Consider the following 44,324-nt stretch of genomic DNA (forward strand, 5'->3'; position numbering starts at 1 on the left):
TGGTGTGGTGAGACCACGGTCCAGCCGCGTTCCTCGGCGAGGTGGAACATGTGCACGAAGTTCGGGTCGGGAATACCGAAGATCGTCTTGATTCCCTCGGCTTCGAACAACTGGAGGATGCGCTCGTAGACTTTTACCGCCATTGGTAGTCAGGGAACGCCGGTACCGGCCCGCGGTACGGTTTCCCATCCCCCTTCCGATCCGGGTGTGCGCTGGTCCGTGTCTGCGGTGCTGCGTCAGTGCGGTGCTGCGGTGCGGGTGGTGCGGTGTCGGTGCGGTGGTCAGGACGCGTTCGCGGCGCCCTTCGCGGCCATCGCGAAACTGTTGACGATGTGGTCGACGTGCGCCGAGGGCACGACCGGCAGGATCCAGGGGTCGCTCGTGTCGCGGATGGTCTCGAGCTGCTCCCCGACCTGCTCGACCGTCCAGGACGGCTGGTACACGCCCGGGGTCTCGGCGATGAAGACGCGGGCCACCCGGCCGGCGATCGAGGTCAGCATCTCCCCGGTGATCGAGCAGGACTCGTGCGCGAGCCAGCCCACGGTGGGGGCCACCAGCTCCGGCCCCATCGGCGGGTAGGCCGAGGTGTCGATCCCCTCCGCCATCCGCGTGATCGCGGCGGGGACGATGATGTTGCTCTTCACGCCCGACGCGGCCCCTTCGAGGGCGGCCACGTTCGACAGCCCGATCATGCCGGCCTTGGACACGCCGTAGTTGACGACCCCGGCGTTGCCGTACAGCCCGCCGATGGACGAGGTCAGCACGATCCGGCCGTACCCCGCCGCGACCATCAGCGGGAACGCGGCCCGCACGACGTGGAACGCCCCGCGCAGGTGGACGTCCAGGACGGCGTCGAAGTCCTCGTACGTCATCTCCGCCAGCGGCGCCGGGCGGTGCGTCCCGGCGTTGTGGATGAGGATGTCGATCCGGCCGAAGCTGTCGATCGCCGTGCCGATGATCGCCTGGCCGCCCTCGGCCGTGGCCACCGAGTCGGTGGAGGCGACGGCCTCGCCGCCGGCGGCGACGATCTCCTGGACGACCTGCTCGGCGGGGCCGGTGTCGAGGCCCTCCCCGCTCATGCTGCCGCCCGGGTCGTTGACGACGACCTTGGCGCCCAGCGAGCCGAGCAGCAGGGCGTAGGCGCGCCCCAGACCCCGGCCGGCACCGGTGATCACGGCGACCCGGCCGTCGAACCGGGCTGCGGGCAGTGTGGCCTCAGACATTCAATGGTCCTCTCGCGACATGGGTGAGCAGGCGGGTGGTCGTCATTTGCCGAGGACGAGCCCCGCCATATCGCCTGAGTCGCGCCACTCCTGCAGCAGCTCGCCGAAGGCGTAGAAGCCGGCCCAGTAGGGGTCGCCGAGGACCGACCGGATCTGCTGCTCGCCCTCGTTGTTGTAGTAGCCGGGCGTGCACTCCCGCGCGAAGTTGGTGTTGTCGATCTCCGCGGCCCGGACCGCCGCGACCCACCCCTCCTGCGCGTCGAAGGTGGGTTCGACGGTCACCGCGCCACGGGCGAGGGTCTCGGAGATGATGTGGGCGATGTGCACGGCCTGCTGCTCGAACATCGCCGGCACGGCCGCCGTGACGCCGCCCTGGATGTAGCCGGTGAAGAACTGGTTCGGGAAGCCGTGCGTCATGATCCCGTGCAGGGTGCGGTACCCGTCGACCCAGTGCTCGTAGAGCGACCGGCCCTCGCGGCCGGCGTACGGGTGGATCGCGAGCCGGCGGTCGAGGTCACTGGTGATCTCGAAGCCACTGGCGAACACGATGCAGTCGACCTCGTACTCGACGCCGTGCGCGACGATGCCCTTCGCGGTGATCCGCTCGACGCCCTTGGTCTCCGCCACGTCGATGAGGGTGACGTTGGGGCGGTTGAAGGTCGGCAGGTACAGGTCGTTGAAGCACGGCCGCTTGCACAGGAACCGGTAGTACGGCTTCAGCGCCTCGGCGGTCGCCGGATCCTCGACGATCGCGTCGATCCGCTGCCGCAGCCGCTCCATCACCTGGTAGTCGACGAGCTCGCGCAGCTCCATGAACTTCGCCGGGTCCGCCAGCGCCGCCCAGCCGTTGGTGGCGTCCAGCTGCGCCTGCAGGTTACGGCTGATCTCGGTCCAGCCGTCGCAGATCAGGTCCGGCTGTCCCGGCGCGAACGCCTCATAGGCCGCGGCGTGGAAGTTGCGCCGCCGCTCCTCCTGCCAGCCCGGCTGCAACGTGCTGGCCCACTCGGGGTCGGTCGGGACGTCGCCGCGCTCGTCGATCGAGGAGGCGGTGCGCTGGAACACGTACAGGTGCTCGGCGGCCTGCGCGATGTGCGGGATGACCTGCACACCGCTGGCGCCGGTCCCGATCACCGCGACCTTCTTGCCGGCGAGCTTGTCCAGCCCGCCGTGCAGGTCGCCGCCGGAGTACTCGTAGTCCCACCGGGCGGTGTGGATCGTGTGGCCCTCGAAGTCGGCGATGCCGGGGATGCCGGGCAGCTTCGGCCTGTTGAAGGGCCCCTGGCACATCACCACGAACCGGGCGCTGATCTCGTCGCCCCGGTTTGTGGTGATCTTCCAGCGTTTCGTCTGCTCGTCCCACTCCTGCGAGCGGACCAGCGTGCTGAACACCGCGTGCTCGTACAGGCCGAAGTGCTTCCCGATGCGCTGGGCGTGCTCCAGACACTCGTCGCCCCGGGCGTACTTCTCCTTCGGGATGTAACCGACCTCTTCGAGCAGCGGGAGGTAGCAGTAGCTGTCGGTGTCGCACTGGATTCCGGGATACCGGTTCCAGTACCACACGCCGCCGAAGTCGCCCGCCAGATCGATGATCCGGAAGTCGGTGACACCCTGCTGCTGAAGCCGCGCCGCGGCCACCAGGCCCGCCCAGCCACCACCTAAGATCGCCACGTCGATGTCCTCGACGATCGGCGTCCGGGGGACGACCGGTGTGTACGGGTCGGCCTCGTAGAACTCCTCGAAGTCGCCCTCGGTCACCACGTACTGCTTCTGGCCCTCACGGCGCAGGCGCTTGTCCCGCTCTCCCAGATACTTCGTCCGGAGCGCGTCATGGTCGACCTCGGGCGTCTCGGTCGGGGCACAGTTCTGCATGCACATTCCTCGGATCTGGGCTGGTGCTCGGGTCACTCGTCAGGCGCCGCGGAGGGATTCGCGGGAGAGGCTGGGTCTAGGCGAGCTTGTGAGGCTCGCCGGTACCCATGTACTTGGCCAGGTTGTGGTGCAGGTTCACGACGCTGCGCTCGCGGTACGGATTGGGCTTCGGCCCGGAGAAACCGCCCGACTTCATGCCCTGCTGCACGGCCGACATGTTCGCGAAGTCCTGCGGCAGCACCGTGCGCCAGCCCGGGTCCTCCGGCGGCGTGAACTCCCACTTGGTCTCCGGCTCACCGCCGGCCGGGTAGAGCTCGTAGACGGCGGCCTCGAAGATGCACTTGTCGGGGTCGTAGCCGTAGGGCCGGGCGCTGTAGCAGAGCATGTTGTTCAGCGCGTGCCCGATCTGGAAGTTCGGGAAGATCTGCCAGGCGGTGCCGCTCTTCGCGACGATCTCCGGGGGGACCGTCGGCCACACCACGCCGCGGGCGGCGTCGTCCCGGCGGGCCGAGGCCAGCCAGTGCTGGAGCACCTCGCCCGGAGGCGTGCCCTCCGGCAGCTCGTCGGTCAGCCGCTGGGCGGCGTCGACGAGGGTCCGGGTGGTGTTGGTGTTCGCGTTCTCCCAGGTGAAGTTCTGCAGCTCGATCGTCGACAGCCGGGCGTCCGGGCCGCTGCCGATCCGCAGCTTCGCCTGGTTCTCCTCCATGCCCTTCGGCGCGTCGTACCCGATGTTGCTGTGCCGGCCCTGCGCCCGCGCCCAGCCCAGGAAGTTCCCGAAGTTCATGAACTCCGGGTGGGTGTACGGCACGTGGTAGGTCTCCATGAAGGCCTCGAGGGCGACCTTCCAGTTGCAGTCGAAGACCAGCCACTTCCGCCACCGGTAGCGCATGTTCTCCAGCTGGAACGGGTCGAGCAGCGACGCCGCCGGCTCCAGGTACTGCCGCAGCGGCTCGGCGTCCGGGTCCAGGTTCACCCAGATCCAGCCGCCCCAGGTGTCGACCTGGACGTCCTTGAGCCCGGCCTTCTCGTCGGTCAGACCGCACGGCCAGTCCTCGCGCTCGGCCGCGAACGTGTTCTCGCCGTCGAGGTTGTACCGCCACCCATGGAAGCCGCAGACGAACTGCCGCAGCTGGCCGCGGGCGTCGTGAGCCCCCTGCGGGGTGTCCACGAGCCGGCGGCCCCGGTGCGAGCAGACGTTGTGGTACGCCCGGATCCGGTCCGGCGCCGAGCGCACCACGACGAGCGAGTCGTCGAGGATCTCGTAGGTCAGGAAGTCACCGACCCGCGGAATCTCCTCGACCCGGCCGACCTGCTGCCAGACCTTCCGCCACAGCTTGTCCCGTTCGGCCCGGGCGTACTCCGGGGAGAGGTACGCCTCCACCCCGATCTCGAGCGGTTCCGACAGCGGCTCGACCGGCGTGGAAACTGTTTCCTGGATGTTGTCGAGAGTCTCGCTCATGACATTCTCCAACCCGTGTCACGGGGTAATCGGGTTCGGGTGTGGCTTAGGTCCGGGATTTGGCAGGAAACAAAAAGATTCGCTTCGGCGCTTCAGCGCGTCAGCGTAGGAGGGACGCGCGGAACTCCTCGTCCTTCAGGAACAGCGACGTGTTGTCGGCACCCAGGTGGGTCCACCTGAGGTTCAGGCCGCCGTCCACGAGAATCGTCTGCCCCGTGATGTACGAGGACAGGTCCGAAAGGAGGAAGAGAATCGCTCCGGCCTGTTCCTCCGGGCGGCCGCGGCGGCCCGCGGCGATGGCGCGGCGGTCGCGGTCGGCGTCGGCGTCCACGTACGCACCCGACGACGGGGTCGCGGTCACACCGGGAGCCACGGCGTTCACCCGGATGTCGGCCGCGGCGAGCTCGACGGCCAGCGTGCGCGTCGCCGCCACCACCCCCGCCTTGGCCGTGCCGTAGGCGACGTGGAACGGCGCCGTGTTCATGCCGCTGATCGAGGAGACCGACACGATCGACCCGGGGCGGCCCTGCGACTTGAGCTCGGCGGCGACCGCCTGACTCATGAAGAACATCGTCTCGAGGTTCTGGGTGAACAGCGCGCGCCAGTCCTCCCGGGTCACCCGGGTCGCCGCCATCCACGTCGCAGGGGCGGCACCTCCGGCGACGTTGACCAGCCCGTACAGGTCGCCGTCCGTCCGCGAGGCCGCGTTCAGCACCGTCGCGATGCCCTCGTCGGTCGAGGCGTCCGCCGCGACCGGCACGATCGGCAGCCCCTCCTTCACCAGCGGCCCGATGTGCGTGTCGAGGTTCTCCTGGGAACGGCTCACCGCGAGCACGGTCGCCCCGGCGCGCGCCACGGCGCTCGCCACCGAGGTCCCGATGCCGCCGCCGCCCGCGCCGGAGACGACGACGATGCGCCCGTCCAGGTTGAGGAAGTCGTTCGCCATGGTCGCCTCAGCCCTCCCACCGCAGGGCGAGCACGCTGCCCTCGGCGTCAGCAGATAGGTAGAGCGTGCCGTCCGGTCCGGCGGCGATGCCCGCGAACGGGCCCTGCGGCCCGGAGAAGGGCGGCAGCCCGCGCAGCGGCTTGGGCGTCACGCCGGGCGGGGCGCCCACCGGGAGGTCACGGGCGATGGTCTGCCGGGCCCCGGTGCCGAGGTCGACGCTGATCAGCTGCTTCGTGCCGGCGTCGACGATGAGGAGCTGGCCGCCGCGCACGAGGATTCCCTGCGGCTGCTCCAGGCCGTCGACCACCGTGTCGACACGGAAGCCGGAGATCGTGACGACCCGCCCGGCGCCCGACTCGGAGACGAAGAGCGTGCCGTCCGCGCCGAACGCGACACCCAGCGGATCGTTCAGCCCGGACGCCAGCTCCTCGACCCGTCCGGAGCGGATGGAGAGCACGCGGCCCTTGCCGAGCTCCGCGGCCACGATGTCGCCGCCCGGGGCGACCGCCACGCCGTAGAGCTGGTCGAGCTCGTCGGCCAGCACCTCGCTCTCCGCGCTCGCCGGCCGGTAGCGCGTGACCTGCCCACCCGAGGTGGTGACGATGAACTCGCCCGCGCCGACGGCGGTGACCCCGCGGACGAAGCCCGGGTAGCCCGGACTGAAGAGCATGCCGAGCGTCTCCGGCCGGCCCCCGGGGCGCAGGCGGTAGAAGTACGTCCCGTCGGCGATGTAGAGGTCGCCGTCCTCGCCGACGGTCAGGTCCAGCGGCCAGTTCAGCCCGCCCGGCAGCGTCTCCCGGGTCGCCCCGCCGCCGAGGATCTCGGTGATCTGCCCGGTGAAGTTCGAGACGAACAGCCGGTCGCCGACGAAGGTGCAGTTGTCCAGGCCAGGCGTGAGGGCGGCCAGCACGGTGCGCTCGCCGTTGCGCGGGTTGATCCGCAGCACCTCGCCGGAGGCGACCTGGGTGGAGACGATGAAGCCCTCGGGGTCGAACTTCAGCGAGTCCGGGACGCCGAGATCCCCCACGACCCGCTGCGGCTCGCCGCCCTCCGGGTCGATCCGCCAGATGTCGTTCGTCCCCATCACCGGGTAGTACAGGAGGCCGTCGGGGCCGACCTCCATGGCGTTGGGCATCGCCAGGTCCTCGAGCAGCACGCGGGGCTCGCCGCCGTTGAGGTCGAGCTCCATCAGGCGACCGCCGACCCGGCACTCGTTGACGAACAGCCGACCCTGGTGGACGGTGATGCCGTTCACGCTCGGGAGATCGTCGCGCAGCACCCGGGTGGTGCCGTCGGCGCCGCGCACGCTCACCCGGCCGTCCATGACCTCGGTGGCGTAGAGGTCGCCCTGCGGGCCGAAGGCCACGTCGTCGGGGGCGATGATCGCGCCGCCCTTCGCGCTGATGGTCTCCAGCTGGCCGGTCTCGACGTCGAGTGCGCTGATCTGGCTGCCGGTCACCTGCGCCACGTAGACGCGGCCGTCCGGGCCGGTGCGTAATCCGTTCGCGCCGAAAAGTCTGCTCGGCGACGTGAGCCGGTCCAGGCTCCATCCTTCGGCGAGGCCGATGGATGCGGCGCTGTAGCGCGCCCCTTGCGACAACATGGTGACGGACTCCCGAACCTCGTCGTTGAGATGAAGAATTTCGGCTACCGGCCCGCGCGGGATGTCGACTCACGCCGCGGGCCGGTCTCACCGGGACCGGTTCTCACCGGGGAGGGCCATTACCGGGAGTCGGACGCCGCCGGCGTGAACTCGAGCTGCAGGTGGGTCAGGCCGCGCAGGATGAACGTCGGGAGGTACTGGTAGTTGCGGGCGCCCGCGGGACCGTGCACGCGCTCGGAGATCCGGATGTCGGCCGTGCGGTCGAGCAGCCGCTCGATTCCCGCCCGGGCCTCGGCCCGGGCCAGCGGCGCACCGGGGCAGCTGTGGATGCCGCGCCCGAACGCGATGTGCTGACGTGCGTTGGGGCGGGCGACGTCGAGCGTGTCCGGGTCGGCGAAGCGGCGGGGGTCGCGGTTCGCGGCCCCGTTCACGACCATCACCGTGGTGCCGGCGGGGATGTCGACCCCCCCGACCGTGGTCGGCACCCGGGCCAGCCGGAAGTCGCCCTTGACCGGGCTCTCCAGCCGCAGCGTCTCCTCGATGAAGTTCGGGATCCGGTCGCGCTCGGCGCGCAGCAGGCGCTGCAGGCCGGGATTGTCGGCGATCAGCTTCGCCGCGGTGCTGACCAGCCGGACGGTGGTCTCCTGGCCGGCGGAGAACAGGTTCGCGGCCACCCGCACGACGTCGATGACCTCGGGGGTGGAGCCGTCCGGGAACGTCGCGGTGGCCAGCCCGGTGAGGACGTCGTCGCGGGGCTCCCGGCGACGGGCCTCGATGTAGGTCGTGAAGCGGTCGTAGAGGAACTGCAGCGGGGAGTGCTCCATCGAGTGGTCGCCGGTGCTGCCCACGCCGCCGCCCTCGGCCGGCCGGTGCTGCAGCCGGTCGGTGAACTCCTCGTGGTCCTCCTCGGGCACGCCGAGCAGGTCGGCGATGACGAGCAGCGCGAAGGGGCCGGCGAACCCGCGGATGAACTCGCCCTCGCCGCTGGCGAGGTAGTCGTCCAGCAGCCGGTCGGCGAGCCGCCAGATGAACTCCTCGTTCTCCTTGAGCCGCTTCGGCGTGATCAGCCGCATCAGCAGCGCGCGGTGATCGGTGTGCATCGGCGGGTCGAACGTAGGGAGCTGGTCGCTCATCGGCAGCTCGGCACGGTGCCGCTCGATCAGCTCGGAGATGTCGTCGCCCTCGAGGCCCTCGAGCGGGACCGGGAATCCGGGAAACGGCCCGGTTACCGAGGTACACGACGAGAATCTGTCGGAGTCGTGGAACACCGAGACGGCTTCCTCGTAGCCCGTCACCATCACCACGCCGTGGTGCGGCTCGCGGCGGACCGGACACTGCTCCCGCAGCGCGTGGAAATAGGGATAAGGGTCCGCGACGAGCTCGTCACCCCGGAAGAAGTCGATCGCCTCGATGTTCTTCACCGTCTGCACCGCATCCCTTCGACACCGCTGTGCGCGTGTCCCGCTGGCCCTGAAGCGAATGACCCGTTGTCCGCAGCGTTCGGCGCCATTCCCCGCCACGGTCCGACGCCTGGTCCGCCCTGCGCCCCGAATCGCCTTACCCGCGATCGGACCGGTCCTGCGAACTAGGCCGCTACGATACGGACCGGCGGTCCACATCGGCAAGAGGTCCGAGCACATCGGCGCGAGGAGGTGCAGCGGTGGCCGGGTCCGAGCGCGCCGACGCCGCCCGCAACCGGGCGGCGATCCTCGCGGCGGCGGCGGACCTGTTCGACCGCGACGGCGCCGAGCAGGTGTCGATGAACGACATCGCCCGGGCCGCGGGGGTCGGCAAGGGCACCCTGTTCCGCCGCTTCGGCGACCGCACCGCGCTGATCGAGGCCGTCCTGTACCCGCGGGTCGCCGCGATGCTGACCCTCGTCGAGCAGGGGCCTCCCCCGCTCGGCCCCGGCGGGGAGCCGGTGGCCGCGCTGCACGCCTACCTCGACTCGCTGCTCGACTTCGTCTGGACGAACCGCACCCTCATCCGCGCGCTCGAACACCACGGGCCGTACGCCTACTACGCCAACCCGTCCAGCCAGTACTGGATCAGCGAGCTCGCCCGGCGCCTCAACGCCGTGCGCCCGGGTGAGAACACCGACTACCTGACGCACGTCCTGTTCACCGCGCTGCGGGCCGACGTTATCGACTACCTGGTCTCCGGCCGCCGGATGGACCCCGACCGCGTCCGCGCCGGCCTGCACCGCCTCGCCGGCAGCTGACCGCCGACGTCAGCCCGCGGCGCCCGAATCATGCCCGAACCACCCTCTTGCGTATGTGGACCGCCGGTCCGTATCGTGACGGCCTAGTCCGCCGGACCGGTCCTGAACCACGGGCGCGCACCCCACGGTGTGCACCGCCCCGTGCGGCCGCGGTCGGACGGGAGCCCACGCGGCGCGACCCGAGCCGCGGCAGGCGTCGGGCAAGGGAGCCGAATGACGCGAGGTGACGGATCGTGCTGCTGGAGTTGAGTCCCGACCAGGAGGTCCTCAGGGAGGCGACCGCGAGATACCTCGCGGACCGGGTCCCGGCCGAGGCGGTCCGCCGCCTGCGCCACGACCCCGCCGGCTTCGAGGCCGACTACTGGCAGGGCGGAGCCGAGCTGGGGTGGACGTCCCTGCTGGTCGGTGAGGAGCAGGGCGGCGGGTCGATCAGCGGGTCCGCCCTGGTCGACCTGACGCTGGTCGCCCACGAGTTCGGCCTGCGCGCCGCGCCCGGGCCGCTGGCCGCCACCAACGTCGTCGCCGCCGCGCTGGGCGCGGCGGGCCCGGCGCATTCCGAGGTCCTGGCCGACATCCTGTCGGGTGCCACGGTGGCGGCGTGGTGCCTCGGCGGGCCGCCGCCGCTGGACCGGCTCGACAGCGTCGGCCTCGCCCTGCGGGTCGACGGCGACGACCTCGTCCTCGACGGGGTGAGCCGCCCGGTCGAGTCGGCCGCCCAGGCCGGGCACCTGCTCGTCGCCGCCCGCGGCGAGGAGGGGCTCACCCAGCTGCTGGTGCCCGCGGCCACGCCCGGGGTGACGGTGGAGCCGCTGCGCACGGTCGACCTGACCCGGCGCTTCTTCGCCGTCCGGATGGACGGCGTCCGGGTGCCGCGCGCCGCCGTCGTCGGCGAGGTCGGCGCGGCGGCCGACCAGATCGAGCGCCAGCTCCAGCGCGCGATCGTGATCCTCAACGCCGAGACCGTCGGCGCGATGCAGGCCGCCTTCGACATGACCGTCCGCTGGGCCTTCGAGCGTTACTCCTTCGGCCGGCCCCTCGCGTCCTACCAGGCGCTCAAGCACCGTTTCGCCGACATGAAGACCTGGCTGGAAGGCGCGCACGCCGTCAACGACAGCGCCGCGGCGGCCGTCGACGCCGGCTCACCCGACGCCGGGGAGCTGGTGAGCGCGGCGAAGTCCTTCATCGGCGACTACGGGACGGAGCTGCTGCAGGACTGCGTCCAGCTGCACGGCGGGATCGGCGTGACCTATGAGCACGACCTGCACCTGTACCTGCGCCGCGTCACCGTGAACCGGGCGCTGTGCGGCACGCCGGCCGAGCACCGCCAGCGCGTCGCCGCCGTCGTCGAGCACCTCAAGGAGCGGGCATGACGTCCGACATCAGCACCGGCACCGGCTCGGCCGCCGGCGCGGCGAACGCGGAAGCCACGGAGAGCGTCGCGGACTTCCGCCGGCGGGCGCGGACGTGGATCCGCGCCAACCTGCGCCCCCTCGAGCACAACGAGGGCGCCGGCGTCATGCGGGCGGACACGACGGACGAGGAGGAGCTCGCCGCCGTAGCCCGCGAGCGGCAGATCCAGCGGATGCTGTTCGACGCCGGCCTCGCCGGCATCTGCTTCCCGCGCGAGTACGGCGGTCAGGGCCTGTCGCCGGAGCACCAGCGCGCGTTCAACGAGGAGATCACCGGCTTCGAGTACCCGGGCCGGCTGCAGGCGCCGACGTTCTCGCCGTGCGCCGCGGTGCTCCTCGAGTTCGGCACCCCGGAGCAGAAGGAGCGCCACCTCCCCGCCATCATCAAGGGCGAGGAGATCTGGATGCAGTTCCTCTCCGAGCCGAGCAGCGGCTCGGACGTCGCCGGCGCGCTGACCACCGCCGTGCGCGAGGGCGACGACTGGATCCTCAACGGCTCGAAGATCTGGACGACCGGGGCCTGGTGGTCGGACTGGGCGCTCTGCCTGGCCCGCACGAACTGGGACGTCCCGAAGCACCGCGGGCTCACCGTGTTCATCATGCCGCTGCGCCAGCCCGGCATCGACGTCCAGCGCATCGAGATGCTCAACGGCAACAAGGAGTTCTGCCAGGAGTTCATCACCGACGTCCGGGTCCCCGACACCGACCGCATCGGCGACGTCGACAACGGTTGGACCGTCGGCACTCGGTGGATGTTCCACGAGCGGATGCTGCACAACTCCCCGTTCGTCACCGTCCCCGCCGGCTGGTCCTACGGCGGCGTCGACGCCACCGTCCTGGTGGACGTCGCCCGCGACGCCGGCCGCCTCGACGAGCCGCGGGTACGGGACCTCATCGGCGAGGGCCGGGTGCTCGACCTGGTCCGCGAGTCGCTGCAGGGCCGGATCGGCCGCGGCGTCGTCTCCCGCCGGATGCCCGACCAGTCGGCCGCCATCGGGCGCCTGTTCGCCGGCATCGCCTCCACCCGCGTCACCAGCATGGCGTACGACATCGCCGGCTCGGCGGGCGCGGCCTGGAGCGCCGAGGACGGCGCGGTCGCCGAGTGCGGGAACGACTTCCTCCTGCGCCAGACCACCTGCATCGGCGGCGGGACCACCGAGATGGCCCGCAACGTGATCAGCGAGCGTGTCCTCGGCATGCCCCGCGAGCCCGCCCTCGACCGTGACCGTGCCTTCCGCGACGTCCCCCGCGGGGGATCCGGCCGCTCCTGACCAGGAGGTGTGATGCCCACCCACGACATTCCGGTGTTCGACGCCGACAACCACCTGTACGAGACCCAGGACGCACTCACCAAGTTCCTGCCGGCGCGCTACCGGGGCGCGATCGACTACGTCGACGTGCACGGCCGGACGAAGATCGTCGTGCGCGGGCAGATCAGCCAGTACATCCCGAACCCGACCTTCGAGGTCGTCGCCCGCCCGGGGGCGCAGGAGGACTACTACCGGCACGGCAACCCCGAGGGGAAGACGTACCGGGAGATCTTCGGCAAGCCGGTGCGGTCCATCGACGCCTGGCGGGAGCCGGCCGCGCGCATCAAGGTCATGGACGAGCAGGGGCTCGACCGCACCCTGATGTTCCCCACGCTCGCCAGCCTGATCGAGGAGCGGATGCGCGACGACGCGGACCTCGTCCACGCCGTCATCCACTCGCTCAACGAGTGGCTGTACGAGACCTGGCAGTTCAACTACCAGGACCGGATCTTCACCACGCCTGTGATCACCCTGCCGATCGTGGAGAAGGCCGTCGCGGAACTCGAGTGGGTCCTCGAGCGGGGCGCCCGGGTCATCCTCGTCCGGCCGGYGCCCGTGCCGGGCCTGCGCGGGCCGCGCTCGTTCGGCCTGCCGGAGTTCGACCCGTTCTGGGCCCGCGTGCAGGAGGCCGACATCCTCGTCGCACTGCACTCGTCCGACAGCGGGTACGCCCGCTACAGCGGCGAGTGGCTGGGCGCCAACCGCGAGATGCTGCCGTTCCAGCCGAACCCGTTCCAGATGCTGCAGGCCTGGCGGCCGGTCGAGGACGCGGTCTCGGCGCTCGTCTGCCACGGCGCGCTCTCCCGCTTCCCCCGGCTGAAGGTGGCCGTCGTCGAGAACGGGATGAGCTGGGTCGCCCCGCTGATGGACGCCATGAAGAACCTGTACAAGAAGATGCCGCACGACTTTCCCGAGAACCCGCTCGACGTGATCCGGCGCAACGTCTACGTCAGCCCGTTCTGGGAGGAGGACCTCGGCGCGCTGACCAAGGTCCTCGGTGAGGACCACGTGCTGTTCGGGTCCGACTATCCGCATCCGGAGGGGCTGGCGAACCCGGTCAGCTACATCGACGAGCTCGCCCACCTGCCGGAACCGCTCGTGCGCAAGCTCATGGGCGGCAACCTCGCCCAGCTCATGAAGGTGCCGGCCGCGGTCTGAGCAGCAACGAACTGGGAGTTCGCATGGGTTTACTTTCGGGCCGGGTCGCCGTCGTCACCGGCGCCAGCCGGGGCATCGGGAAGGGCATCGCGCTCGCGCTCRCCGACGAGGGCGCGACGGTCTACGTCACCGGGCGGACGGTGTCCCCCGGCTCGCATCCGCTTCCCGGCACGGTCGGGGAGACCGCGGCGGAGGTGGACCGCCGGGGCGGCCAGGGCATCGCCGTGCAGGTCGACCACGGGGACGACGACCAGGTCGCCGCGCTGTTCGAGCAGGTCGAGCGCGAGCAGGGCCGGCTGGACATCCTGGTCAACAACGCCTTCTCCCTGCCCGAGGACCTGACGGAGCCGAACCCGTTCTGGGAGAAGCCGCTGTCGAACTGGGAGATGGTCGACGTCGGGGTGCGGTCGAACTTCGTCGCCGCCTGGCACGCGGCGCGGCTCATGGTTCCGCGCCGGGCCGGCCTCATCGTGGCGATCTCCGGCTACGTGGGAGTGACCTACACCTACGGCGTCGTCTTCGGCACCTGCAAGTCCGCGGTCGACCGCATGGCCAGGGACATGGCCGTCGAGCTCAAGCCGCACAACATCGCGTCGATCTCGCTGTGGCAGGGCCTCACCTTCACCGAGCGGGCCGAGCGCAACATCTCGCTGAACCCCACGATGAAGGAGCAGCTCGTCACCAACCCGACGATCGGCTGCTCGCCGGAGTTCCCCGGCCGCGTCATCGCGGCGCTCGTCCAGGACACGGACCTGATGCGGCACTCCGGGGGCACCTTCATCACCGCCGAGCTGGCCCAGGAGTACGGCGTCACCGACCTCGACGGGAAGGTCATCCCGTCACTGCGGGCCCAGCGTGGCGCCCCGCTCTGGTCCCCCGTCTAGCGGCCCGCGAACCGCCGGCGCCCCTGGACCAGAGGCGCGGTCCCCAACCAGCGGCGTTCCCTGAACCAGCTACGCCGCACACAGCATCGCAGAGCGCACGCCACCACACCCACGACCCGCATCTCCACCCCCGGCGTCGACGCCGACGTCGGCACAGCAACCGCGAGGAACGATGAGCCAGCCCATCACCGCCGAGAAGCTCGCCCGGCTCGAACGACTGCTCGAGCGGCAGGACATCCACGACACCCTGACCCGGTTCAGCCGGGGCATGGACCGGTTCGACCGCGAGCTCTTCCTCTCCGCCTTCCATCCCGACGCCGTCATCGCCGCCGGTCCGTTCGTCGGCGGCCCGGTCGAGCTGTACGACTGGGCGTCCGCCGGGCATGAGCAGGGCCAGGTGGCCACCCACCACAACCTGCTCAACGTCACCATCGACATCGACGGCGACACCGCGCACACCGAGACGTACTACCTGTTCGTCGGGCGCAACCGTGACGACTCCAACTGGATCGCCGGTGGCCGCTACATCGACCGGCTGGAACGGCGCGCGGGTGAATGGCGGATCGCGCTGCGCACCAACGCCATCGAGTGGTCGGGCCTGGTGCCCACCATGGACATCCCGTTCTCCGACGTGCCGGACATCCACCTCGACGGCGCTCCCGCCCGCGGCAAGGAGGACCCCTCCTACCGGCGGCCGTTGATCAACACCCGCAAGCCGCAGATTCCCTAGCCCGGGGCGGCCACCGCCCGTTCCACCCCCAGCCGACCACGAGGTGAGCCGGATATGACTATCAGCGCCGACGACCTGAGTTTCGTCCTCGACCGGGAACAGATCCGCGACGTCCTCGCCCGGCTGGCCAGGGGCGAGGACCGGCGCGACGCGGACCTGATCAGCGGGGCGTACTGGCCGGACGCGACCGACGACCACGGCATCTTCCGCGGCACGTTCAAGGAGTACCTGGCGTGGGTCGTGCCCGGCGCGCCCTCGATTCCCGTCACCCTGCACACGCTGGGCCAGACCCTGATCGACGTCACGGGTGACACCGCGGTGGCCGAGACCCACGTCACCTCCTATCACCGGATCGACTTCGGTGAGCAGGAGCATGACGTCGTGATCGGCGGCCGTTACGTCGACCGGCTGGAGAAGCGGGACGGGGAGTGGCGCATCGCGCACCGCACCATGCTCTACGACTGGTTCCGGGATTTCGGGCAGTCGGTGGACTGGTCGCAGGGGGTCATGGGCACCCCGTTCCTCGCCGACCACTACGTGGGCAGCGCGAACGGCGACCACAGCGTCACGTTGTTCCAGCAGAAATCCGACTGACCCCGCGCGCCCGCAGTGCCGCCCCGTCCGGATCGACACCCCAGCTGATGATCCGGACGGGGTGGATGCGTATGACCTCGCGGCTGAGATGGCGCTGCGGCGGGTCCTGATCGGTCAGCGCCTCCGCCGTTCCCCGGATCTCCACGCCGCGCACCCGCCACGGGTCGACGGAGGCGATGTCGTCGACGACGAGGGACACCACGCCGGTGGCCGCGACGTTGCGGAACTTCCGGCTGGCGCCCAGGTCGTACCCGTGGATGTCGATCGTGCCGGTCGCCTCGTTGAGGCGGAAGGCGACCGGGGAGTTCTGCGGCGCGCCGCCCGGGGCGACGGTCGCCAGCCGGCCGAGCCGCTGACTGGCCAGATACGCACGTTCGGTCTCGGTGAAGTCCATGCCGCCAGCCTCCGACATGAAGTGGACTTCAGGTCAAGGGGGCGGCGGCGGACCCGGCGGAGCCGGACCGGGTCGGCACCAGGCCAGACGCGCCCTACGGGGCAGCGCCCAACAGAGCAGCGCCCGGCCGCCGGCGTGCGGTGCTACCCCTGGTACCCGGCGACGTAGTCGCCCGCGGTCTTGTGGAGGTGCCGGATGGCGATCTCCTGGTCGTTGAGCGGGAACCGCGAGACGGCGCGGGACTCGAGCATGGTCTGCGTGGCCTCGAGCGTGTTGCAGTCCTGCAGCGCGAACTCCTTGAAGGTGACCGCGGCAAGCTCCTGCCGGATGCGGTCCTGCGCGGTCCGGGCCGGCACGAAGTACAGCGTGCCCTCGAAGATGTGCTGGTTGTACGCCGTCGGCCAGTAGTGGTAGGTGAGGTACCAGCCCGGCGCCCACACCACGATCATGAAGTTCGGGAAGAAGACGTAGGAGTCCAGGCCCCACGCCGGGTGGCCGGCCGGGTTGACCCCTGACGGCAGCGGGTTCAGGCCCTCGATGTCGGGGCGGTCCCACGGCCCGAAGTTGCCGCTGCGCAGGACCCGCTCGATCGGCTTCACCATGTTGAGGTCCTTGGGCGGCGACATCCCGCCCCACGCAGACTGCATCGAGTGCGGACCGTCGATGTCGTAGTGCAGTGACTCGTAGCCGTAGCCCAGCAGCTTGCGTGACTCGTCGCCCACGTACTGCTTCGCGTGCAGGACGGGCGCGTGGTAGAACTCCGCGAACGCGTCGATGTAGAGCTTSCAGTTGCTCCCGACCTCGGCCCGGTACTTGTAGACCTCGGTCATCTCGCCGAAGGGATAGCCCTGCAGTCCCTTCGCGAAGCGGCCCAGGTACTCGGCCAGCGGGGTCGTGCCCTCGCTGTCGAGGTTGACGAAGATGAAGCCCTCCCACAGCTCACAGCGCACCGGTACCAGACCGAGCTGCGACCTGTCGAGGTCGAAGAACTCCGACTCCTGCTGGACGAACGTGCAGGAGCCGTCGAGCCCGTAACGCCAGGCGTGGTACTTGCAGGTGAACTGCCGTGCCGTGCCGTGCGTCTCCTCCTGGGGGAAGTCGTTCCACACCAGCTTGTTGCCGCGATGCCGGCAGACGTTGTGGAACGCGCGGACCTCGCCTTCGGCGTCGCGGACGAGGATCAGCGACGCGCGCGCGGCGCTGATCTCCTTCGTGAAGTAGTTGCCGGTCCGCGGGATCTGCTCGACCCGGCCGACGTTGAGCCAGGTCCGCCCGAAGATCGCCTTGCGCTCCAGCTCATAGTGCTCGGGCGAGATCGAGTCCTCGAACGAGACGAACCCGGTACCGAGGTCCGGGTAGTGCTCGGTCCAGCTGCCCTCCGCGGGCTTCGGGAAGTGCGCCATCCGTCTACCTCCGAGCCGATGCACGTACGAGCCACGTGGCTACGGGCCGCCGCGAACTCCGAAACGATCCATCCGCGTGCTGTTTCTCCAGCCGCGTGAGAATGAACCATACGAGCCCGTATGGTTTTGGTCAACAGCCGGCGGCGACAGGCCGACCAGGACCATGCCTGCCTCCCGTGAGGGCGCCCGGACGGCGCCGCCGTCGACCTTGACCAGAATCCGACGCATCCGTAGCTTTAGCGGATGGAGTCCAGGGCGGGTGGCGAGCGTTCACGGGCCGGGCGCCCGACGGCGACGGAGGCAGCCAGGCTGACCGAGCGGCTCCGGCGGGCCGCCGTCGACACGTTCCTGGAGTCGGGCTACGACGGCACCACGATGGAGGCCGTCGCGCAGGCCGCGGGAATCACCAAGAGCACCCTGTATGCCCGCTATCCCGACAAGCGAACTCTGTTCATCGCGGTGAGCTCGTGGGCGCTCACCCGCCAGGAGCGCGACGAGCGCGTCCTCGAACCGCTGCCCGACGACCTCGCCGAGAGCCTGACCGTGATCGCGCGGGCGATCCTGGCCCGCTCGGTCGACCCCGACATCGTCCGCCTGAGCCGGATGGCGATCGCCGAGTCCGCGCGCTTCCCCGAGTTCGCGGCGAGCTCGCAGGCCGTCACCTGGTCACCGCGGGTGCAACTGATCATTGATCTGCTACGCAGGCACGAGAGCGCGGGCACCGTGGTCGTCGGGGACGTCGACCTCGCCGCCGAGCAGTTCTTCGCCATGGTCGGCGCGATGCCGGCGTGGCTGGCCGCCTACGGCATCTACCGGACCCCCGAGGTCGAGGAGGAGCACCTCCACCACGCGGTGAGCCTCTTCCTCAACGGCGTCCTGGCCAGGCCGGAGACCATGCCGGACCCGCACCCGACCGAGGCCACCAGGCCCGCCGAGGCCGCCGAGGCCGCCAGGCCCGCCGGGGAGGGACCGGCCGTCCCGCGTGCGAGCTGGCCGATGGAGTACCGGCGGCTCGGCCGCAGCGGGCTGAACGTCTCGCGGCTCGCGCTGGGAGTCGCGGCTCTCGGCGCCGGGCCCGCGGGCCATGACGAGCGGGCCGCGATCGGCGTCATCCACCGCTTCCTCGACGCCGGCGGCAGCCTCCTCGACACCACCGCCGCGGGCGACATCGGCCGGGGCGGCACGGACCCGGACGGCGCCGCGGCGGAACTCTGCGGCCGTGCCGTTCGGGACAGGCGCTCGAGCGTCGTCCTGGCCTCGAGCGTCGGGCGGCCGAGCGGGCAGGGCCCCCACGACGGCGGGAACAGCCGCCGTCACATCCGGGCCGCCTGCGAGGCGACCCTCCGCCGGCTCCGGACGGACTATCTCGACCTCCTCCAACTCGACGCCGACGACCCGACGACCCCACTGGAGGAGACGATCGACGCGCTGGACGACCTGGTGCGCGCCGGGAAGGTCCTCTACGTCGGCGTCGCCAACCTGCACGTCTACCGGGTGATGAAGGCGCTGTCGGTCAGCGACCGGCTCGGCCGGGCCCGTTTCATCTCGTTCCGCGGCCCGTACGGCCTGCTCTCGCGGGAGCTCGAACACGAGCACCTCCCGCTGCTCGCGGAGGAAGGCCTCGGCCTGATCAGCACGAGCTCACTCCGCTCCCACGGGCACGGGCACGGGCACGCCACCGTCGCCGCCACGGAGGCCACGGCGGCGGAGCTCGGGTGCACGACCACGCAGCTGTCGCTGGCCTGGCAACTGACGAGACCCGTCACCTCGATCACGCTCGACGTCGCCTCCGCGGCCCAGCTGGACGAGCACCTCGCGGCCCTGGGCATCGAGATCCCCACCGAGATCGCGGCAGCACTGGAACAGGTCTCCCGTCCCCAGGGGTGACGGTCCGCGGCCGGCGCGCCGCCCGGCCGACAGCGGCGCGGCGGCTTCGCCTGCTGATACGCGTGGCCGTGAGGAGCCGGGCGGCCCCCGACCGCGTGCCGTCCGTCGCTCTCGCGTCGACATTCGGCTCTTTCGAACGCGTTACCTGCGCGATTTAGTGGACGTGTCGGAAATGTACCAATGCGGCCCATGGAAACGCACGTGGTCACCGACCTCGGCTGGGCCCATCCTGCGAAAGCGAGACCTCTGATGAGTATCTACGACGCTATCGGTGGTGCGAGCGCCGTGCAGGCCGCGGTCGACGAGTTCTACGTCCGGGTGACGGCCGACCCCGAGCTCGCGCCCTTCTTCGCCGGCAAGGACATCCCGCGTCTCAAGGCGCACCAGCAGGCGTTCATCTCCGCGGCGATCGGCGGGCCCGAGGTCTACCAGGGCGGAGCGATCGCCTCGGTGCACTCCGGCCTCCGGATCACCGACGCCAACTTCGACGCCGTGGTGGACCACCTGGTCTCGGCGCTGAGCGGCCTCGGCGTCCCGGCGGAGACCACCGGCCAGATCGGAGCGGCGCTCGCGCCCCTGCGTGCCGACATCGTCACGGCGAAGTAGCGCCCACCGGCGCCGGGCCGTCCCAACAGGGCCGTCCCATCGGATGGGGCTCGGGGCCGTGCGCCGCCCGGCTGGTGAGGCCGACCAGCGCGGCCGGGCACGGCCCCGAGCGGCTCGGGCCGCGGCGCGGGCTCAGACGGCGACGAGTCTGTGCAGACCGGCGCGGACCTGCGACAGCGGCATCCCGCGCGCCGAGACCAGGTAGTCGACGGCGTTGGCCCGCAGCGCGGGGAACAGCACGTGCGCCAGGTATTCGGCGTCGGCGTCGGCGTCACCGCCGGGACGGGTGGCGGACAGCCGCCGCGCCAGCTCGCCGATCCAGAACTCGCTGAGTGGGCTGGTGTAGTAGGTCTCCAGGCTGTCATCCTCCAGGGTGCGGATGAGGGCCCGGTTGGTCCAGACGAACTCGAGCAGGGCGTCGAGGTAGGCGTTCAGGGCGTCGACGGGCTCGCCGCCGGGGCCGAGCGGCGCAGGCCCCTCCTCGACCCGCTCCCGCAGCGCGGCGGCGCGGGGGGCCAGCACCGCGTGGATCAGCGCCGCGCGGTCACCGACGCGGCTCAGCACCGTGGACCTGCCGACGCCGGCGGCCTCGGCGATGTTCTCCATCGAGACCGCCTCGACCCCGCCCCGCTCGAACAGGATGGCGGCCGCCGCCACGATCGCCGCCCGGCCGCAGGCGGTGTCCGATCTTTCCGGAGCCACTGCTCTTTCGAGAGCCACGGCGCTCCTCCCCTTACGGAGGCGGACTGACGGTCCGTATCGTAACAGCATTCCGGACCGACGGTCCGTTTCTGCTGGTCGACAACACCCGCGGGCACCCGGCCTCCTGACCGGCGGGCACAGCAACGGCGAGATCGGACCGTGCGGGGGCGGCGGTTCGGCGGGGCGCGCTCGCCGGTGCGCGGCCCCGAAAGCGGCTGGCACGTGGCATCGACATCAGCATCGGCACGCACCGCGGCAGCTGTCGGCCGTCAATCCTCCCGTTCATCCGCCATGAAAATGCGGACACTTACGGAAGGTAGGTCAGACGATGCGCCGTACAACTCGATTACTCGTCACATCCGTCGCTTGCTGTGCGGCCATTCTTCTCGGGGTCTGCGGCGGCGACGGCGACGGCGACTCCGCCCCGGCCGCCCGGCTCCGCCCTCACTCTTCGTGGCTGCCGGTGCCCATCCGGCGCGGTGGGTGGCGCCGCTCGGTGGTGGCCCTGCGCCACCGTGTAGAAATGCGCGGTCTGCCGGGAGAGTCCCGGTGTGCGCGTCCTGTGCCCCGCGAGCGGTCGCACGGGCGGCCGAGGGTCGGGAACCGGGGGCCATGCCGGACTCATCCGCTTTCGATGTGCTGATCGGGCTGGCGCTGCTCTTCGCCGTGTTCAGCCTCGCCGTGTCCCGGATCAACGAGGCTGTGCTCGCCCTGTTCCGCTACCGGGGACGCCAGCTCGAGGCCGAGCTGCGGCGGCTGCTCGGCGCCCGGCCAGCCGGCGCCCCCGACGGCGACCCTGAGGACGGCCCCGACGGCGGCAACCCGCCGGACGTCGCCGCCGAACTGCTGGACGGCCCGCTGCTCACCACCCGTGCCACCGGCCGCAACGCCACCCCGCCGGCCATGGCGGACCACCCGCCCGTCTCCGGGGCCCTGGCCGCGGTGCGCCGGGCACGCAGCCTGCGGCTGCCGTCGTACGTGCCGTCGACCGCCTTCGCCCAGGCGCTCCTCGACCGGGTCGACCCGCCCGCCCGGGCCATGCTGTCCCAGCTCCGCCCGGAGACCCTGCCCGACCATGTCACCGACGAGGCCCGGGCCGCCTACCGGCGCGCCTACGACGAAGCCCGACACGCCCTCGACGAGCGGACCGCCCAGGCGCTGTACGCCGCGATGCCCGCGGACCACCCGGCCGGGCGGGTGATGGCGGCCGCGCTCGTCGCCGCCACCGGCTCCGGCGCGGTCGGGACCATCGAGGACGGGCTCGCCTCGCTCCCCCCCTCGCCAGCGAAGGACGCCCTGATCGCGGCGACCGTCCAGGCCGCCGGGGACCGCGAGAAGATCGTCACCGAGCTGGCCCGCTGGTACGACGATGCCATGGACCGCCTCTCCGGCTGGTACCGGCGGCGTATCGCCATCTTCCTGCTCTGCTACGCGATCCTGCTGGCCGTCCCGTTCAACCTCGACGCGATCGGGCTGGCCCGGGCGTTCTGGCAGGACGGGACGGTACGCCAGGCCGCGGTGGCGGCCGCCCAGGTCGAGGTGACCTCCGGCGGCGCGGCGGCACCCGACCAGCCCGAGCCCGACCAGCCTACGGCCGGCGAGGCGGCGGAGCAGGCGGTCCAGGCCGTGCGGGACGCCTCCGGACTCGCCGTCCCGATCGGCTGGGTGCACAACTCGGAGGAGCGGGACGACCCGCGGGAGGTCCCCGACTCTGTCGGCGGCTGGCTGCTGAAGATCGCCGGCCTCGCGATCGGCTGCTTCGCGCTCACCGCCGGCGCCCCGTTCTGGTTCGACCTGCTCGGACGGCTGGTCAACATGCGCGCCACCGGGCCCAAGCCCCGGGCCACCAACGGCTGACACGGGCCGGAGCCGGCGAGAGGGGCGGCCCCCCGGCCGGTTCACCGCCGGCGATCAGCTGACCGCCGGCTTCGGCACCGCCCGCATTCTCGGGTAAGCCCGGTCAGCCCTCCAGGAGGGTGACGACGGCGAAGCTCAGCACCAGTCCGAGGATGACGGCCCGGATCGGCAGCTGGGCCCGCTCCACCCGGTCCTGGCGTTCCGAGAGCGCCGACAGCGGCCCGGCCACCATCGACAGCAGCACCCCGGCCCACACCAGCGCGGACAGGTCGGCCACGTCCGGGCTGACGCCGACGACGAGAATGGTGACCACCAGACTGGCGGCGAAAAGCACCTGGGGCAGCAGCAGGAGCGACATCCGCGGCAGCGCGGTCTTCGCGGTCGCGCCGGAGTCGGGTCGGCCGGAGAGCACGACCCGCACGAACGACAGCGCGTACAGCGGAGCGTTGAACAGGGTGCTGGCCACCGTCCGCTGGGCTCCGCGCGGCCCGGTGTAGGCGACGATGAACAGCAGCGAGCCGACCAGGTACGGCAGGGCGTGCAGCACGTAGGCGGTCAGCGACACCCCGGCCGCGATCTGGACCCCGGCCAGGACGCTCAGCGGCGGCCCCAGCAGGAACATCATCTGCGCGCACGCCACCAGGTAGCCGATCCCGGTGTGCAGGTAGTGCGCCCGCTGCCAGCCGGTCAGGCCGGGCTTGCGCAGCGGGTTGTCGAACAGCAGCAGGCGCAGGCCGTCCATCGCCCACCGGCTGYGCTGCTTGGCGTACTCCGCCGCGGTGGCCGGCGCGATCCCGACGGACACCGGGCCGTGGTGGTAGACGCTCTGCCAGCCGGCGGCGTGCAGCTGGTAGGAGGTGTGCAGGTCCTCGACGATGTTCCACTCGCTGAAGCCGCCGACGGACTCGACCGCCGTCCGCCGGTACAGGGTGCCGTTCCCGCAGGACGACGCGGCGCTGTCGCGGTCCTTCGCCGGCTGCACCGCCTTGTACAGCATCGGTTCGGCGTTGTTGAGCACGTCGTGGCGGCCGACGTCGAAGCGCTGCTCGGTGCAGACGAACCCGACCTTCGGGTCCCGCAGGTAGCCGAGGACGAGCTCGCCGAGATCGGGCACCGCGATGTGATCGGCGTCCAGCGTCATGATCGCGTCGCCGTCGGTGCGGGCCAGGCCGTGGTTGAGGTTCGCGGCCTTGCCACGCGGCCCGTCGGTGCGGGTGAAGCAGGTGATCCCGAGCCGGGCGGCGAGGGCGTCGATGTCGCGCCAGTTGGGCCGGCCGGCGATCCGCCCGTCGTTGAGGACGTAGGTGCGGTGCGGGTAGTCGATCGCCAGCGCCGCGCGCAGCGTCGCCTCGACCATCTCGACCGGCTCTCCGCAGACGGTGACGAAGACGTCGAGGGTGCCGGCCGGCGCCGGGGCGCGCCGGACGTAGCCGGTGCGCATCCGGCCGGTCATCACCGCCGTCCACACGATCGTGAGGTAGCTGACGATCTCGGCCGCGTAGAACAGGTGGCCGGCCACGCCGGTGCCGTCCAGCGTCCCGGCGCGCCACACCGCGTACACCGCGCCGATCAGCGTGATCGCGACCCCGACGACCCGTCCGGCGATGGCCCTCCACCACGCGACGGGCACCCTGACCCAGGTGTCGACGCCGTCCAGCGGCGGGATCCCGGCCGGGGAGGCGTCGCGGGTGTCGCCGGCCACGGCCTGCGCTGGGATCGCCGGGACGGCCGGGGCCGCGACCGCGGACGGCTCACGCGGAGCCAGGCTGGGCGGTGCTGACGGTGGCGCGAACTCGGGTGAAGCCGGGCCGGCCACGTCGGCGGGCGCTGCCTGGTACGCCATACAAGTCCCTTCTCTATCCCCCCGCCATGCATCCTGTCAGCTGGTCATTTCGGGCTAGTTCGCTGGGGGGCGGCAGCCGCCGGACTCCGCCACCTATGTGGTCTCGCCGGGCCCCACCGCGGTGCCAACCGCGTCCGCCGGCCCGCGCGCTGCCAGCCCTTCGCGCCGCCGGCAGTGCGGTGGGCGTGGGGGTGCGGCGGAGGCGCGAGGGACGCGGCGGGCCGCCGACTCCCGGACGGCGCCGTCCAGTGTGATCGTCATCGGCGGGCCTCCGTGACGGCGAGCGCCAGCTTGATGGCGAGCTCGTCCCGGCCGGCCGTGCGGCGGCTGACCGGTTTCGTCCACCAGTTCCGCGCGGCCGCGTGGCCTGCCGCGGTGAGCCGGTAGACGATGCCGCGTCCCTCGCCGCCGGCAGGCGCCTGCGGGCCGGGGTCCTCATCGCCCTCGACGAGCCCGTCACGCTCGAGGCGGCGCAACGTCGTGTAGACCTGCCCGATGTTCAGCGGCCAGGTCGACCCGGTTCTGGACTCGAACTCCGCTCGCAGCTGGTAGCCGTACATCGGGCGCTCGGCCAGCAGCGCGAGCAACCCGTTCCTGATCGACATCCCGACCCCACACACCGCCCGTCACGGCGGCGGCCGGGACCGCCGCCGTGACCCGTCACCTCAGCCGAAGCTCGTCGGCTTCGGCTCGGACCAGGTGGTGTCCTTCGGCGGCCAGCAGACGAACGGCTTGTCCTTCGTTCCACCGACGATCTCGAACTTCCCGCCCCGTACGCGGACGAGCGCCCGGCAGTCGAGCTTGTAGCCGTTGGTGACCGGGTCGGCCTTGGAACGCTGGCCGTGCTGGCGCGACCAGTCCACCGGAACGGTCAGGCCATCCGCGGTGTAGTCGGTCAGGTGGTTGGTGGCGTCGATCACGGACGCCTGGGTGAACGCCGGCCCCGCCTTGAGGATGCCCTGGTAGGCGAGGTCCGCGTTGATCCATCCGTACATCGCCATCTCGTCGGGCCGGCCGCCCACCTTGCCGATCCACTTCTTGAACGTGGCCATGGCGGTGTCCGCGGGATCGGCCTCGAACGGCCGGAACCCGACGCTGACGTAGTCACCCTCGAAAAGCGCGCCGGCCTCCTCGACGAACTTCTGGTTGTAGGTGTTCAGGTGGTACATCGGGACGTCGCCCATGCCCTGCCGCTCGAGTTCCTGGGCCAGGGTCTTCATGCCGTTCAGATCGAGACAGGTGATGACCAGCTGCGCGTCCGCGCGCTTCATCGCGGCCACCTCCGGACCGACCCCGTTGCTCAGGCCGAACGCCAGGGTGTCATTCTTGTAGACGATCTCCTGGTCGGTGGCCGCACCGTACCGCTCGATCGTGTCGGTGATCTGGGTGACGCACTGCTTCGAGTTGTCGGACACGCCGTACCCGAGCGCCGCGATCCGCTTGGTGCCGGCCAGTTCGGCGACGTAGGTGAAAGTGCGGTCCATGCAGTCCAGGCAGGGCGGGGCCGCGTTACCGAAGATGCTCTTCCGGCCGATCATCTGCGCCGGGTGGATGTCCCATCCATACAACGGGATCCCCGCGTCCGCGAAGTTCTGCCATCCGCTGGCGAGCTGCGGGGCGCTGAAGGTCGCGAAGGTGTCCTTCGCCGACACGATCTCGATCGCCTTCTGCTGGTTCTGTCCGAGCGCGTCATCGAGCTCCCGGGCGACGACGAGCTTGCGGCCGTGGACGCCACCCTCGCTGTTCCGGTAGTCGAAATACGCCTTGATCCCCTGGGAGAAGCAGTCCAGCAGGCAGGTGCCCAGCGGGTTGTTGGTTCGCGTCCCCAGGACGGAGAACCGGATCTCGGCGTTCGTGACACCCGGTACCGCGCCGCCACCGGCGGACGAGGCGGGGGCGGCGGTGTTCGAGTCGGAGGAGTTCGAGCAGGCGGCGGCCAGAGCGCCGACGGCAAGCAGGATGGCCAGGCAGCGCAGGCGGCGGCCATGACGTTTCATGGTCGGGCGGTTTCCTTCGTTCGGAGTACACGGATCGCACGCGGGCGGCACCGGCTCGTCAGTCGGCGAGCCGATGTCCGCAGTAGTTCGGGCTGACGATCTCGATGGCGGAGCCTTCGGGGTTCACCTCGACGAACGAGTAGCACTCGGCGGGCTTGCCGAAGTCACGTTCGAGGTCGATGTCGCCGATGAGGCCACCGGCGTTGTAGCCCTTCACCGCCCGGAGGCCGTCGATGTAGCCCTGCCGGGTCGGGCAGTCCCCCGCCTCCTCCAGGCCCCGGATGAACATGTCGGCGATGATGTAGCCGACCAGTGCCAGCGTCTGGTCGGTGTCCTGCAGCTGCGGGGCGTGGGTGGCCATCGCGGCGCGGTAGGAGTCGAGCGCGGGCGACTTCGTCTCCAGCGGTATGTAGGCGGCGAACGTCGTCAGACCCGCCAGCTGCGAGCCGTAGGTCTCCAACAGCTCGGCGTTCGGCGCGGGGCTGCTACTGAGGATGACCTTGAGCGGGACGCCCTGGCGCCGCGCGGCCGCGACGACCTGGGCCAGGCCCTCCGTGCTCAGCGTGCCGGCCAGCGTGTCGATGCCCTCCTCGGCCATCTGCCGCGCGAGCTGGTCCGCCTGGGCCGTGACGGGGTTGTTGTCGGTGCTGACCGAGGTCGTCGCGATCCCCACCGACCGGAAACTGGAGGTGAACTGTTCGGCGATGTGCGTCGACACCGTCGCGTCGAGCGGGTTGTACAGGATCATCGCCTTGGTCCCGCCGCGCTCATGGACGAACTTGCCGAACGTGTCGACCGAGCCCTTCGCCGTGAAACTGTAGTTGAAGGAGAACATGTTCCGGTACTTCGCCCACGCGTCCTCCACGGCGATCCCGAGCACCGGAATCCCGCGCTCCGCGAGATAGGCGGCGCTGCCCGAGGCCACCGTGCTCGTCTCGAGCATGCCGAAGATGTTTTCCCGCTCGATCAGTGTGCGGGCCATCGTGAGATTCACCGACACCTTGGCCGTGTCGTCTMGCCAGTCATAGACGATCTGGCGGCCGTGCACACCGCCGGCCGCGTTCACCGCTCCGAGTCGGGCGTCGATTCCGGCCCGGGCGGCACTGAACGTCACCGCGCCGAGCCCGGTGTCCGGAAACAACAGCCCCAGCTTGACCTCGTCCGCGGTGACACCCTCGGTGGTACAGGACGTCGCGCTCTGCGCCGCGCCGCCCTGACAGCCGGTCAGAGCGGCGGCGCATAACAGCACGGCGGACAACCACGACAGTGAACGAGTTGTCGCCATGCAAGCCTCCCGGGGATCGAGCCGATTCTTGCAGCCACCGTATCCCGGACGTCCAACATGGGTAACGACCCGCTCACAACTATGAATCGGCGCGCCTATACCACCTCGCGAATGATCACTCCGGCGCGCATGGACACTATGCTCCGATGGACGCGAACAATATGACCGAAACAGCGGTCGCGATTCAACAGATACCCGCTGACCTGGGTTGATGCTCTGTCATGAGAACCTCCGCCGCAGCCCGCCCCGGGACCCGGGGCGGGCCACACCGACGGCGCCCCGTGGCGCACCGTCGGGTGGCCACGCGCCACGCCACGCCACCGATAGCCGATCCATTGCGTACTCGTTGACCTGACCGGGCCTGGCGCCACCGCCCCTCAGGGGCGGAGCAGCGACCGCCCGCGGTCGTCCTCGGCGTCGAGCACGACCCTCGTCGGCACGCCGCGACGCCGTTCCAGCACCCGCCGCTCACCGCGGACGAGCTCGCCCAGCTCACCGTTGTGGTAGCTCCGTCTGGGACGCGGCACGGGACGGCCGCGGCCCCGGTGACGACAGGGGCGCGGGGTCTCAGACGACGTCGAGCACGGCCCGGCGGCGCCGCGTGGCCTCAGGCCTCACGACCCGGCCCTGAAGTCAGGCCTCACCTGAAGTCAGGCCTCAGCCGAGTGCGCGCAGCGCGTCGAGCGCCTTGTCCGCGTGCCGGTTCATCGCGAACTCCGAGTCGATCCGGGCGACGACCGTTCCGTCCCGGTCGAGGATGAACGTGGCCCGCTTGTTGGGGCCGAACCTGCGGCGGACCCCGAACGCGTCCGCGATCGTCCGGCTGGTGTCGGCGAGGAGCGGGAAGCCGAGGGAGTGCTTGGCGCTGAACTCGGCCTGCTTGGCGGTGTCATCCGCGCTGACGCCGACGATGCCGGCGCCGATCGCCGCGAACTCGCTCGCCAGGTCGCGGAAGTGGCAGCTCTCCCTGGTACAACCCGGGGTCATCGCCGCCGGGTAGAAGAACACGACCAGCGGCCCCTTCGCCAGCAGGTCCGACAGCCGCAGTTCGGCGCCGGTCTCGTCGACACCGGACAGGTCACCGACCCGGTCTCCCACGTTCATCCGAGGGCCCTCCACTCGTTCGCGAACCGGCATCCTGGCCACCGGGCGACCGATCCTCCCACCTGTGCACGGTAGGTGACATATCGAGTGGAGCGGACCGGCGCGCACTCAGACCGGCAACGGGCACGCCGGTCGAGCACGCGCCGGTCAGGCGGGCACCGGCTTGTTCAGCCCGCGGCGGGCTGGGGCAGCGCGGCCAGGTCGTCCTCCGTCAGCGACCACCCGGCGGCGGCGGCGTTCGCCGACACCTGCTCGGGGCTGGTCGCACCGGCGATCACCGACGCCACGCCGTCCTGGGCGGCGAGCCAGGCGATCGCCAGCTCCAGCACGGAGTGGCCGCGGTCGGTGGCGAACGCGATGAGGGCGTCGAGGTAGGCGAAGTTCTCCTCGGTCGCCATCGCGGCGAAGTAGGAGCTGGAGGCCAGCCGGCTACCGGCCGGGAACGGCTCACCGGCCCGGTACTTCCCACTGAGCATCCCGGAGGCGAGCGGGAAGTAGGGCACGATCCCCATGTCCGCCTTGAGCGCCGCCGGGACGATCTCCGCCTCGACGGCCCGCCGGAGCAGGCTCCACTCGATCTGGGCGGCGACGAACGGAGCGACGTCCCGCTCGGTGGCGAACGCCGCCCGCGCCTCGATCTGCTCGGCGCTGACGTTCGAGCAGGCGATGCTGAGTACCTTGCCCGAGCGCACCAGCTCCTCGAAGGTCTCCATCGCCTCGCTCAGCGGCGCCTCGGCGTCGGGAAAGTGCTGGTAGTAGACGTCGATGCGGTCGGTACCGAGGCGGCGCAGGCTGTCCTCGCACCCCGACAGGATCCGCCGCCGCAGCGCGCCTGGCGTGTACTGCTCGTCCCGCGGGCGGGGGAGCACCTTGGTCGCGATGACCGCTGCGTCGCGGCGGGAGCCGAGCGCGGCGCCGAGGAACTCCTCCGACGCGCCGTCGCCGTACATCTCGGCCGTGTCGAAATGGGTGATCCCGAGATCGAGGGCCGCGTGGACGACGGCCGCGCTCTCGGCGGCACCGAGCCGGGCCCCGAAGTTGTTGCAGCCCAGCCCGACGATCGAGACGGCTGGTCCGGCACTGCCCAGCGGGCGGGTCCGCATGACGGTGTCTCCTTGGTTCCGCTCGGCACCACGGCACGAGCTGGTCGACGGCGCGCCTCGACGCGGAGGCCGCCTGGGAGGCGGTCGATCGGTCAGCCGCGCGGAGCGCACGCTCCTCAGCGCGCGCCGCGGATACTCAGATCGCCGTCGCCGATCGTCCCATCCGGCTCTCCGGCACCCGGTCGAGGGCCCGCGCCACCCGCCGACAGCACCGGCACCGAGGGCACCGGAGTCGCACGCGCTCGCGCCGAACTCGCGGGCGCCGTACTCGCGGGCGCCGTCCCCGCTGCCGCCGCGCCCGCCGACGTCGTCTGGACGGTGCCGTAGGCGCCGTCGTGGTAGACCAACGGGGCCTCGGCCCGGCCGGTCTGGCTGTCGAGCACCTCGGCGACGACGAGATGATGGTCGCCCTCGACGGTGCGGCGCTGGATGCGGCACAGCAGCCAGACCGCGGCGTCGAGCAGCAGCGGCTCGCCGCCGGGGAGCGCCCGCCACCGCGTCGGCGGGCCGAACCGGTCGGCGCCCGGCTGCGCGAACCGGGCCGCCAGCTCATGCTGCCCCTCCGACAGCATGTGGACCATGAGCGTCTCGCTGGCCTCGAGCACGGGCGCGATGGACGATCGCACGGACAACGCCAGCGACACCAGCGGTGGACGCTCGGACAGTGAGGCGACAGACGTCGCCGTGAACCCCACCGGACCGCGTGGTCCCGCCATCGTCACGATCGTCACGCCGGYGGCATGACGCCGGAAGGCACGCGCGAGCGCGCCCGAATCGGCGACACTGCGGGCCGGTGACCGGCGCGGCGTCGGGTGCTGCGCGGAGACCTGCTTCGGCATAACCACACCCTTTCCCAGCGACGCCGATCTAACAACCACGGACGCCCCCGATCAGCGCGGCGGATGGCGGGCCGACGCGGCTGGCATGCTCGCGCTGTGACGGAATCGCCCCTGCCGCAGCCGCAGCCGGCCGCCGGCGATCCGCAGACCCCTGGCACCGCCGCACCCAGCGTCACCCAGGCCGTCCCGCCGCAGTGCCCCACCCGGACCCGGCTCTACCGCGCCGGGTCGGTGGCGGACGAGGGCTTTCCCGAGGACTCGATCCATCCCCACCAACGGCCGAAGGTCGACCGCTACCGGTCCCATCTGTTCGCCAACATGTATGCCGTGGCGGTCAGCGAGGAGAGCGTGCTGACCACCGGCGAGATCAGCGTCTTCATCACCCCGCGCGCTCTCATCACCGTCCGCAAGGACGAGTTCGACGTCGACGCGCTGATCACCAACTGGGAGAGGATCTGCAGGACTGCCTGTTCCAGCCGCGCCCCGGCAGCGACGTCCGCCGCCGGGGCTACGAACTGAGCGTGCGGCTGGCCCGCCTGCGCCGCGTCGTCGCCCCGATGCAGGACGTCGTCGCCCGGCTGGTGCGCAGCKACAGCCAGCTGGTGGACGAGACCCTGGCCCCGTACTTCCACGACGTGGCCGACCATTCCCTGCGGGCAGCCGAAACCATCGACGCCGGCCGCGACCGCATCAACAGCATTGTCGAGACGCAGCTCAACGAGCAGAGCGCCCAACTCAACGAGATCACCAAGAAACTGGCCGCCTGGGCCGCGATCATCGCCGTCCCGACCGCGGTCACCGGTTTCTACGGCCAGAACGTCCCGTACCCGGGCTTCGGGGGCCACGGCGGCTTCATCGCGAGCTGCCTCGTCATCATCGTCCTCGCCGGCGGCGTCTGGTTCCTGCTACGGCGGAACGGCTGGCTGTAGAAGACCCCAGGCGGACGGCAACGGTGCCACCGGCTCCGATCGGCCGCTCCGGTGGGCGGCCCGCTCACGTTGCCCGGTGAGGAACAGATCGCGGCTGACCATGTCCCCGACAGGCCGACCACGGCATGCTTGGTCATGACGTAGCTGGTCAGGAGGCCGGCTGCGACCAGGCCCGCCATCGAGGCCACGTTGACGATGTGGCCCCGCCCGACCCACCCCCGGTGACCAGCGCGGTCCTACCGGCGAGAAGAGCACCGCCTGTGCGATCTCTTCGGGCGTGCCCGCACGGCCCAGCGGGGTGTTGGCCAGGTAGTCCTCGCGGAACTCCGCCAACGGCAGGTCGACGATCCTGCCGAGCCCGCCGATGCCGGCGCTGTTGACGACGGCGTCCAGCCGACCCAGCCGGTCGTGGACCCCGCCGAACAGGGCCGCCACCGACGTTTCGTCGGTCACGTCGACCGCTGCGCTCTCGTGCGGTTCACCCAGGACCTTGGCGACCTCCGCGGCCAGGGCACCGTCCCGGTCGGACAGGCATCGAGCGCGCCGGCGCCGGCCGTCCGCTCGACCGGCGTGCGCCCCAACGCGGTGACCAGCGGCGCGCCGCGATGATGCGGGCCCTGGACGAGCTACTCAAAGAGCGCGATCTCGACGAGATCAACATCGCCGCGATCACCGCCGAGGCCGGCGTCAGCCGGTCGGCGTTCTACTTCTACTTCGAGGACAAGGCGGCGTGTGCGGCGGCGCTCGGCTCGGACGTCTACCAGGAGGTTCTGGAGGCCACGCGCGTCCTCATCACCGGAGGCGGATCCCCTGAGGAGCGGATCGGGAAGACGATCCGGGCGGTGCTCACCACCTGGGAGAACCACCGGCACCTGTTCCAGGGAATGCTGGTCGCCCGCCAGCGCAGCGAGGCCGTACGCAGGCTGTGGAACGAATACCGAGAGTCGTTCGTCGGCCCGCTCGCGGAGATGATCGACGCGGAACGCGCGGCCGGGATCGCCGCCGCCGRCCCCGACAGCCGGGCACTCGTCACGGTCCTGCTCGAACTCAACGACCGCAGCCTCGAACAGCTGAGCACCGGCGGTCCGCTCAGCGTCGATCAGCGTGCCGAGACCCTGGCGGCGATCTGGCTGCGCACGATCTACGGCACCACCTCCACCGAAGAGACCCGCGAAGAGACCCGCGAATGATCGGAACCGCAGATGACCTTTGAGGACCGCATCTTCCGCTCCGGGGACGCCGACTGCGCGGCCTGGCATTTCCGGGCCGCCGACGACAGCCTGGCCACCGATGCCGGCCGGCCGGCCGTGGTGATGGCCCACGGGCTGGCCGGCACCAAGGATTCCGGGCTGCAGCCGTTCGCCGCGGGCCTGGCCACCCGGCTCACGGCGCTGGCCGGCCGCCCGGCCCCGATGATCCCGGTGGTCGGGCCACCCGGCCGGACGGCGGCGCTCACCCCGGTGGGCTACTACGACGACTACCTCGCGATCGCCGGGCCGACCTGGCGCAACGAGGTCGCGGCCACCCTGGGCAGTGAGATCGGTTCGTTCCGGCCGGGCCGGTCGGCGGTCCGGGTGCTGCGGACCCGGTGGTTCGTACAGATAGCCGACTTCGACCGCGCCGCGCCGCCGCACGCGACGGCCAAGGCCGCGTTCCGTGGCCGGGCCGAGGTCCGGCACTACCCGTGCGACCACTTCGATCTCCACGCGGGCAAGCCGTGGCACGAGCCGGCGCTCGCCCACCAGATCTCCTTTCTCCGGCGGGCGCTGGCGCCGTCGGCCGGCCGCGCCGCGGTGGCCGCGCGCTGAGAGCAGACCCGGGTCCGGAGCACGTAGCATCCGATCTGGCCCGGCAAGGCGGACACGTACTCGTCCCGAAGAGGATGGTTCCATGGCTGACATCGGTACTCCCGAGCTGCTCATCATCGCAGTGGTCGTCCTGGTCCTCTTCGGTTCCAAGAGGCTTCCCGACGCCGCCCGGTCCCTCGGCCGGTCCCTGCGGATCTTCAAGTCGGAGATCAGGGCGCTCGACACGGACGCGCCGGCCGCGCCGCAGGGCCCGGCACCGGTCGCAGCCGAAGTCCCGATGCCACTGAGCGTCACCTCGGCTCAGTAGCCACCGACGCTCCCCCGGCACGGGAAGAAAAAGGCTCGTCCGGCGGCCACATGAGGTCTCGCACATACGGTCGCGGCCGATCGACCGTAGCCTTGGCCTGGCCTGAACAACCACCCGACGCTACGACGAAAGGACGGCCCGTGGGTCTCCGCCTGGGCGACACCGCTCCCGACTTCACCGCCACGACCACCGACGGCGAGATCACCTTCCACGAGTGGAAGAAGGACTCGTGGGCGGTCTTCTTCAGCCACCCGGCCGACTTCACCCCCGTGTGCACCACCGAGCTGGGCCGCACCGCCGCGCTGCAGAGCGAGTTCCAGAAGCGGAACACCAAGGCTCTCGCGCTGTCCGTCGACCCGGTCGACCAGCACAACGCCTGGGCGCCGGACATCGCCGAGGTCGCCGGCAGCGCGCTCAACTTCCCGATCGTGGCCGACCCCGACCACCGCATCGCCGAGCTGTACGACATGATCCACCCGGGTGAGGGCGACACCTCCACCGTGCGTTCGGTGTTCATCATCGACCCCGCCAACAAGGTGCGGCTCTCCCTCACCTACCCGAAGTCGGTGGGCCGCAACTTCGACGAGATCATCCGCGTCATCGACGCGCTCCAGGCCACGGACGCGAACCCCATCGCGACCCCGGCCGACTGGAAGCCCGGCGACCGCGTGATCGTCGCGATCTCGGTCTCGACCGAGGACGCCAAGAAGCGGTTCCAGAACGTCGAGGAGACCAAGCCCTACCTGCGCTACGCCGACGCTCCCTGATCGATCACGTCACCGGTCTCGTCCCGCCCGATCGCGGGGCGAGGCCGGCCGCCGGCCGCGCGTCCGTCAGGCCGCGCGGCTCAGCGCGCCGCTGAGGAAGGCGAGCTGCGCCGGCACGACGGAACGCCAGTATTCGGGGGTGTGACCGCCCGGGCCGAAGTTCTGTTCGCTCGCCGCCAGGTCGCGGGCGGCCTGGCGGGACACGGYGAAGAACGGGTCGGCGGCGCCGCAGTCGATTCGGTACGACACGCCCGGCACGGGTGGCGTCCCGAGGACCGGGTGGGCCGCGAAGTCGGCCCTGGAGTCGAAGGCGCCGGGGGCGCTCGCCCCGTAGGACGGCCACATCGCCGGGCTGCTCGCCGCGACCGCCACGACCAGTCCGGGATGGCGACGGGCCAGTAGCAGCGCACCGTACCCTCCCATCGACCATCCCGTCGCCGCCAGCCGGGTAGCCCGCAGGCCCAGCCCGGCGAACCGGGGCAGCACCTCGTCAATGATCATTTTTTCGGGGTCGTCACCCGAGGCGCGGCGATGCCAGTAGGTCTCGCCGCCGTCGACGGCGACGAGGGCGAACGGCGCCACGCCCACCGCCAGGGCCGCGGTGAGATACCGGTCGAGGTTCAGCAGGCTGACCGACCGCTCGGCGTCGTCCCCCCGGCCGTGCAGAACGAGGCAGGCCGGCAGCCCGTCCCGGGACCCGCCCGGCGCGATCACCACCATGCCGACCTGCCGGCCCCTGGCCGCGCTCGCGAAGGTCACCCGTGAGACCTCCACGGGGCCGGCCGCGACCGCCGAAGCGGCCGGCGTGCCCGCACCCGCCACCGGAGTGGTCGCCGCCGAAGCCGGTGCCGCTGACGGGGACGACGCGGGCGGGGCGGGCGCACCGGAGCCGTCCGAGCATCCGGCGAGGCCCCCGCCGACCGCGGTCGCCGCGAAGGCCAGCAGCACCCGCCGGCTCGGCGGCACGGCTCTCGAGGGCATGGCGGAAATCGTCCCATCCCGGTCCGGCCGCGGGGTCGGCGGTGCCGCCACGGTCAGCTGGCGACGTCCCGCACGATCACGCGGGACGCCGCGCGGCCCTCCGGTACCGGGATGAGCGGGTAGACGTGCACGGCACCGTCGCGGACCGTGAGCTCCACCTGGAGGCCCTCAGCGGCGGCCCGCTTCTGGAAACGCAGGACGTCGGGGTAGAGCAGGTCGCGGGTGCCGACGTACACCTGCGTCGGGGCGATGCCGGTGAGCCGCCCGTTCATCGGGCTGAGCCGCGGTGCGGCCGGGTCGTCGCCGTCGGCCCAGGCGCTACCGGCCTCCACCAGGCCGATGCGGGTCAGCCAGGGGTCGCGGGCCTCCGCCGCCGCGACCGCCGGGTCGCCCAGGGTGAGGTCCAGCCACGGGGAGATGAGTACCAGGCCACGTGGCTGCGGCAGCCCGTGGTCTTCCAGGGTCTGCGCGAAGCCCAGCGCCAACCCGGCGCCGGCGGAGTCCCCGGCGATGGTGACCGTGGCCGGGTCCATCTCGTCGAGCAGCCGCCGGTAGACCGTGGTGAGGAACGGATACGCCTCGCGGTAGGTGTGCCCCGGCGCGAGGCCGTAGTCGGGGACGTCCACCCGCACCCCGGCGTCGGCGAGCCGGGAGACCAGCGTCCAGTGCTGTGGCGCCATGCCGTTGATGTAGGAGCCGCCGTGGATGTAGACCGCCCCCCGCGCGGCGGGCCGGCCCTTCGGGGCGACGGTGTGGCAGGGGAACCCCTCGACCTGCCGGCTACTCACCGAGTGCCGCCGGCGCAGGGCCGCCGGCGGCGCCGACGGCCGCTTCCGCGCCGCGATCCGCCGGTGGGCCCGTTCGACGGTGGCCGTCCCCGGCTTTCTGGTCAGCCGCAGAATCGCGGCGACGGCCCTCATCTGCAAGCTGGTCATCCACGTCCCTTCTGCTGTTATTAGACCAGTCCGGACGTCTCCGCCGCGAGGGCACATCCCGGGCCGCGCACGACGCGGAGAGGCCTCCTCGACGCGGAGACCAGCGATCCCCGCGTGCGGCGCGGACCCGAGTGCCACCAGTTGTCCGTCTCGTCGGCGCAGTCCCTAGCCTGGCCATGTGACGGCAGCAACAACAGCTGATTTCTCCCGCTCCGGAACCGACCAGGCCGGTTCCGACCGGCGGCGCCCACCCGGGTCCGCGGCCGACGCGCTGCGGATGCGGCTGTGCCCGCCGATGCCCGGTGACCGGGTGATCGGCTGGGTGGCCGCGCTCGCGGTCACCGCCGTCGCGGGCATCCTGCGGTTCTGGCAGCTCACCGAGCCGCGGGGCATGAAATTCGACGAGGTCTACTACACCAAGGACGCCTGGGGCCTGATGACCTCGGGCTACGAGGTGAACAGCGAGACCTGCACCGGCCCCGCCTTCGTGGTGCATCCGCCCCTGGGCAAGTGGTTCATGGCCGCCTCCGAGAAGATCTTCGGCTACACCGACTGCGCCGGCGTCGCGCACGGCAGCCCAGAGCTCGGATGGCGGTTCGCCTCGGCGCTGTTCGGCACGCTGGCGGTGCTGGTGCTCACCCGCACCGCACGGCGGATGTTCCGGTCCACCGTGCTCGGCTGCTTCGCGGGCCTGCTGCTGACCCTGGACGGGCTGGAGTTCGTCCAGAGCCGGATCGGCATCCTCGACATCTTCCTGATGACAGGGCTCGTGCTCGCGCTGGCCTGCCTGGTGCTCGACCGCGATCACGGCCGGGCCGCGCTCGCCGCGCGCGTCGCCGCGGGCGCGCCGTCCGGTGGCGCGCCGTCCGGTGGCGCGCCGTCCAGGGCGACCGAACGCTTCGTCCGCTACGGGCCGCGCGCCGGGCTGCGGCCCTGGCGGATCGCCGCCGGGCTGTGCCTCGGGGCGTCGATGGGCGTGAAGTGGAGCGCGCTCTACACGCTGGTCGGTCTCGCCGCACTGGCCCTGGCCTGGGATGTCGGTGCCCGGCGCACCGCGGGCGCGCGGCGGCCGGTGCGCGGAGCGTTGCGCCGCGACCTGCCGGCCTGGTCCGGCTGTTACATCCTGCTGCCGATCGTGACGTTCCTGGCCACCTGGACGGGCTGGTTCGTCACCGACGGCGGTTACAACCGGCACAGGTACGGCGACGGGTTCTTCGCCGCCTGGCACGGCTGGTGGGACTACCAGCAGGACATCCTCGGCTTCCACGAGCACCTGAGCGCGCCGCACGTGGCGCAGTCCACGCCGCTGAGCTGGCTGGTGCTCGCCAGGCCGGTGGTCTACGCCTACGACAGCCCGAAGCTCGGCGAGCGGGGTTGTCGAGCCGCCGCCGGCTGCTCCCGCGAGGTGCTGGCCCTGGGCAATCCGGCGGTCTGGTGGGTCGGCACAGCCGCGCTGGTCGCGATGCTCGCGCTGTGGGTCAGCCGGCGCGACTGGCGGGCCGCCCTGGTACTCGTCGGCTTCGGCTCGTCGTTCCTGCCATGGCTGGCGTTCCCCAACCGGACGATGTTCTTCTTCTACGCCCTGCCGTCGCTGCCGTTCCTGATCCTCGGGATCACCGCGTCCGCCGGCCTCGCGCTCGGCCCCCGCGACGCGTCGGACACCCGCCGCATGATCGGGGCGTTGTCGTTCGGGCTCTACCTGGCCGCCGTCGTGCTGATGTTCGCCTACTTCTACCCGATCCTCGCCGCCCAGACGATTCCGCTGAGCTCCTGGCGCGACCGCATGTGGTTCCCCGGCTGGATCGTCGCCCCCTGAGGCCCGGATCGGCGCTCAGCCCGGAACGGGTGGCTGGCAGCCGGGGCACCAGAACAGGTTGCGGCCGGCCAGCTGCACCGTGCGCACCTCGACGGCGCAGACCAGGCAGGGTTGGCCTGTTCTGCGGTACACGTAGACCTCTCCCCCGTGGTCGTCGACGCGCGGTGGGCGGCCCATCGCCTCCGGGGTGTGCGCGGGGCGCACGGTGTCGATCCGGCCCGTCCGCACCCCGTCGGCCATCAGCGCGACCAGGTCGGCCCAGATCTCGGCCCACTGGTCGCGGGTCAGCTCCCGGCCCGGTAGCAGCGGGTGGATCCCGGCGCGGAACAGCACCTCGGCCCGGTAGATGTTGCCCGGCCCGGCGACGACCTTCTGGTCCAGCAGGAGCACGGCGATCGGGGTGCGGCTGCGCTCGATCCGGCGCCAGGCCAGCGCCGGATCGGCGTCCGCGCGCAGCGGATCGGGGCCCAGCCGGTCGCGCAGCGCCTTCACCTCACCGGGTGCCAGCAGCTCGCAGACGTTCGGCCCACGCAGGTCGGCGTACCCGGTGTCGGCCGTGAGCCGCAGCCGGACGGCTCCCGTCGGCACGGGCGCCGGGCCGGGACCGAGTACGTAGGTGCCGTAGATACCCAGGTGGATGTGAAGGATCTGCTCGTCGCCGAATCCCAGCAGCAGGTGCTTGCCGTGCGCCTCGGCCTCGGTCAGCACCCGCCCGTCCAGCATGTGCGCGCCGTCGGCGAACCGGCCCTGCGGGCTCGACACGGTCACCGGCCGGCCACGGAACATCCGCTGGTGGACGGCCGCCAACCTGTGCACAGTGTGGCCTTCGGGCATAGTCGGGCGAGCATACCGACGGGCTGGTTCAAGGCCGGGCGGGTGCCGGTGGGCCAGGAGTCCGCCCAGCTCAGCTGGATGAGGAAGGTCCTCGCCTTCGGCAAGGGCGCCTTCACCCACACCCGGCGTGTCTTCACCGAGAGCCGCTGACGCGGCGTTCACGGCCGAGTTGCCGCCACCGTCACACGGCTGGATCAGGTGCCGGAGTGCCGACCGGGACGTACTCTCCCTCCGCGGCCGGCTCGTCCTCCCCGTCCCCGGCCGGCCCGTCCTCCCCGTCCCCGGCCGGCTCGTCCTCCCCGTCCCCGGCCGGCCCGTCGACGGCGTCGACCGCGTCGGCGGGCGGTCGCTCGTCGACCGCGGTGGCAGCGACAGCGCCGGCCGGTCGCTCGGCGGCGTCAGTAGCGGCGGGGGCTGCGGGGGCGGGGGCGCTGGTGGGCTTCGGGGCGTGGCGGGGCAGGAAGATGCTGGAGATGAGGCCGAGCACCGTCAGGCCGACAACCCACCAGAACGTGACGCCGAAGGCATGGCCGATCTTGTCCGCGACCGTCGCGGGCAGGTCGGTGCCCTCGGCGGCGTTCAGCACCCCGCCGTCCGAGCCGGGGATCCGGCTGGTGATCGCATGCTGGAGCTGCACCGCGAGCAGGGCGGTGGCGATCGAGCCGCCCACCCGTTGCAGGATGTTGAGCGTCGTGGTGGCCCGCGGCACGGCGGTGGGCCGCAGCGTCACGTAGGCGGCGCTCATCGCCGGCATCATCGAGGCACCGAAGCCCAGGCCGCGCACGAACAGCAGCGCCCCGAGCACGACGGTGTTGGTGTGCGCGTCCACCTGGGTGAACGCGATCGTGCCGAGCAGGCAGACGGCCATCCCGACCGGTACGACGTAGCCGGATCCGCGGCGGTCGGCGATCCGCCCGGCGATCGGCATGCCGATCATCGCRCCGACCCCCTGCGGGACGAGCGACAGGCCGGCGGCCAGCGCGCTCTGCCCTCGGGCGATCTGGAAGTACAGCGGCAGCAGGAACATCCCGCCGAACAGGCCGGCGCCGACCATGAATGTGGTCACCCCGGCGACGGTGAAGACGCGGTCGCCGAACAGGCGGAGGTCGAGCAGCGCGCCCTCGCGGCGCAGGGCGTGCACGACGAAGCCGGCCAGCGCGACCACGCCGGCGGCGACGCTGATCTGGACCTTCAGCGAGCCGAAGCCGTCGCCCGAGCCGGCTTCGGACAGGCCGTAGACGAGGGCCGCGAGGCCGGGTGAGATCAGCAGCAGACCGGGGACGTCGAGCCGGTGATGTGACTGCCCGCGGTCGTCGCGCGGCAGCACCCGCCACGACGCGACCAGCGCGACCGCGCCGATCGGCAGGTTGACGAAGAAGATCCAGCGCCAGTCGAGGTTGTCGACGAGCAGACCGCCGATGACCGGGCCGAGGATCGGGGCGACCAGCGCCGGCACACCGACGATGTTCATGACGCGGCCGATGCGCTGCGGGCCGGCGGCGCTGGCCAGCAGGGTCATGCAGATCGGCATGATCATTCCGCCGCCGAGGCCCTGGAGCACCCGGAAGACGATCAGGCTGCCGGCCGACCAGGCGGCACCGCACAGCGCGCTGCCGGCCAGGAACAGCACCAGCGAGATGTTCCACATCCGGGTCGCGCCGAACCGCTCGACCGACCAGCCGGTCAGCGGGATGACGACGGCGAGTGCCAGCAGGTAGCCGGTGGACACCCAGGAGATCGTCGACAGCGAGGCGTTGAAGTCCCGCCCGAGGGTGTTGATGGCAACGGCCACGATCGTCGTGTCGAGGATGGCCATGATCGCGCCGAGGGTGACCGTGAGCGCGAGGCGGCGCAGCGCCGGATCGATCTCGGTGGCATCGATCTCAGTGGCATCGACCGGTGCGGAGGCTCTGGTGGTCACCGCCCCCGCTTCGTGTGCTTGATCGGACACAGGTACTCCCGGAGCGAGGCGACGGACGGCCACCGGCTCCGCCGGTGGCCTGGTCGAGGCCCAGCATCCGTCGATAGTTGAGTAATGTCAAATATATAGTTGGCAGAACTAAAACTTTACCGGCGCGCTGTCGAACAGGTACCGTCAAGGAGTGATCGAATCGGCCGCGGGAGAGGCCTGGCGCGCCATGCAGGCCCTGGTCATGGGCGGCGAGGGGCACAACCGACTGCACCAGATCTGCCAGGATGTCGAACTCACCCCGGCCGCCCTCAAGATGCTGCTGGTGCTGTCCTCCGGGGCGCGGCCCATGCGCGACCTGGTCAGCGCGTTCCGCTTCGACCCGTCCTACCTGACGAGCGTGGTGGACACCCTGGAACGCCGCGGCCTGGCCCGGCGCAAGCCCCACCCGACCGACCGGCGGGCCAAGACGGTCACGGTCACCGACGAGGGCCGACTCGTGGTGGCGCGGGCCCAGGAGCTCATGGCAGTCCCGCCAGTGTCGTTCGGTGTTCTCTCCCCCGCCGAGCACGAGCAGCTGTTCAGCCTGCTCCAGCGCGTCCTCGACGCCGAACCCGACATCCCCGACGCGCTGCGCCCCCGACCCCTCACGGCCAGGAGCGACTGACCGGCGGGGCGTCGCGCCGGGGCGCTGCCCCTGCGTACCTACGGACGATCGGCGCCAGATAGTCCGCCTGGGGGCCATCGAGAGCCACCAGATCGGCCGGAGAACGAACAAAGGCCATCTGGTCCAGCTCCGGATCGCTACCCAGTGCCGTCTCCGCGGATACGAGGGCGCCGACGTCACCGTCCTCCCCTCGAATGACCAGCCACAGCGTCAGGTCCTCGAGGGGTACGTCGATGCCGGTCTCCTCGACCAGTTCCCGAGCGGCATGTCGGCGCAGCGCGGCCACGTCGAGGGGCTCGTGGTCATCGGGCGGTTCGACGGATCCACCCGGCAGCTGCCAGCGACCGGCAGAAGCCGTCCACTGCGCCATCCGCCCTACCAGCAGGCGCTCGTCGTCGGTCGGCTGCACGACGCCGACGAACAGGAGGGATGACAGCCGCGAGCTGGCGCCGGGGAGTCGACGCAGGCCGTGGAACCGGTACGTCGTCCTCGCCCAGGCGAGGACCAGGCGGTGTGGCCCGTCCCAGTCCAGTCCGGCGCACGCCACCACCGGCCCGTCGAAAAGGCTGGGATTGGCCTGGACCGCCTCGTCCCACACGCGGTTCACGGCCAGCCGGTCCTCAGGTGACAGCCGAGGCGGGGCGGTTTCGACCAGGCGGAGCCGATGAACGTCCAGGAGCTCGATGCCAGCAGGCCGCGGGGACGGTTCGCTCACCGGACCATGCTGGCACGCCAGGAGAGAGGCGCAACGGAACGACCGGCGCGGTCACCGGGTGCCCGAGCTGTCGCGGTCGGGCTGACAGGTGCCGGCCCGACCGCGACGGGTTGGTGGGTCAGAGCAGCTCAGGGTTCGACCAGCTCAGGGTCAGAGCAGCTCGAGGATGGTGGCGTTCGCCTGGCCGCCACCCTCGCACATGGTCTGCAGGCCGTAGCGGATCCCGTTGTCGCGCATGTGGTAGATCAGGGTGGTCATGAGCCGGGTGCCGGAGCCCCCGAGCGGGTGGCCGAGGGCGATCGCGCCGCCGTTCGGGTTCAGGGCCTTCGGGTCGGCGCCGATGTCGGCCAGCCAGGCGAGGGGCACGGAGGCGAACGCCTCGTTGACCTCGAAGGCACCGATGTCGTCGAGCTTCAGGCCGGACTTCGCCAGCACCTTCTGGGTGGCGGGGATCGGCGCGGTCAGCATGATCACCGGGTCGGTGCCGGCGAGGACGGCGGTGTGCACCCGGGCGATCGGGCGCAGGCCCAGCTCGGCGGCCTTCTCGCTGGTCGTCATCAGCAGCGCCGACGAGCCGTCGGAGATCTGGGACGAGTTCGCCGCGGTGATCACGCCGTCCGGCTTGAAAGCCGTCCTGAGCTGGGCGAGGCCCTCGACCGTGCCGCCGCGGCGGATGCCCTCGTCCTTGCTGGCCACGGTGCCGTCGGCCAGGGTGACCGGGATGATCTGCTCGTCGAAGCGGCCGTCGTCCTGCGCCGCCGCCGCCCGCTCGTGGGAGAGCAGCGCGAACTCGTCGAGCTGGGTCCGCGACAGGCCCCAGCGCTCCGCGATCATCTCGGCGCCGATGCCCTGGTCCGGGAAGGCGCCGTTGTAGCGGGCCAGGTACCGCTCGCCGAAGGGGACCTTGTCCATCAGGGAGGAGCCCATCGGCACCCGGGACATCGACTCGACGCCGCCGGCGACGACCACGTCGTACTGCCCCGCGATCAGCCCGGCGGCGGCGAAGTGCACCGCCTGCTGGCCCGAGCCGCACTGGCGGTCGACGGTCACGCCGGTGACGGTCTCCGGCCAGCCGGCGCCGAGCGCGGCGTTGCGGGCGATGTCGAAGGTCTGCTCGCCCACCTGGCCGACACAGCCCCACACCACGTCGTCCACCAGAGCCGGATCGACGCCGGCCCGCTCGGCGAGGCTCGCCAGCACGTGCGCCGAAAGATCCGTCGGATGCACACCTGACAGGGAACCATTGCGCTTGCCGGTCGGCGTGCGAAGGGCCTCCACGATCACCGCGTCACGCATGACAGTCGCTCCTCACAGTCGGTACAACTACTCGCCGGGTTCTCACCGAGGATCCCGCATTGAAGATCATGGYGCCCGCGATGCCGTCGCCCCCRCCATCCGCGCGCAGGATCCCGCCACCCGTCCGGCGCGCGCGACGTGAAGCGATCGTGACGCCCGTAGCAGCCGGCATGACGGCAAACCGCTGAAAAGTAAACGTACACTCCCTTACTCTCCGCGGCCATCCTCCGCCCGGCCGCGCCGAGCCTCCTCACCGTGCTGAACGCCTGGCTGGCACGGGGTAATCCGGGTACCGAGCTCCTCCTCGAACAGGTCGACCATCGCGCGCCACGACCGCTCGGCGGCCCGCCCGTCGTACCGGATCCCGGGGCGGGTGCCGTCGAAGGCCGGGTTCGTGAACCCGTGGGCCACTCCCCCGTGCAGGATCATCCGCCAGTCGACCCCCGCGGCGCACATCTCCCGTTCGAACGCGAGACGTTGCTCGAGCGGGACGAACGGGTCGTCGGTGCCGGCGCACACCAGCACCCGACCGGTGATGTTCCCGGCGTCCTCCGGCCGAGGCGTGGCGAGATCGGCGTGAAACGCGACGACCGCCTTGAGGTCCTCCCCGTCCCTGGCGAGGTCCAGGGCGAGGGTGCCGCCCATGCAGAATCCGACGGCCGCCACCCTGGCCGGGTCCGCCGCCTCGTGGGAACGCAGGACGTCGAGCCCGGCCCGGCCGATCGCCCGTGCCCGCGCGGGGTCGGCGCTCAGCTCGGCGAAGCGGGGGCCGAGGTCCGCGGGCGGTAACTCCCTGCCCCCGCCGTAACAGTCGAGGGCGAACGCCACGCAGCCGAGCCCGGCCACCCGCCCCGCAGGCGGGGTCTTACGGTCGGCTCCACGGGCGTTCGGCGCATACGCGCCCGGGTCTCCGGCCACTCCGGCACCCGTTGCG

Annotated in this window: 44 protein-coding genes; 18 read left to right on the top strand and 26 right to left on the bottom strand. The window is 71.3% G+C overall.

The genetic code is table 11. The annotated features are described in order from the left end of the window. Positions 1-281 precede the first annotated feature (281 nt). The 6 genes from BBK14_RS28255 to BBK14_RS28280 form a co-directional block, all read right to left on the bottom strand. Entirely contained in the window at positions 282-1,223 is a 942-nt protein-coding gene (locus BBK14_RS28255; protein ID WP_020461231.1) for an SDR family NAD(P)-dependent oxidoreductase, read from the bottom strand. 42 nt (positions 1,224-1,265) lie between these two features. Continuing rightward, entirely contained in the window at positions 1,266-3,092 is a 1,827-nt protein-coding gene (locus tag BBK14_RS28260) for a flavin-containing monooxygenase (RefSeq protein ID WP_071066248.1), read from the bottom strand. 76 nt (positions 3,093-3,168) lie between these two features. Further along, positions 3,169-4,551, bottom strand: a complete 1,383-nt coding sequence (locus BBK14_RS28265) for an aromatic ring-hydroxylating oxygenase subunit alpha (protein WP_071066249.1) — start codon at positions 4,549-4,551, stop codon at positions 3,169-3,171. A gap of 100 nt (positions 4,552-4,651) precedes the next feature. Continuing rightward, positions 4,652-5,497, bottom strand: coding sequence for an SDR family NAD(P)-dependent oxidoreductase (locus BBK14_RS28270; protein WP_071066250.1), 846 nt, complete (start codon positions 5,495-5,497; stop codon positions 4,652-4,654). A gap of 7 nt (positions 5,498-5,504) precedes the next feature. Continuing rightward, positions 5,505-7,100, bottom strand: a complete 1,596-nt coding sequence (locus BBK14_RS28275) for an SMP-30/gluconolactonase/LRE family protein (protein ID WP_071066251.1) — start codon at positions 7,098-7,100, stop codon at positions 5,505-5,507. A gap of 119 nt (positions 7,101-7,219) precedes the next feature. Further along, positions 7,220-8,530: a cytochrome P450 gene (locus tag BBK14_RS28280; protein ID WP_373693861.1), complete on the bottom strand. Its 1,311-nt coding sequence runs from the start codon at positions 8,528-8,530 to the stop codon at positions 7,220-7,222. Between the two features lie 230 nt (positions 8,531-8,760). Here BBK14_RS28280 and BBK14_RS28285 point away from each other — a divergent pair, with 230 nt between their 5' ends. The 7 genes from BBK14_RS28285 (at position 8,761) to BBK14_RS28315 (ending at position 15,406) form a co-directional block, all read left to right on the top strand. After that, positions 8,761-9,321 (top strand): TetR/AcrR family transcriptional regulator, encoded by a 561-nt coding sequence (locus BBK14_RS28285; RefSeq protein WP_071066252.1) that lies wholly within the window; start codon positions 8,761-8,763, stop codon positions 9,319-9,321. 233 nt (positions 9,322-9,554) lie between these two features. Further along, positions 9,555-10,691: an acyl-CoA dehydrogenase family protein gene (locus tag BBK14_RS28290; protein WP_071066253.1), complete on the top strand. Its 1,137-nt coding sequence runs from the start codon at positions 9,555-9,557 to the stop codon at positions 10,689-10,691. After that, entirely contained in the window at positions 10,688-12,001 is a 1,314-nt protein-coding gene (locus tag BBK14_RS28295; protein WP_116430166.1) for an acyl-CoA dehydrogenase family protein, read from the top strand. Before BBK14_RS28290 ends, BBK14_RS28295 begins: the two co-directional genes overlap by 4 nt. A gap of 12 nt (positions 12,002-12,013) precedes the next feature. Next, positions 12,014-13,198, top strand: a complete 1,185-nt coding sequence (locus tag BBK14_RS28300) for an amidohydrolase family protein (RefSeq protein WP_071066254.1) — start codon at positions 12,014-12,016, stop codon at positions 13,196-13,198. A gap of 23 nt (positions 13,199-13,221) precedes the next feature. Further along, positions 13,222-14,082, top strand: coding sequence for an SDR family NAD(P)-dependent oxidoreductase (locus BBK14_RS28305; protein ID WP_071066255.1), 861 nt, complete (start codon positions 13,222-13,224; stop codon positions 14,080-14,082). Positions 14,083-14,254: 172 nt separating this feature from the next. Further along, positions 14,255-14,812, top strand: coding sequence for a nuclear transport factor 2 family protein (locus tag BBK14_RS28310; protein ID WP_071066256.1), 558 nt, complete (start codon positions 14,255-14,257; stop codon positions 14,810-14,812). A 54-nt stretch (positions 14,813-14,866) separates the two neighbouring features. Continuing rightward, complete coding sequence (locus BBK14_RS28315; protein WP_071066257.1) at positions 14,867-15,406, top strand: nuclear transport factor 2 family protein; 540 nt, start codon at positions 14,867-14,869, stop codon at positions 15,404-15,406. On the opposite strand, the gene BBK14_RS28320 is transcribed toward BBK14_RS28315, so the two are convergent. Both BBK14_RS28320 and BBK14_RS28325 read right to left on the bottom strand, forming a co-directional pair. Further along, a complete protein-coding gene (locus BBK14_RS28320; RefSeq protein WP_071066285.1) occupies positions 15,378-15,800 on the bottom strand; it encodes a PPOX class F420-dependent oxidoreductase in 423 nt (140 codons plus the stop codon). The two genes, BBK14_RS28315 and BBK14_RS28320, sit on opposite strands and share 29 nt — an antisense overlap. A gap of 143 nt (positions 15,801-15,943) precedes the next feature. Further along, positions 15,944-17,203, bottom strand: coding sequence for an aromatic ring-hydroxylating oxygenase subunit alpha (locus BBK14_RS28325; RefSeq protein WP_071066258.1), 1,260 nt, complete (start codon positions 17,201-17,203; stop codon positions 15,944-15,946). Between the two features lie 243 nt (positions 17,204-17,446). On the opposite strand from BBK14_RS28325, the gene BBK14_RS28330 reads away from it, so the two are divergent. Together BBK14_RS28330 and BBK14_RS28335 are read left to right on the top strand one after the other, a co-directional pair. Beyond that, positions 17,447-19,090 carry an aldo/keto reductase gene (locus BBK14_RS28330; RefSeq protein ID WP_071066259.1) on the top strand — a complete coding sequence of 548 codons (1,644 nt, stop codon included), beginning with the start codon at positions 17,447-17,449 and terminating at the stop codon, positions 19,088-19,090. A 249-nt stretch (positions 19,091-19,339) separates the two neighbouring features. Then, positions 19,340-19,696, top strand: coding sequence for a group I truncated hemoglobin (locus tag BBK14_RS28335; protein ID WP_071066286.1), 357 nt, complete (start codon positions 19,340-19,342; stop codon positions 19,694-19,696). 132 nt (positions 19,697-19,828) lie between these two features. Here BBK14_RS28335 and BBK14_RS28340 read toward each other — a convergent pair whose 3' ends face one another. After that, on the bottom strand, positions 19,829-20,416 hold the full coding sequence (locus BBK14_RS28340; RefSeq protein ID WP_083391306.1) for a TetR/AcrR family transcriptional regulator: 588 nt from the start codon (positions 20,414-20,416) through the stop codon (positions 19,829-19,831). 594 nt (positions 20,417-21,010) lie between these two features. Here BBK14_RS28340 and BBK14_RS28345 point away from each other — a divergent pair. Next, complete coding sequence (locus BBK14_RS28345) at positions 21,011-22,255, top strand: hypothetical protein (protein ID WP_071066261.1); 1,245 nt, start codon at positions 21,011-21,013, stop codon at positions 22,253-22,255. A gap of 103 nt (positions 22,256-22,358) precedes the next feature. Here BBK14_RS28345 and BBK14_RS28350 read toward each other — a convergent pair whose 3' ends face one another. From BBK14_RS28350 to BBK14_RS28380, 9 genes are all read right to left on the bottom strand, one after another. Then, on the bottom strand, positions 22,359-24,098 hold the full coding sequence (locus tag BBK14_RS28350) for a glycosyltransferase family 2 protein (RefSeq protein WP_071066262.1): 1,740 nt from the start codon (positions 24,096-24,098) through the stop codon (positions 22,359-22,361). Between the two features lie 93 nt (positions 24,099-24,191). Then, positions 24,192-24,359: a hypothetical protein gene (locus BBK14_RS38570; protein WP_157904353.1), complete on the bottom strand. Its 168-nt coding sequence runs from the start codon at positions 24,357-24,359 to the stop codon at positions 24,192-24,194. Continuing rightward, positions 24,356-24,703 (bottom strand): PadR family transcriptional regulator, encoded by a 348-nt coding sequence (locus BBK14_RS28355; protein ID WP_071066263.1) that lies wholly within the window; start codon positions 24,701-24,703, stop codon positions 24,356-24,358. Before BBK14_RS28355 ends, BBK14_RS38570 begins: the two co-directional genes overlap by 4 nt. 60 nt (positions 24,704-24,763) lie before the next feature. Then, positions 24,764-26,095, bottom strand: a complete 1,332-nt coding sequence (locus BBK14_RS28360; protein ID WP_071066264.1) for an ABC transporter substrate-binding protein — start codon at positions 26,093-26,095, stop codon at positions 24,764-24,766. Between the two features lie 58 nt (positions 26,096-26,153). After that, positions 26,154-27,380: an ABC transporter substrate-binding protein gene (locus BBK14_RS28365; protein ID WP_071066265.1), complete on the bottom strand. Its 1,227-nt coding sequence runs from the start codon at positions 27,378-27,380 to the stop codon at positions 26,154-26,156. A gap of 377 nt (positions 27,381-27,757) precedes the next feature. Further along, positions 27,758-27,907: a hypothetical protein gene (locus tag BBK14_RS38575; protein WP_157904354.1), complete on the bottom strand. Its 150-nt coding sequence runs from the start codon at positions 27,905-27,907 to the stop codon at positions 27,758-27,760. A 130-nt stretch (positions 27,908-28,037) separates the two neighbouring features. Beyond that, complete coding sequence (locus BBK14_RS28370; RefSeq protein WP_071066266.1) at positions 28,038-28,484, bottom strand: peroxiredoxin; 447 nt, start codon at positions 28,482-28,484, stop codon at positions 28,038-28,040. A gap of 167 nt (positions 28,485-28,651) precedes the next feature. After that, complete coding sequence (locus tag BBK14_RS28375; protein WP_071066267.1) at positions 28,652-29,587, bottom strand: aldo/keto reductase; 936 nt, start codon at positions 29,585-29,587, stop codon at positions 28,652-28,654. 116 nt (positions 29,588-29,703) lie between these two features. Continuing rightward, positions 29,704-30,426, bottom strand: coding sequence for a flavin reductase family protein (locus tag BBK14_RS28380; protein ID WP_071066268.1), 723 nt, complete (start codon positions 30,424-30,426; stop codon positions 29,704-29,706). Between the two features lie 96 nt (positions 30,427-30,522). Between BBK14_RS28380 and BBK14_RS40765 the strand changes: the two genes are divergently transcribed. Then, entirely contained in the window at positions 30,523-30,945 is a 423-nt protein-coding gene (locus tag BBK14_RS40765) for a magnesium transporter CorA family protein (RefSeq protein ID WP_241831907.1), read from the top strand. Next, positions 30,894-31,355, top strand: coding sequence for a CorA family divalent cation transporter (locus tag BBK14_RS40770; protein WP_241831905.1), 462 nt, complete (start codon positions 30,894-30,896; stop codon positions 31,353-31,355). The genes BBK14_RS40765 and BBK14_RS40770 overlap by 52 nt, the downstream gene beginning before the upstream one ends. On the opposite strand, the gene BBK14_RS43025 is transcribed toward BBK14_RS40770, so the two are convergent. Next, positions 31,332-31,886 carry an SDR family oxidoreductase gene (locus BBK14_RS43025; RefSeq protein ID WP_275078522.1) on the bottom strand — a complete coding sequence of 185 codons (555 nt, stop codon included), beginning with the start codon at positions 31,884-31,886 and terminating at the stop codon, positions 31,332-31,334. The genes BBK14_RS40770 and BBK14_RS43025 overlap by 24 nt on opposite strands. A gap of 74 nt (positions 31,887-31,960) precedes the next feature. Between BBK14_RS43025 and BBK14_RS28400 the strand changes: the two genes are divergently transcribed. From BBK14_RS28400 to BBK14_RS28415, 4 genes are all read left to right on the top strand, one after another. Beyond that, entirely contained in the window at positions 31,961-32,545 is a 585-nt protein-coding gene (locus tag BBK14_RS28400; protein ID WP_083391308.1) for a TetR/AcrR family transcriptional regulator, read from the top strand. Between the two features lie 12 nt (positions 32,546-32,557). Further along, entirely contained in the window at positions 32,558-33,163 is a 606-nt protein-coding gene (locus BBK14_RS28405; protein WP_071066272.1) for a hypothetical protein, read from the top strand. An 82-nt stretch (positions 33,164-33,245) separates the two neighbouring features. Then, positions 33,246-33,470 (top strand): Sec-independent protein translocase subunit TatA, encoded by a 225-nt coding sequence (gene tatA / locus BBK14_RS28410; RefSeq protein WP_071066273.1) that lies wholly within the window; start codon positions 33,246-33,248, stop codon positions 33,468-33,470. Between the two features lie 140 nt (positions 33,471-33,610). Further along, positions 33,611-34,237, top strand: a complete 627-nt coding sequence (locus BBK14_RS28415) for a peroxiredoxin (protein WP_071066274.1) — start codon at positions 33,611-33,613, stop codon at positions 34,235-34,237. A gap of 66 nt (positions 34,238-34,303) precedes the next feature. On the opposite strand, the gene BBK14_RS28420 is transcribed toward BBK14_RS28415, so the two are convergent. Then, positions 34,304-35,218: an alpha/beta hydrolase gene (locus tag BBK14_RS28420; RefSeq protein ID WP_071066275.1), complete on the bottom strand. Its 915-nt coding sequence runs from the start codon at positions 35,216-35,218 to the stop codon at positions 34,304-34,306. Between the two features lie 53 nt (positions 35,219-35,271). Beyond that, complete coding sequence (locus BBK14_RS28425) at positions 35,272-36,153, bottom strand: alpha/beta hydrolase fold domain-containing protein (protein WP_071066276.1); 882 nt, start codon at positions 36,151-36,153, stop codon at positions 35,272-35,274. Positions 36,154-36,331: 178 nt separating this feature from the next. Between BBK14_RS28425 and BBK14_RS28430 the strand changes: the two genes are divergently transcribed. Then, complete coding sequence (locus BBK14_RS28430; RefSeq protein ID WP_071066277.1) at positions 36,332-37,969, top strand: dolichyl-phosphate-mannose--protein mannosyltransferase; 1,638 nt, start codon at positions 36,332-36,334, stop codon at positions 37,967-37,969. Positions 37,970-37,984: 15 nt separating this feature from the next. Here the strand turns inward: BBK14_RS28430 and BBK14_RS28435 are convergent, their stop codons facing one another. Together BBK14_RS28435 and BBK14_RS28440 are read right to left on the bottom strand one after the other, a co-directional pair. After that, a complete protein-coding gene (locus BBK14_RS28435; RefSeq protein WP_071066278.1) occupies positions 37,985-38,803 on the bottom strand; it encodes an Fpg/Nei family DNA glycosylase in 819 nt (272 codons plus the stop codon). 181 nt (positions 38,804-38,984) lie between these two features. Continuing rightward, complete coding sequence (locus tag BBK14_RS28440) at positions 38,985-40,754, bottom strand: DHA2 family efflux MFS transporter permease subunit (RefSeq protein WP_071066279.1); 1,770 nt, start codon at positions 40,752-40,754, stop codon at positions 38,985-38,987. A gap of 151 nt (positions 40,755-40,905) precedes the next feature. Between BBK14_RS28440 and BBK14_RS28445 the strand changes: the two genes are divergently transcribed. Then, a complete protein-coding gene (locus tag BBK14_RS28445) occupies positions 40,906-41,379 on the top strand; it encodes a MarR family winged helix-turn-helix transcriptional regulator (RefSeq protein WP_071066280.1) in 474 nt (157 codons plus the stop codon). Here BBK14_RS28445 and BBK14_RS28450 read toward each other — a convergent pair. The 3 genes from BBK14_RS28450 to BBK14_RS28460 form a co-directional block, all read right to left on the bottom strand. Next, a complete protein-coding gene (locus tag BBK14_RS28450) occupies positions 41,360-42,094 on the bottom strand; it encodes an NUDIX hydrolase (protein WP_071066281.1) in 735 nt (244 codons plus the stop codon). The two genes, BBK14_RS28445 and BBK14_RS28450, sit on opposite strands and share 20 nt — an antisense overlap. Positions 42,095-42,244: 150 nt before the next feature. Then, complete coding sequence (locus tag BBK14_RS28455) at positions 42,245-43,390, bottom strand: thiolase family protein (RefSeq protein ID WP_071066282.1); 1,146 nt, start codon at positions 43,388-43,390, stop codon at positions 42,245-42,247. Between the two features lie 207 nt (positions 43,391-43,597). Continuing rightward, positions 43,598-44,324 (bottom strand): dienelactone hydrolase family protein (locus tag BBK14_RS28460; RefSeq protein ID WP_241831904.1); only part of this gene is annotated, 727 nt, incomplete at its 5' end.

Origin of the sequence: Parafrankia soli, from assembly GCF_001854695.1 — a bacterium.
Taxonomy (GTDB): Bacteria; Actinomycetota; Actinomycetes; order Frankiales; family Frankiaceae; genus Parafrankia; species Parafrankia soli.

Coding starts and splice junctions, on each gene's coding strand:
- BBK14_RS28265 (WP_071066249.1), bottom strand. CDS start 4,551: ATGAGCGAGACTCTCGACAACATCCAGGAAACAGTTTCCACGCCGGTC.
- BBK14_RS28355 (WP_071066263.1), bottom strand. CDS start 24,703: ATGTCGATCAGGAACGGGTTGCTCGCGCTGCTGGCCGAGCGCCCGATG.
- BBK14_RS28270 (WP_071066250.1), bottom strand. CDS start 5,497: ATGGCGAACGACTTCCTCAACCTGGACGGGCGCATCGTCGTCGTCTCC.
- tatA (WP_071066273.1), top strand. CDS start 33,246: ATGGCTGACATCGGTACTCCCGAGCTGCTCATCATCGCAGTGGTCGTC.
- BBK14_RS28345 (WP_071066261.1), top strand. CDS start 21,011: ATGCCGGACTCATCCGCTTTCGATGTGCTGATCGGGCTGGCGCTGCTC.
- BBK14_RS28330 (WP_071066259.1), top strand. CDS start 17,447: ATGGAGTCCAGGGCGGGTGGCGAGCGTTCACGGGCCGGGCGCCCGACG.
- BBK14_RS38570 (WP_157904353.1), bottom strand. CDS start 24,359: ATGACGATCACACTGGACGGCGCCGTCCGGGAGTCGGCGGCCCGCCGC.
- BBK14_RS28315 (WP_071066257.1), top strand. CDS start 14,867: ATGACTATCAGCGCCGACGACCTGAGTTTCGTCCTCGACCGGGAACAG.
- BBK14_RS28455 (WP_071066282.1), bottom strand. CDS start 43,390: ATGCGTGACGCGGTGATCGTGGAGGCCCTTCGCACGCCGACCGGCAAG.
- BBK14_RS28425 (WP_071066276.1), bottom strand. CDS start 36,153: ATGACCAGCTTGCAGATGAGGGCCGTCGCCGCGATTCTGCGGCTGACC.
- BBK14_RS28370 (WP_071066266.1), bottom strand. CDS start 28,484: ATGAACGTGGGAGACCGGGTCGGTGACCTGTCCGGTGTCGACGAGACC.
- BBK14_RS28320 (WP_071066285.1), bottom strand. CDS start 15,800: ATGGACTTCACCGAGACCGAACGTGCGTATCTGGCCAGTCAGCGGCTC.
- BBK14_RS28375 (WP_071066267.1), bottom strand. CDS start 29,587: ATGCGGACCCGCCCGCTGGGCAGTGCCGGACCAGCCGTCTCGATCGTC.
- BBK14_RS28360 (WP_071066264.1), bottom strand. CDS start 26,095: ATGAAACGTCATGGCCGCCGCCTGCGCTGCCTGGCCATCCTGCTTGCC.
- BBK14_RS28295 (WP_116430166.1), top strand. CDS start 10,688: ATGACGTCCGACATCAGCACCGGCACCGGCTCGGCCGCCGGCGCGGCG.
- BBK14_RS28435 (WP_071066278.1), bottom strand. CDS start 38,803: ATGCCCGAAGGCCACACTGTGCACAGGTTGGCGGCCGTCCACCAGCGG.
- BBK14_RS28405 (WP_071066272.1), top strand. CDS start 32,558: ATGACCTTTGAGGACCGCATCTTCCGCTCCGGGGACGCCGACTGCGCG.
- BBK14_RS28335 (WP_071066286.1), top strand. CDS start 19,340: ATGAGTATCTACGACGCTATCGGTGGTGCGAGCGCCGTGCAGGCCGCG.
- BBK14_RS28260 (WP_071066248.1), bottom strand. CDS start 3,092: ATGCAGAACTGTGCCCCGACCGAGACGCCCGAGGTCGACCATGACGCG.
- BBK14_RS28310 (WP_071066256.1), top strand. CDS start 14,255: ATGAGCCAGCCCATCACCGCCGAGAAGCTCGCCCGGCTCGAACGACTG.
- BBK14_RS28255 (WP_020461231.1), bottom strand. CDS start 1,223: ATGTCTGAGGCCACACTGCCCGCAGCCCGGTTCGACGGCCGGGTCGCC.
- BBK14_RS28275 (WP_071066251.1), bottom strand. CDS start 7,100: ATGTTGTCGCAAGGGGCGCGCTACAGCGCCGCATCCATCGGCCTCGCC.